Source organism: uncultured Winogradskyella sp. (genome assembly GCF_947498345.1).
Lineage (GTDB): Bacteria > Bacteroidota > Bacteroidia > Flavobacteriales > Flavobacteriaceae > Winogradskyella.
Map to the genome: position 1 here is coordinate 173,015 of NZ_CANMJY010000008.1, position 49,267 is coordinate 222,281.

Annotated in this window: 37 protein-coding genes and 2 tRNA genes (1 of these 39 only partly in view); 13 read left to right on the forward strand and 26 right to left on the reverse strand. The window is 33.1% G+C overall.

The annotated features are described in order from the left end of the window. The 5 genes from Q0912_RS12200 to Q0912_RS12220 form a co-directional block, all read left to right on the forward strand. Positions 1–1,053: the 3' portion of a T9SS type A sorting domain-containing protein gene (locus tag Q0912_RS12200; protein ID WP_299115443.1), read on the forward strand. Its footprint begins 1,074 nt before the window's first position; the window shows 1,053 of its 2,127 coding nt (coding positions 1,075–2,127); its start codon lies beyond the left edge, outside the window; its stop codon occupies positions 1,051–1,053. 127 nt (positions 1,054–1,180) lie between these two features. After that, on the forward strand, positions 1,181–2,791 hold the full coding sequence (locus tag Q0912_RS12205) for a vitamin K epoxide reductase family protein (RefSeq protein WP_299115445.1): 1,611 nt from the start codon (positions 1,181–1,183) through the stop codon (positions 2,789–2,791). 122 nt (positions 2,792–2,913) lie between these two features. Further along, positions 2,914–5,103 carry a peptidase domain-containing ABC transporter gene (locus Q0912_RS12210; RefSeq protein WP_299115447.1) on the forward strand — a complete coding sequence of 730 codons (2,190 nt, stop codon included), beginning with the start codon at positions 2,914–2,916 and terminating at the stop codon, positions 5,101–5,103. Positions 5,104–5,438: 335 nt separating this feature from the next. Then, positions 5,439–6,734, forward strand: coding sequence for an HlyD family efflux transporter periplasmic adaptor subunit (locus Q0912_RS12215; RefSeq protein ID WP_299115449.1), 1,296 nt, complete (start codon positions 5,439–5,441; stop codon positions 6,732–6,734). Positions 6,735–6,817: 83 nt separating this feature from the next. Continuing rightward, positions 6,818–7,036, forward strand: a complete 219-nt coding sequence (locus tag Q0912_RS12220; protein WP_299115451.1) for a hypothetical protein — start codon at positions 6,818–6,820, stop codon at positions 7,034–7,036. Between the two features lie 209 nt (positions 7,037–7,245). Here the strand turns inward: Q0912_RS12220 and pafA are convergent, their stop codons facing one another. Then, positions 7,246–8,910 (reverse strand): alkaline phosphatase PafA, encoded by a 1,665-nt coding sequence (gene pafA, locus Q0912_RS12225; protein ID WP_299115453.1) that lies wholly within the window; start codon positions 8,908–8,910, stop codon positions 7,246–7,248. 113 nt (positions 8,911–9,023) lie between these two features. Between pafA and Q0912_RS12230 the strand changes: the two genes are divergently transcribed. Both Q0912_RS12230 and Q0912_RS12235 read left to right on the forward strand, forming a co-directional pair. Beyond that, positions 9,024–9,761 carry an ABC transporter permease gene (locus Q0912_RS12230; protein WP_299115456.1) on the forward strand — a complete coding sequence of 246 codons (738 nt, stop codon included), beginning with the start codon at positions 9,024–9,026 and terminating at the stop codon, positions 9,759–9,761. Beyond that, complete coding sequence (locus Q0912_RS12235; RefSeq protein WP_299115458.1) at positions 9,761–10,528, forward strand: ATP-binding cassette domain-containing protein; 768 nt, start codon at positions 9,761–9,763, stop codon at positions 10,526–10,528. The genes Q0912_RS12230 and Q0912_RS12235 overlap by 1 nt, the downstream gene beginning before the upstream one ends. Here the strand turns inward: Q0912_RS12235 and Q0912_RS12240 are convergent, their stop codons facing one another. From Q0912_RS12240 to Q0912_RS12255, 4 genes are all read right to left on the reverse strand, one after another. Then, complete coding sequence (locus Q0912_RS12240) at positions 10,529–12,019, reverse strand: DUF389 domain-containing protein (RefSeq protein WP_299115461.1); 1,491 nt, start codon at positions 12,017–12,019, stop codon at positions 10,529–10,531. Between the two features lie 2 nt (positions 12,020–12,021). After that, a complete protein-coding gene (locus Q0912_RS12245) occupies positions 12,022–13,104 on the reverse strand; it encodes a mannose-1-phosphate guanylyltransferase (protein ID WP_299115463.1) in 1,083 nt (360 codons plus the stop codon). Next, entirely contained in the window at positions 13,104–13,700 is a 597-nt protein-coding gene (locus tag Q0912_RS12250; protein WP_299115465.1) for a SprT-like domain-containing protein, read from the reverse strand. The genes Q0912_RS12245 and Q0912_RS12250 overlap by 1 nt, the downstream gene beginning before the upstream one ends. Before the next feature lie 166 nt (positions 13,701–13,866). Continuing rightward, the gene (locus tag Q0912_RS12255) at positions 13,867–15,456 is read right to left on the reverse strand and encodes a von Willebrand factor type A domain-containing protein (RefSeq protein ID WP_299115467.1); all 1,590 of its coding nucleotides are present in this window, start codon (positions 15,454–15,456) and stop codon (positions 13,867–13,869) included. 133 nt (positions 15,457–15,589) lie between these two features. Between Q0912_RS12255 and Q0912_RS12260 the strand changes: the two genes are divergently transcribed. Together Q0912_RS12260 and Q0912_RS12265 are read left to right on the forward strand one after the other, a co-directional pair. After that, positions 15,590–16,489 (forward strand): hypothetical protein, encoded by a 900-nt coding sequence (locus Q0912_RS12260; protein ID WP_299115469.1) that lies wholly within the window; start codon positions 15,590–15,592, stop codon positions 16,487–16,489. 65 nt (positions 16,490–16,554) lie between these two features. Next, positions 16,555–17,004 carry a hypothetical protein gene (locus tag Q0912_RS12265; RefSeq protein WP_299115471.1) on the forward strand — a complete coding sequence of 150 codons (450 nt, stop codon included), beginning with the start codon at positions 16,555–16,557 and terminating at the stop codon, positions 17,002–17,004. Positions 17,005–17,022: 18 nt separating this feature from the next. On the opposite strand, the gene Q0912_RS12270 is transcribed toward Q0912_RS12265, so the two are convergent. From Q0912_RS12270 to porU, 11 genes are all read right to left on the reverse strand, one after another. Continuing rightward, positions 17,023–19,068 carry an OmpA family protein gene (locus Q0912_RS12270; protein ID WP_299115473.1) on the reverse strand — a complete coding sequence of 682 codons (2,046 nt, stop codon included), beginning with the start codon at positions 19,066–19,068 and terminating at the stop codon, positions 17,023–17,025. A gap of 1 nt (position 19,069) precedes the next feature. Continuing rightward, positions 19,070–19,975 carry a type IX secretion system membrane protein PorP/SprF gene (locus tag Q0912_RS12275; protein ID WP_299115475.1) on the reverse strand — a complete coding sequence of 302 codons (906 nt, stop codon included), beginning with the start codon at positions 19,973–19,975 and terminating at the stop codon, positions 19,070–19,072. 4 nt (positions 19,976–19,979) lie between these two features. Then, positions 19,980–22,748, reverse strand: a complete 2,769-nt coding sequence (locus Q0912_RS12280) for a gliding motility-associated C-terminal domain-containing protein (protein ID WP_299115477.1) — start codon at positions 22,746–22,748, stop codon at positions 19,980–19,982. 89 nt (positions 22,749–22,837) lie between these two features. Continuing rightward, positions 22,838–23,521, reverse strand: coding sequence for an SDR family oxidoreductase (locus Q0912_RS12285; RefSeq protein ID WP_299115479.1), 684 nt, complete (start codon positions 23,519–23,521; stop codon positions 22,838–22,840). Continuing rightward, a complete protein-coding gene (locus tag Q0912_RS12290; RefSeq protein WP_299115481.1) occupies positions 23,514–24,530 on the reverse strand; it encodes a M28 family peptidase in 1,017 nt (338 codons plus the stop codon). The genes Q0912_RS12285 and Q0912_RS12290 overlap by 8 nt, the downstream gene beginning before the upstream one ends. A 70-nt stretch (positions 24,531–24,600) precedes the next feature. Continuing rightward, entirely contained in the window at positions 24,601–25,341 is a 741-nt protein-coding gene (locus Q0912_RS12295) for a hypothetical protein (protein ID WP_299115483.1), read from the reverse strand. Between the two features lie 42 nt (positions 25,342–25,383). Then, positions 25,384–27,012 (reverse strand): pyruvate dehydrogenase complex dihydrolipoamide acetyltransferase, encoded by a 1,629-nt coding sequence (locus Q0912_RS12300; RefSeq protein WP_299115485.1) that lies wholly within the window; start codon positions 27,010–27,012, stop codon positions 25,384–25,386. Positions 27,013–27,015: 3 nt separating this feature from the next. Then, complete coding sequence (gene pdhA / locus Q0912_RS12305) at positions 27,016–28,014, reverse strand: pyruvate dehydrogenase (acetyl-transferring) E1 component subunit alpha (RefSeq protein ID WP_299115487.1); 999 nt, start codon at positions 28,012–28,014, stop codon at positions 27,016–27,018. 91 nt (positions 28,015–28,105) lie between these two features. Then, complete coding sequence (cdd, locus tag Q0912_RS12310; RefSeq protein ID WP_299115489.1) at positions 28,106–28,588, reverse strand: cytidine deaminase; 483 nt, start codon at positions 28,586–28,588, stop codon at positions 28,106–28,108. Between the two features lie 80 nt (positions 28,589–28,668). Then, entirely contained in the window at positions 28,669–29,898 is a 1,230-nt protein-coding gene (gene porV, locus Q0912_RS12315; RefSeq protein ID WP_299115492.1) for a type IX secretion system outer membrane channel protein PorV, read from the reverse strand. A 63-nt stretch (positions 29,899–29,961) separates the two neighbouring features. Continuing rightward, a complete protein-coding gene (gene porU, locus Q0912_RS12320; protein ID WP_299115494.1) occupies positions 29,962–33,813 on the reverse strand; it encodes a type IX secretion system sortase PorU in 3,852 nt (1,283 codons plus the stop codon). Between the two features lie 327 nt (positions 33,814–34,140). On the opposite strand from porU, the gene gldJ reads away from it, so the two are divergent. Beyond that, positions 34,141–35,820, forward strand: a complete 1,680-nt coding sequence (gene gldJ / locus Q0912_RS12325; protein WP_299115516.1) for a gliding motility lipoprotein GldJ — start codon at positions 34,141–34,143, stop codon at positions 35,818–35,820. 67 nt (positions 35,821–35,887) lie between these two features. After that, complete coding sequence (gene murF, locus Q0912_RS12330; protein ID WP_299115496.1) at positions 35,888–37,168, forward strand: UDP-N-acetylmuramoyl-tripeptide--D-alanyl-D-alanine ligase; 1,281 nt, start codon at positions 35,888–35,890, stop codon at positions 37,166–37,168. 112 nt (positions 37,169–37,280) lie between these two features. On the opposite strand, the gene Q0912_RS12335 is transcribed toward murF, so the two are convergent. From Q0912_RS12335 to Q0912_RS12375, 9 genes are all read right to left on the reverse strand, one after another. Further along, positions 37,281–37,355: transfer RNA gene (locus tag Q0912_RS12335), tRNA-Val, on the reverse strand. 36 nt (positions 37,356–37,391) lie between these two features. Continuing rightward, a tRNA-Val gene (locus Q0912_RS12340) sits at positions 37,392–37,466 on the reverse strand. 63 nt (positions 37,467–37,529) lie between these two features. After that, positions 37,530–38,747: a folylpolyglutamate synthase/dihydrofolate synthase family protein gene (locus Q0912_RS12345; protein WP_299115498.1), complete on the reverse strand. Its 1,218-nt coding sequence runs from the start codon at positions 38,745–38,747 to the stop codon at positions 37,530–37,532. Positions 38,748–38,750: 3 nt separating this feature from the next. Then, positions 38,751–39,542, reverse strand: a complete 792-nt coding sequence (locus tag Q0912_RS12350; protein ID WP_299115500.1) for an energy transducer TonB — start codon at positions 39,540–39,542, stop codon at positions 38,751–38,753. A 173-nt stretch (positions 39,543–39,715) separates the two neighbouring features. Continuing rightward, positions 39,716–40,108, reverse strand: a complete 393-nt coding sequence (locus Q0912_RS12355; protein WP_299115502.1) for a biopolymer transporter ExbD — start codon at positions 40,106–40,108, stop codon at positions 39,716–39,718. Position 40,109: 1 nt separating this feature from the next. Then, a complete protein-coding gene (locus tag Q0912_RS12360; RefSeq protein WP_299115504.1) occupies positions 40,110–40,805 on the reverse strand; it encodes a MotA/TolQ/ExbB proton channel family protein in 696 nt (231 codons plus the stop codon). A 63-nt stretch (positions 40,806–40,868) separates the two neighbouring features. After that, on the reverse strand, positions 40,869–42,260 hold the full coding sequence (gene nhaD, locus Q0912_RS12365; RefSeq protein ID WP_299115506.1) for a sodium:proton antiporter NhaD: 1,392 nt from the start codon (positions 42,258–42,260) through the stop codon (positions 40,869–40,871). 12 nt (positions 42,261–42,272) lie between these two features. Further along, on the reverse strand, positions 42,273–43,499 hold the full coding sequence (locus Q0912_RS12370) for a Glu/Leu/Phe/Val dehydrogenase dimerization domain-containing protein (protein WP_299115519.1): 1,227 nt from the start codon (positions 43,497–43,499) through the stop codon (positions 42,273–42,275). Between the two features lie 69 nt (positions 43,500–43,568). After that, on the reverse strand, positions 43,569–44,642 hold the full coding sequence (locus tag Q0912_RS12375) for an anhydro-N-acetylmuramic acid kinase (protein WP_299115508.1): 1,074 nt from the start codon (positions 44,640–44,642) through the stop codon (positions 43,569–43,571). Positions 44,643–44,733: 91 nt separating this feature from the next. On the opposite strand from Q0912_RS12375, the gene Q0912_RS12380 reads away from it, so the two are divergent. After that, positions 44,734–45,876 (forward strand): acyl-CoA dehydrogenase, encoded by a 1,143-nt coding sequence (locus Q0912_RS12380; protein WP_299115510.1) that lies wholly within the window; start codon positions 44,734–44,736, stop codon positions 45,874–45,876. 177 nt (positions 45,877–46,053) lie between these two features. Next, complete coding sequence (locus tag Q0912_RS12385) at positions 46,054–46,692, forward strand: hypothetical protein (protein ID WP_299115512.1); 639 nt, start codon at positions 46,054–46,056, stop codon at positions 46,690–46,692. A gap of 25 nt (positions 46,693–46,717) precedes the next feature. Here Q0912_RS12385 and Q0912_RS12390 read toward each other — a convergent pair whose 3' ends face one another. Next, on the reverse strand, positions 46,718–49,159 hold the full coding sequence (locus tag Q0912_RS12390; protein ID WP_299115514.1) for a helix-turn-helix domain-containing protein: 2,442 nt from the start codon (positions 49,157–49,159) through the stop codon (positions 46,718–46,720). Positions 49,160–49,267: the final 108 nt, after the last annotated feature.

A 49,267-nucleotide genomic window follows, 5' to 3' on the forward strand; every position in this document is an offset into this window, starting at 1 on the left:
ACGTTCTCTGATGGAAGCACAGCAGTTGGTCATCGTAAATACTGGGAGCTCACTTTTGATGATTGTGATACAACTTCAAATCCGTGTGAAGATTCACCAATAACGATCAACAGCGAAATACCAAAATGCAATGATTTAAACCTAGAAGGTGACTTTAGTTTTGAAATATGCGGAGATTACTGCGCTGATAACACTAATGGTCCTTATTTAATATATATGTATCTTGAAATCCTCGACGTAGATAACGATAGCCAGATTATTAACACAATCACTACGCCTTCATCTTTTACTGAAACCAACTATTGCTTTGAAATTACAAATTCAGATTTCGATAATGGATCAACTGGAAATTATGATTTTAAAGTAACTGCTCTTTTTCAAAATAGTGATGGCTCTTACTATGAAGAAGATGTAACTGTAGGAAGGTTATCATTTGATGATTGTCAAGAAAATGGTTGCGAATTGATTAGTGAAGCACAATTATCTTTTTCTAATACCACTGGATATGTACTATCATGGGAAAACATTCCAAATGCAACTTATGAACTTGAATTTGTAGTGGACTATTCGTGCTTTTCTAGTCCTTTTCCACCTTTAGATGATAACGCTGCTACTTTCATTACAACAAATAATTCTATTAGTCTTTCAAACGACATAACTCCAGTAACGGGTGGAAGATCATGGCAATATCGCATTAGAACAGGGCCTAATTGCCCATGGACTGAATGGTGCTGCGTGGCATATGCCCGAATAGATACAAGTTGCTCCTCTAGCCTCGGCAGAAAAAAAAGTAATAAAAAACAACATAAAGATCTGAATTTGGTTTCTATCTATCCAAATCCTGCAACGAGCGCGCTTACTATCGCAACAGACGACTCAAAAATAGATTATATAGGGCTTTATAATATTTATGGAAAGCCGCTATTACAAGTTAAAAATGTAGATGCTTTTCAAAAAAGTATTCAAACCGATAGATTCGCAAGAGGATATTATGTTGTCAAAGTGACTCTTAAAGACGGAAGCACAGAACATAAAAATGTAATCTTAAAGTAAGTCTTATCTAATAATTTTAATAAAAAGCTGTTTAGTTTAATCTAGGCAGCTTTTTTAAAAATTTAAAAAAATAGGGTAACAATTTTTTGTTTTTAGAACAGTAATATAAACTATAAAATCTATTACTGTGAAAGACGCACTTAGCTACCAAACACAACAATTATTAAAAGCCAACAAAATAATAATTGATTTTAATGAGCTAGAGTTTCAAATCCAAAGCCATCCTACCTACCCAAGTTTACATGCAATTACTGGAGTACTCGATCATTTTAATATTGAAAACTTAGCATTAGATGTTCCGATTACAGCTAATGTTTTAAGGCATCTTCCAAATACTTTTTTAGCACAAATTAATATTGAGGAGCAAAAACAATTTGCCGTAGTTTCAAAAATTAAGAATAACTATCATTTAATTTTTGATTCTAAATCTAAGAAGACAGTATCAGAATCCGATTTCCTTAATCAGTTTACTGGTATTGTTTTGGCTGTAGATAAAACCGAGTCAGATCTAAGTAATAATTATTCAAATATAAGATCAAATATCATTAGAGGTCTTGCTATTGGTTCTGCAATAGTATTTGTTTTGCTTTTTGCGAACACCAATCCAAGCATTATTAACATTTTATTTCTAACTACTTCTATTTTAGGCGCTTACATTTCTTTTACAATTTTAAAGCAAGAACAAGGTGAAAGTACATTACTTGGTAATGCTTTTTGTTCTAACCCAACAGAAAAGAAAAGTTGTAATGCCGTATTATCATCAAAAGGCGCAACGGTTTTTGAAGGCTTTAAATTAAGTGACATGAGCTTTATTTACTTCACGAGCTTAGGATTAGCTACATTTCTATTGGTTATAGTTAATGAAAGCGTTTTCATTCCAAAACTTATCAGTGCTTTGGCATTGTCAATAACTGTATATTCTATTTACTATCAAATAAGAGTTGTAAAAAAATGGTGTTTCCTTTGCTTATGTATAGTAGGGCTCATATGGTTACAAGCGGGTCTTTTTGCTATAGATAACGTTCCTAACTTTACGTTATCTAGTATTCTTTTCACTACACTTTCATTTATATCCATAGGAGCTATATGGCTTTTTATGTCTAAAATTTATAAAGACAATACAGTACTTAACAGAAGTAAAGTTGATTATTTTAAGTTTAAAAGAAACTTTGAATTATTTAATAGTCAATTAGATAAATCTAAAGTAATAGATACAAAAATTGACAACATAGATGAAATAGAGTATGGTAACCCAAATAGTAATTTTAATATTACCATTATTACCAATCCGTTGTGTGGGCACTGTAAACCAGTCCATAAACTCATTGAGCAGATTTTACAACAATATTCACAATCTGTTAAACTCACCATCAGATTTAACATTAATCCCAAGGATCCAGAGAGTGGTGCCGTAAAAATTGCGACTCGACTATTAGATTTATATAATAATAGTACAGAAACATGTATGAAAGCCATGCACGAAATTTATGGTACTTCTACAATAAATGACTGGTTAAATAAGTGGAAATTATGCTCAGATCCAATACAATATCTAAGCATATTAAAAAATGAATATGATTGGTGCACTACCAATGGCACAAACTTTACCCCAGAAATTTTAATTAACGGCAAGTCATATCCATCAATATTTGACAGAAGTGACCTCATTTATTTTATCGAAGACTTACAAAGTGAAGCGAAACATCAAGTTAGACTTCCGGAAACAGAGAATATCTAAAAAAAGCAAAGCCCAAAAGCGAGCTTTGTAATGAACAGTATTCTCTCGCGAAGAACAGACATAAAATGTCTTTAATGCTCACGTAAATATAAATTTAAAATAAGAATCAGGTATAATCTGAATTGAAAAAGAAATTCCCAACATATAACCAAACAGAAGCTAAAGACTGTGGTCCTACATGCATTAAAATCATTGCCAAGCATTATGGCAAATCTATAAACACACAAGAATTAAGGCAACTTAGCGAGACAACAAGACTTGGCAGTAATTTGATGTACTTAAGTGAAGCTGCAGAGTCTATAGGCTTTAGATCACTGGGTCTTAAGTTGACATATAAAAAATTAAAAGAAGCGCCTTTACCTTGCATTTTACATTGGAACAACGACCACTATGTTGTACTCTATAAAATAAAAAAAGATACTATATATATTTCTGACCCAGCTCATGGCCTTATAACATATACCAAACAAGAATTTATAAAATTTTGGATTGGTAAAAATGCTAATGAGAATACAGAAGATGGTATTGCCCTTATTTTAGAGCCTACACCCAACTTTTATCAAAATGAATTTGATGATGATAAAAAATTTGGTTTTAGCTTCATTTTTAAATATCTAATTAAGTACAAGAAATTTATAGTTCAGCTAATTATTGGCTTAATTGCTGGCAGTTTGCTACAACTTGTACTACCCTTTCTAACACAGAGTATTGTAGATATAGGTATACAGAACCAAGACCTCAACTTCATATATCTCATTCTTTTTGCACAGCTAGCATTATTTACAGGTAGAGCTTCATTAGAGGTTATTAGAAGTTGGATACTCTTACATCTTAGTACGCGTATAAACATCTCTCTTATTTCAGATTTTTTCATTAAGCTTATGAAGCTCCCCATTTCTTACTTTGATGTAAGAATGACTGGAGATTTACTGCAACGCATTAATGATCATAAACGTATTGAACGTATTCTCACAACATCATCGTTAACCATCATATTTTCATTCTTCAATTTTATTGTTTTCAGTTGCGTTCTTGCCTATTACAGCTTACAAATATTTGGAGTTTTCTTAATAGGCAGTGCCCTATACATCGTCTGGGTACTATTCTTTTTTAAAAAACGCAAAGCATTAGATTATAAGCGGTTTTCTCAAATAAGTGATGAGCAAAGCAAAGTCATAGAGCTCATCAATGGTATGCAAGAAATTAAACTTCATAATGCTGAGCGACGCATGCGTTGGAATTGGGAATATGTACAAGCCAAACTGTTTAAAATTGCAACCAAAAGTCTTGCCTTAGAACAGACACAAAGTGTAGGGTCTAATCTAATTAACGAGCTAAAAAACATGTTCATCACAGTACTTTCAGCTACATTGGTTGTTGAAGGTAATATTACCTTAGGTATGATGATGGCCATAAGCTATATGGTTGGTCAACTTAATGGACCAATTATTCAACTAATAAGCTTTTTGAGAGAAATGCAAGACGCCAAAATTTCAATTGAACGTTTGGGTGAAATCCATAACATGGAAAATGAGGAAAATCCCGAAGACAATAAAATTGCAAATATTCCTAAAGAAGCAAATATAAGTCTTAACAAAGTTTACTTTAAATATCCGGGAGCCTTAGAACCTGTAATAAGAGACCTAACGCTCATAATACCACCAAAAAAAACAACTGCTATTGTTGGTGTAAGTGGAAGTGGAAAAACCACCCTAATGAAACTTCTCTTGCGTTTCTATGAAACAGATAAAGGTGAGATCTCAGTTGGAAACTTTAACCTCAACAATATATCACAACGGATTTGGCGAGAAAACTGTGGTGTAGTTATACAAGAAGGTTACATCTTTAATGATACCGTAGCTAGTAATATTGCCGTTGGCGAAGATTACATAGATAAAGAAAGGTTACAGCATGCAGTTCATGTCGCTAACATATCAGATTACATAGCGCAATTACCCTTAGGATATAATACAAAAATAGGAAGCGAAGGCACAGGACTAAGTACAGGACAAAAACAACGCTTACTTATTGCCAGGTCAGTATATAAGAATCCAAGGTTTCTATTCTTTGATGAAGCTACCTCAGCATTAGATGCTAATAATGAAAAAACAATTATGGAAAAGCTAAACACTTTTTTTAAAGACAAAACTGCAGTGGTTATTGCACATCGCTTGAGTACGGTAAAAAATGCACATCAAATTGTTGTACTTGACCAAGGTAAAATCGTCGAAATAGGAAATCATGATGAGTTGATAAAGAACAAGGCCAATTACTATAACCTAGTAAAAAATCAATTAGAGCTAGGCAACTAAAATATTCTCTCGCGAAGAATAGACGCAAATCTTGGGTGTCTATAATTGTCCAGGAAAAGTTTAAAGTATAAATATTTAATTATGAAAAATTTATTAAAACTCGGAAAGGTTTTAAGCAAAAACCAGCTTAGAACGATCAATGGAGGAAAGAAGAGTTGTACAACAGCAAGCGAATGCGGCCCTACACAATGTTGCAGTGCAATCCTTAGGGTTTGTTTGCCTAATACAAGTGTGTACTGTTAATGATGATAATGAAGATTGATTATTAATATTCAAAATCATATTAGTAAAGAAGAGGAATTAAAACCTCCTCTTCTTATGTATAAATCATAAAAATGGACAAAAACAATATAGAAGATATAGAATTAAGATCCGAACAAATCCAGGATCTTTTAGAAGCAGTTCCTAACTGGATGATTCGCTATGGAAATATGCTCATTTTAGTATTTATACTCATGTTTTTAACGCTATCATGGTTTATTAAATATCCTGATATCATCACATCAAAAGCACAAATTACCACTAAACTCCCACCACTAAAAAAATATACTCGAGTTTCTGGCAAGATAGATTCTATACTTATTGCTGATAATTCTTCCTTGAAAGATGGCACTATTATAGCCGTTATTGAAAGCACAGCAAATTTTGAGCACATACAACTACTTAAATCTATAGTTGATACAATAAAACTCAACAGTAAAAATTTTACATTCCCATTAAACAAGCTTCCTATTCTATTTTTAGGAGATGTAGATTCTGAATTTGCCTTATTCGAAAACAACTACATACAATATCAGTTAAATAAAGAACATCAACCTTTTAACAATCAACAAAAAGGGAATCAATATTCTAAGACACAACTCTACTCAAGGTTAAAAATACTAGAATCCCAAAAACGGATTAACAAAGCAGAATTGGCATTTCAAAAGAAAGACTTAGAGCGACAACAACAGCTTTTTGAAAAAGGAGTCATTGCCAAACAAACCTTGGAATCTAAGGAATTAATATATCTCCAAGCAGAACGAAATTATGCCAATATGGATGCTTCCATATCGCAAATAAAAGAGGCTATTGCCAATGCTAATACAAACGAAATAAATACTTCTATAAAAAAAACCAAAGAAGAAATTAGCCTACTCAAAAATGTGATTCAATCCTTTAATCAACTCAAAAGAGCTTTAAAGGATTGGGAAATGAAATACATGATTTCATCCGATATTGACGGTAAAGTTGCTTTTTCAAAACTATGGTCTAAAAATCAAGCCGTAAATCAAGGTGAATTACTATTTACTATTATTCCTGAAAAGAATTCGTCCTATATCGCAAAGCTAAAAACACCTGCTCAAAATTCAGGAAAAATTAAAGTTGGTCAAACTGTCAATATTAAATTAGAAAATTATCCAGATAATGAATTCGGAACCGTAAAAGGGAATATTGAGACTATTTCGCTACTGACAGATGAAGATGGCTTCTACAACATTACGGTAGCATTACCAGGTAAACTGATCACCTCTTATAACAAGGAAATTATATTTAAGCACGAAATGCGAGGATCAGCCGAGATAATTACCGAAGATTTACGATTGATTGAACGCTTTTTTTATCAACTAAAAACTGTATTCAAAAACTAAAGATATTCTCTCGCGAGGAATGGACATAACCCTTGGATGTCCTTAACTGACCAAGGTTATTTTAATTTTTAAATATTTTAATTATGAAAAATTTATTGAATTTAGGAAAAGCTTTAAATAAAGCTGAGCAAAAACAAGTAATTGGAGGAGCTTCATTTACTCATGAGTGTGGTGATGTCTTTTCTGGACCTTGTTGCTTTGACGTGATGGAGTATTTTCCAAATCAGAATGCAGGTGGCGATGAGTGTGAGGTAGGATCATCAAACTGTGGTGTTTGGGGCAAAGTAAAAGTTTGTTACTAATCACTGTAGGTAATTACTCATTTAACAAGATTGCTTGTTAAACAACTTTAATACTGTGACTTTGACAGCCAATGTGCCTCTGGTGTAAGTGTAGAGGTTCAAGATGTTGGATAAACTCATAGTCGCATTTTTTGTAATTGCCTATAAATTAAGTTCTGAAGAGGAGTTTTAACTCCTCTTCCTTTTAATTAAATTAAAAGTATCTAATTTTATTCCAAAACGAATCCTAAAGGCTCCCCAGTTGCACCATTAGGAAAGCTAATTCCTAAAAGTGCAGAAATCGTTGGTGCTATATCTGGTATTACGGTCTTGCTATAAGTCTCGCCTTGTTTTATACCTTTTCCGAAGAATAATAAAGGCACGTGTGTATCATAATTAAGCCCACTACCATGTGTAGAACCTGTTTTACTATAGGCAATATGAGCAATATCGTCTACCACAATAACGTCACCAGAGCGTTTTTGATTAAAACCATTCTGTAGCAAAGCCTCAATACCAGTTGTGAAATCAGTACTATTCATAGCTGTTGCTGTATACACTTTAGCAATATTAGGATAGCTAATTTGCTCATCAACTAAAGCTTGTTCTACCTTATGAATATTTAAGTTTAACTCTTTCAACTTAGCTTTATTAAAGAATATTTGATTATTGCTTACATTCTCTACAATGTCTATGGTACCATAAGTGTCCTTTAAAAACTTTTGAAATTGTTCTTTTCTAGAGTTGTAGTCAAGGTAACCAGCAGGAATTTTAACTGATTGTAAGTATGCTGGCACATTAACAGCACCATGATCTGCCGTTAAAAATACAGTGTACTCTCCTTTGCCAACGGTCTCGTCTAAATAGTTAAAAAAACGTTCGAGATCTCTATCCAATCTAATGTATGTATCTTCTATCTCTTTAGAGTTTACTCCAAAATTATGACCTACATAATCTGTGCTAGAGAAACTTACGGTTAATACATCTGTATCATTATCTTGTCCCAGAGCTTCACCTTTTAAAGCAGCTATAGCAAAATCTACTGTAAGACTATTTCCATATGCCGTGGCTTTTAAAATATCAAAATCTTCATTTTCAGATTTTAACTCAGCCAAATCATAAGGAAAAGTAGCAGTTTCTTTTCCCATAAAACCACCTTCAAAATCATTTAAATCCTCACCACTTTCTATATACGTTTCTATCGGTAGATATGTATCCCATATTTTAAAATAAGATTCAGCAGCATTAGAAGTATTAAAGTCCATTACCCATTGTGGTAAATCGTTTCTATAAAACGAACTTGTAATCCATACACCTTCATCTTTACCATGAAACCAGTAGGCCGTATTTGCCGTATGACCTGCAGGCAATATTGCTCCTCTATCTTTAATAGCTATTCCGATACTTTTGCCTCTCATTTGCGTAAACAACCTGTTTTCATCTGCAAAACTAGTCGTTAGCATGCGTCGTGGTGACATTTTTCCGGCGGAACTCGTTGTGCCAACTGAGGATACGGTATCATCCTGAGCACAATAAACCATCTCCTTAGTGGCTTTATCATACCAATGGTTAGAGATAATCCCATGATATTTTGGAGTCGTACCTGTATAGACTGAAGCATGCCCTGGCCCTGTATATGTTGGTACATAATTAAAATGATTGTTTTTACAATTAAAGCCTTCCCGTATCATACGTTTAAAACCGCCGTCACTAAATTTAGACTCAAAGCGTGTTAAGTAGTCATAACGCATTTGATCTACTACAATGCCTACTACCAATCTTGGTTTTGGCTCATTTTTTTCGCTATTAATTTCCTGACTTTTGATTATTCTTTCTTGAGAACCACAAGAAAAAAGCAAGGATATGGTGATAATTAATGTGAAGATATTTTTCATGATACGACTGCCATTTTATTGAGTTTCAAAAATACGTTTTTTAGACCATCTTAATTTAAATTAACATTAATAAACTCATCTTTTTTCATACTTTAGCATTAAGAAATTCTTGCATGAAGTACCTTCATAATATTGGCACATACTTTATAATGATTAAAGACATGTTTCGCAAACCTACCAAATGGTCTGTGTTAAAAACTTTAATCCTTAAAGATATTGATGACCTTATCATTGGTTCTTTGGGCATTGTCGCATTTATAGCATTTTTTGTTGGTGGTGTTGTGGCTATTCAAACATCACTCAATATTAGTAACCCTTTAATTCCAAAGTATTTAGTGGGTTTTGCAACACGTCAATCTATCATTTTAGAATTTGCTCCAACTTTTATTTCCATTATTATGGCAGGTAAGGTGGGTTCTTTTATAACTTCTAGCATTGGTACAATGCGTGTTACCGAACAAATAGATGCTCTAGAAGTTATGGGAATCAATGCCATCAATTATTTAGTATTTCCAAAGTTTATTGCTTTAACACTTTATCCTTTTGTGATTTCCATTGCTATGTTTCTTGGGATTTTAGGTGGTTTAGCAGCATGTGTTTATGGCGGTTATGGCACATTAGAAGACTATATCGATGGTGTACAAAATGACTTTATTCCTTTTCATATGACCTATGCTTTTATAAAGACTATGGTCTTTGCTTTTATACTAGCTACTATACCTTCATTCTATGGCTATTTTATGAAAGGCGGTGCATTAGAAGTTGGTAAAGCAAGTACAACATCTTTTGTGTGGACCAGTGTAGTGATTATACTATTAAACTTTTTATTAACCAGTTTACTTTTAGGCTAATGATAGAGGTAAAAGACTTACATAAATCCTTTGGTGATGCACATATATTAAAAGGCATTTCTACCTCTTTTGAAAAAGGTAAAACCAATCTTATTATAGGACAAAGTGGTTCTGGTAAAACGGTATTTTTAAAATGTTTGCTCGGCTTATTTGAATATGAAGAAGGTAGTATTGCTTATGATGGAAAGATCTTCAGTAATCTTAGCCCTGATGAAAAAACCGATTTAAGATCAGATATTGGTATGGTGTTTCAAGGTAGTGCGCTTTTTGATTCTATGACCATTGCAGAAAATGTTATGTTTCCTTTACGTATGTTTACTAAGCAAAGTAAGAGCGAAATGGAAGATCGTGTAGACTTTGTATTAAAACGCGTTAATCTAGATGATGCTCATCATAAAATGCCTAGTGAAGCTTCTGGTGGAATGCAAAAGCGTGTGGCTATAGCCAGAGCTATTGTAAACAACCCTAAATATTTATTCTGCGATGAACCAAACTCTGGCCTCGATCCTAAAACAGCCATTGTAATTGACAATCTTATTCAGGAAATTACAGACGAATACCAAATTACCACTGTAATTAATTCTCACGATATGAATTCTGTAATGGAAATTGGCGAAAAAATTGTCTTTTTAAAAGATGGTTTAAAAGCCTGGGAAGGTTCTAAAGAGACTATTTTTAGAACAGACAATGAAGTCGTAACTGATTTTGTATATTCCTCTGAGTTATTTAAAAAAGTACGACGCATGTACTTAGAAGAAAATCAATAGTTAATTTCTATTAATTCTTACTTTTTCTGTTTTTAATTCATCTTTAAGCCACTTTAACAACTCGCCTTCTTTAACTAAAACCAAGCTATCATTTAAATTTGAATTCCATTTAATATTAGCCACAGAAATAGTGTCTATTTTTATAAAATCTTTAGACTCTAACATTTTGGCATAACCGAAATAATTTAAGTCATTGAACTTTATTTTTACATCCTTAGCAAGACTTGAGAAAGCGACTTCATTATTAGAATTTTGTGTTTCGAGTTGCTGATTTAGACCAGAGATTGTTTCATTTAACTCAGTTATCTGATCTTGAAGCCCAGAAATAACCAACCTACTTTCTTTTAACTGATCCCTCGTATCATTATATGCATTTGTAATCAATTCATAACTCTGTGTGTCACTTCCTTTTATTCTAAGTTTGGCACTCCTTAATTTGTCAAAATTTGGATTTGAAGCTAATTCATTATTCCATAGTTGTTTAGTCTGATCATTTATTTCACCTAAAAAAGTTAGCTCTATTACCTGGTCTTCATAACTATAATCCTCATCAAATAGTTGTGCATTTAAAGGTTCTACCTTTGTCTCAATGAATGTTTTTGCCTGATTATTAAAAATAGATTCTTTATAAACATTTATAAAAGTTAATGTTGGCCAAATCATTACTCCGATGGCTACTAAAGATGCTATTTGAGCTATACGTTTTCGTTTTTTTGAATTCGCATATTTTAACATTGGAAAACGTAAAACCTTTAGTACAATAAACGTTGCTAAAGCGATGAAGATTGTATTAATAGTAAATAAATTCATTGCTCCACCAAAAAATACCCAATTCCCCTTAGCTAAACTATAGCCTGCCGTACAAAGTGGTGGCATTAACGCTGTAGCAATCGCCACGCCGAAAATCACAGATGCTATAGTTCCTTTTTTAGTGCGAGCGATTATAAGTGCTAAACCACCAAAAAAAGCAATGAGTACATCTCTTATATCTGGTTTTGTTCTACCTAATAATTCTGAAGTTTCTGAGGCTGTACCTAAAGGAAAAAATCTAAAAAAGACATATGCTGTTATTAAACTTAGAACTATCATAGTTGCCAAGTTTATAAGTGATTTCTTAAGAGAATCTATATCATTGACAGCAATGGACATACCTATACCTAAAATGGGTCCCATTAGAGGAGATATTAACATGGCACCAATTACTACTGCTGTAGAATTTGCATTGAGTCCTACAGAAGCTACCATGATAGAACAAATTAAAATCCAAGCTGTAGCTCCTTTAAAAGGAATATCTGCCTTTATAGCTTCAATCGTTGCTTCTCTATCTGTATCGTCTCTAAAATCTAAAAGCTCACTTAAAAAAGTAGAAATACTTGAAAAAAGCCCTTTAGCATCTTGCTTAATGGCTTCTTTTTTTTCTTCAACAGCCTTGTCTTTATTTACCTGTTGTTGTTCATCTTCAGAAAAATCGAATTTACTTTCGTCACTCATAGTTAACCATATTCTTCTCCAAAATTGGCTTTCACATTTTGAAGTACTTTTTTAATGTCTTGTTCTTTAGCCTTAGGAAAGATAAGTAAAACTTCGTCTTTATCCACAATAATGTAATCATTTAGGCCATCTACGACGACAATTTTATCTTTTTTTGACCTAATCATATTGCCAGATGCGTCTTCAGAAAGCACTTTAGAATTTACAACAGCATTATTACTTTCATCTTTTTCTAGCTTATCGTAAAGGCTTCCCCATGTTCCGAGATCATTCCAATCAAAAGTAGCAGGAATTACAAAAACATTATCACTCTTTTCCATTAATGCATAATCTACAGAAATGTTTTCAGCCCTAGCGTAATTATCTTTTATAAAGTCATCTTCATACGCTGTATTATATACACTATAGCCACTCTCAAACAATTGAAATAATTCGGGTTGATTGTTTTTAAATGCTGAGATCACAGATTTTACGCTCCACATAAAAATGCCTGCATTCCATAAAAAATTACCCTGTCCTAAAAAAGATTTTGCAGTTTCATAATCTGGTTTTTCACAGAATTGATTTACTGATTTAATGCTTGAAGAATTTGATTTGTCAAATTCGATATAACCATAACCTGTATTTGGAAATGTTGGTGTAATACCCAAAGTCATTAAGGCATCGTTAGACTCACAAAAGTCAAAAGCCATTTTAACGTTTTTGGAAAACGCTTGTTCGTCCTCTATCCAATGATCGCTCGGAGCAACAATCATTACAGCATCTTTATTTTCTTTTTGAATTTTTAAAGATGCATAAAGAATACATGGAGCTGTATTTCGCATTGCTGGTTCTAAAACTACCTGACGCTTGGTAATATTTGGCAATTGCTCAAACACCAAATCATTATAACGTTCGTTTGTAAGAATGAAAATATTTTCTTCTGGAATAAGCGTAGATAAACGATTAAATGTTTTTTGAATTAACGTATTACCGGTTCCAAGCATATCATGGAACTGTTTAGGAAAGTTTTGTGTACTCACTGGCCAAAACCTAGAACCTACACCACCTGCCATTAGTATGGCGTAATAATTTTTATTTTTCATCAACTAATAATTTCTACCTCGGCATTGGGGTTAAACAAATATAACTTACCTGTTTTAACCTCAATGCATTCAAAGCGTTTTCTTCTTTTGTTACCTCTTTTAAAAACTCTACCATTATAGAGCTTAAAAGTTTTACCCAAAGGTACTTCAAAAACAAAAGTTTTTTCCTCCCCTTCGTCGAATCGTTTTAAAGCCAGAGCGAGTTGCGCATCTGTATCGCTAGATGCTTTAGGGTTTTTAAAATGTTTTGCCAATAGCGGCAACAATTCCATCGGAAAAATCTCTGGTCTTAAAAATGGTAACATTAAATGTTGAAACGTGTATTTCCATTCTTTTCCGTGTGGCTTAATTAAACGTCCGTATTGGTTATAAGCCTCAAAGTGAGCAATCTCATGAATAAGTGTTATTAAAAACCTATAAGAATTTAAGTTGGCGTTTATTGTAATCTGATGTTTTCCGTTTGGTAATTGCCTGTAATCACCATGTTTAGTTTTTCGCTCATTTTTAACTTTTACTACCAAATTGTCTTTTGCCATTAAGGCTTCAATTTGAGATTGAGCATTTTTTGGTATAAAATCTAAAAGTTGTGTTTGCATTGATGTAAAAATACACGATTTATAGATTTTTTAAAATCCCAAAATAACCAGATCCGCTAAAGAGTGGAAATGAATGAATTTATCATATTGAGCGCAGTCAAAAAAGCTAAGGCTATTCGACTGCGCTCAAACTGACATTATTAAAAATAGCATCTTTACAAACTTCTTAAAGCTTTTCTGTGAGCAAAGCTGCCGTTTCTATTAAACTTATAAGCTCTTGTCTATAACCATTAACATCATTTCCTTTTGCATTTAAAGCTAATTCCTTAGCCATAGTATACGTTATATCACCTTTATATTTTGAGTCTCTTAGTAGAAGTCCAAAACCTGCTACAGCTGAAGAAAACTTAAAATTATTTGAAGCCTTTTCTAACTCTAAGCTCTTGTCCTCAATAGTTTTTGTAATTAATATGCTCTTATTGTCTTTTGGTTTTTTATATCTAAACTTTATGGTCAACATTTCATTATTATTTGAAGCAACTGTCGTTTCAGTTTTTTGATACTTCAAAGCATCATGTTGCTTTGCTTGGTATTTAGAATTGAAAGGGACGACTTCATATAAAGCTGTGACTGTATGACCTGCTCCTAGCTCCCCAGCATCTTTTTTGTCGTTATTAAAATCTTCATTCTTCATTACTCTATTTTCATATCCAATTAACCGATAAGCTTTGACTTGTGACGGGTTAAATTCTATTTGAATTTTAACATCCTTGGCAATGGTAAACATATTTGCTCTCATATCTGTTGAAAATACTTTTTTTGCTTCCTTTATATTATCAATGTAAAAGTAATTTCCGTTTCCTGCATTACTGATTTGCTCCATACGTCCATCTTTATAATTTCCCATACCAAAGCCACAAATTGTAAGATATATATCTTCTTTTCGTTTCTCTTCAATAAGTCTCACCATTTCTGAACTCGATGACACTCCAACATTAAAATCTCCATCAGTTGCTAATATGACTCTATTGTTGCCATTTGTTATTAGATTCTCTTTGGCTATTTTATATGCTAGTTGTATACCTTCTCCTCCAGCTGTTGATCCGCCAGAATTAATTCTGTCTAAGGCCTCAATGATAGTTTCCTTTTGTGATGCTTTGGTTGAAGGTAAAACTAAACCTGCAGATCCAGCGTATGCTACAATAGCCACTTTATCACTCTCATTGAGTTCGTTAAGCAATAACTTTAAAGCTTTTTTTAACAATGGTAATTTATTATTAGAACTCATGGAGCCAGAGGCATCTATTAAGAACACAAAATTGCTTGGCTTAATGTCTTTATAATCTAATGACTTTCCTTGAATTCCTATATGCACCAATTTATGCTCTATATTCCATGGGCAATCTGCTACTTCATTAGAAAAAGAAAAAGGATGTTTATCATTTGGTTGTGGATAATCATAATTAAAATAATTAATCATTTCTTCTATCCTAACTGCATCTTTTGGCGGTAGCTGATTGTTTGATAAAAACCGTCTTACATTGCTATATGATGCGTTATCTACATCTATAGAAAAGGTCGATAACGGGTTTTGTCTTACATCTCTATAAGTGTTTTCATAAATTCTATCATACTCTTCTGTATTGTGTTCAATTATTGTTACTTCATCTGTTGTCACTTCGTATACTTCTATGTCATCAAGTTCGTACATTGCATTTTTTGATTGACCGTTCGGAGGGTAACATCCATCAAATAATAGTATTAGTACAAAAATGATAGAGAATTTAATTACAGATTTAAATGGTTTTGCCTTCATAATTTTATATTTTTAATCGTTATAATAACAAACCTATAACGTAATAGATTTTATCCTTTAGAAAACGCTTGTAAATCATTTGTAAACGATTTACAAACATTACACAATTGATTTTTAAGCCTTTATATTAATTTTGAATTTAGAAGAACAGCACATATTCTCACAGTTAAAGTTGGCCATAACGTCTACGTTTTTGGAAAACAATAGTGCATCTAAAAACATTGAAGACTGGAAAGGTGACGATATTATAGCATTTCAAGAAGACTTATTTACAAAAGTAAAGGCGCGTGTTAGTGAAAAATGGTTTTACACCTATATAAAAAATGACGCCAATAAGTTGCCAAGAATTGACATGTTAAATCTATTAAGCAACTATGTTGGTTATAAAAACTGGAATGATTTTAAAAACAATCATATAACATCAACAAAGGGCAAAACCCCTAAAAAAGTATTTGTTAAATATTTATGGTTATTGATATTAGTGCCTTGTTTTTTATTAGCATTTTCAATTATAAATAGAAAACATAATTATCAATTCTGTTTTTATGATTCCATTAAAAACGAACCTATTAGTAGTGTTATTCTCAATATTAAAATTTTAAAAAATGGTCAAACGCCCATACACAAAACATCAGATTCTTTAGGTTGCTTTAATTATAAATCTGAAGAAAGTACCATAAAATTTGTAGTCGAATCTCCTTATTACAAAACTGATACTATAGTAAGGCGATTTAATTCTAATAAAAATAAAATTGTAAAGCTAATAGCAGATGATTACGCTTTGATGTTGAGTTATTATACCAACAAGGATATAAAACAATGGAAGAAGCATAGAGAAAAGTTAAATACCATTTTTAATGATAACGCTGAAATATATCAGCTTTTTGAAAATAGTAATGTTGTAGAAATCTATACAAAACAAGAGTTTATTCAGAAGTTGACAATTCCAACACGTAGTTTAAAAGGCATGAGGATTTTAGACAAAACAGAAGTTGATGGCCAAATAATAAAATTAAAATTTATGATTGATTAAACATGAATTTAAAACTAAAACATATCACGATCATTATAATAAGTTTTTTACTTGTAGCCTGCGCTATGGATACTAACAAGGTAAAAAATGCTGAAGTAAATGATATAATGGTTACGGAAGAAACTGATTTAGAAATTATTGTCGATAACTTAGATGATGAGTCTACAATCAATGCACAGTTGATCAGTCAGAAGTTACAAGATTTTTATGATTTGGTGGCTCTACAAAATGAACATCCCGAATTTAATAATGAAGTAATTAAACAACTAAAAAATTACACAAACGATTCTATCAATAATTTTATAGCAAAAGATTTTACCATAATTAAAAATATAAAGCGACTTGGTAATATTATTATTGTAAATGATAGTGTACAGAGGATAAAACTTTCTTATGATAAAGTATCAAATAGCACTAAAAAGACTGATACTATTTATGCTATAATCACTAATAAAAAAGTGAAGCTGGATAATGAAACTCTGATATCCAATAAAATTCAATTTTCAAAATACTAAGTATAAAAGATCAAATCTTTATTCTTCTTCTTTCTTATACTCAATAATTTCAAACTCACTACGCCTATTAAGCTGATGCTCTTCGTCTGTACAATCATTTAAAGGGCACGACACAATAGGTTGCAATTCACCAAAGCCTTCAAACTGCAAACGCCTCGCATTGATATAACCTTCGAGAGCTAAGTAGTTCCTTGTAGATTCTGCACGACGCTCAGATAGTATTTGGTTGTATCTTACTGTACCTCTACTATCAGTATGTGAACTTATTTTTAAATGAATGTCTGGATAACGTTCTAGTTTACTTGCTAGTTCATCTAGAATTATTTTAGAATCCTGACGGATATTCCACATATCAAAATCGAAATAGATAGGCTGGAGCTCAAAAAACAATTTTCCATCTTTCTCCACCACTGGAGGCCCTTCAGGGTCAGTTAGTAGCTTAAATCGTTCAGGATCTTTCTCTTCTAAATCTTTATCTATTCCTTTTTCAGCAATTATAACATCTACAGGGTCAACAGGTGGAGGAGGTGGAGGAGGTGGCAATTTCTTTAAAAGTAAAACATGCTTTTGATCTTGCGCTTCAATCACTCTAACATTTAAGACATTAGAACTATATTCTTCATTGCTAGCCTTTAATATATAATTACCTTCTAATAGATTTTTATTAAAGCTTGCTGTTTCTCCTAAGGTGTTTTTATATAATGTTTCACTGTTTCTATTTAAAAGCTCCACTTCGGTGTTGGGAATGAGTGCTTGGGTTTCAGCATCTCTAATTTCAAAGGTATTAATGTATTCTCTGATAAAAATTTCACCTGTTTGCTTAAATAGAAATATATCATCGTTACTTTTATTTCTATTAGATGCAAAAAAGCCTTCTTGCGAATTGTGATAAATTAAATTAAAATCGTCATAGGGTGAATTTATTGGAACACCTAGATTTACTGGATTTTCAAATTTCCCTTCAATAAACTCAGACACAAAATTATCGAGCATTCCTAATCCTAAATGTCCGTTAGAAGCAAAAAACAAATGGCCTTTGTCTGAAATAAAAGGAAAGTGCTCTCTGTTTTCTGTATTAATTGTAGCACCTAGATTAATAGGCTCTCCATATTCTGATGGTTTTATATCTACATAATACAAATCAAAATTACCAAATCCTCCTTCTCTATTTGAAGAAAAATATAACTTTGAACCATCAGGACTTAATGCTGGATGTTGGTACGAAAACCCATCTGTATTAAAAGGTAGTTTTTCTAATTCTGACCATTTACCATTTGAAAATGTACTTTTATAAAGGTGAATGTTGTTATTTTCATTGCCATCAAATTGCTTTTTACCATCTACGACATTACTCTTAGAAACGTAAATGGTATTACCATCTTTAGTAAAACAAAAATTACCTTCATGCAGCTTACTATTGATTGGTTTGGACATTGGCTTTACCTCACTCATTGGTTTTAAATCCTCATTGATTTTAACAGCATAGATATCTAAAAAGGATTGATGTGTCCATTTATATGTTTTACTAAAAAGCGATTTTGTTTCTCTATCTGAAGTAAAGTAAACACTGTCACCAAATTTAACGGCTCCAAATTCTGAAGCAGTAGAGTTGAATTGTGACTTTTTAATTATATAATCAGGGTTTTTTAACTTAAATGTTTCTATAGTTTTTATAGCTTTATCCGTATCTATTTCAATATTATTATTGGCTTTATAGCGTTTTAAATAATTAATGGCAGTATCATATTCGCCTAATGCAGATAATATTTGGTAGAGTTTAAAATTGTAAATATTATCATAACCTTTATCACTTGAAGGAAATTTGCCGTTAATTAATTGTTTTAAATATCGTGCAGCTCTACGATATTCAAAAGTATTATAATAGGCTATCGAAAGGTTTTCGAGTACTCTTTTAGATTGTTTTTTTTCGAGCTCTTCTTCGTAGTATAAAGCTGCATTAATATAATCCCCTTTCTCGAAAAAGCGATCAGCTCTTGTCTTGTTTTGCGCAATCGCAACCTGCACAAATAGTATGCTTATTATTACAATAATTCTATTTATCATATTAATAAAATCTTGGAGATGAATATTTTTTACTTAATCCTAAGACATCAAATCTATAGGTTAATATAAATTCGTGACTTCCACTATTAAAATCGTTAAGGGCACTTGTATTAAAATCATAGGCATAACCCAATCGTAAATTTGATGTTACCTTAAAACCAGCCAATGCTGTTATTGCATCTTGATAACGATAAGATGCACCTAACTCAAAACGATCTAAGTAAAGTGCATTAGCAGATATATCGAAACTTATCGGTGCGCCTGCAACCATTTTTACAATCGTTGAAGGCTTAAGTTTAAAATCATCATTTAAATTAAAAACATAGCCTCCCATTAAAAAGACATGGATAGCGTTTTGATATAGCACATCGTTATTAACGTCTAAATTACTAGGTATTAAATTTGGCGATGACAAGCCTACATAAAACTCTTCTTTAAACAAAAATGCTCCTGCACCAATATTTAAAACCGTTTTACTTGTTCTCTGAAAAAGGTCATCTGAACTTACATTTGTATCTGAAAAATCGAATCTTAAATTATCTATACCTGTTTTTAAGCCAAAGGATAAATTTAGATCTTCGGTTAGATTTATTCTGTAAGCAAAATCAATATTAAATAAATCTTGATTAACAACTCCTCCTATTCTATCATTAAGGTAGTTAACACTTAATTCTATTTTGTCATTTATAGGAATATTTGCAAAAATATTTCCAGTTTTTGGTGCTCCGTCAATACCAACCCATTGTGTACGATATAAACTTCCAACTTCTACTATGCCAGGTTCATTAATCATATATGCAGGATTAACCACATTCATATTGTACATGTATTGTGTGTAATGTGGATTTTGCTGTGCTTGTAATGCAAATCCAAAAAACAATACGGTTATGATTATTAACAATCTCATATAGTTATCTACTTAAATAAAAGTGTCCTTGAAAAGGTTCAGCCGCTGAATCGTTAGGATTAAAAACATAGAAATATACACCTGATGGAAGACGGTCGCCTAATGTTAGCGATACATTAGACTCTCCATCAAACAGTTCTGTATTTTTATTTCCTTTAAAAACTATTGTTCCATATCTGTTGAAAATTTCCAGTTCAAAACTTGGAAAAACCACTGGTAAATTACAAAGATCCAAGACTTCATTTTCACCATCGTCATTATCTGAGATTCCGTCATTTATTTCGCAATCATCACAAGTTTCATCATTTAGAGGCAAAAGCGTTACAATCATGGATACTCTATCAGACTCACATCCATTAACATCTATTGCTGTTACAAAATAATCCTCTCCGTTAACTAATAATGTTGACGTTGGTAAAACATTAGTTGAGCTAATATCATCATACCAATTAAAGGATTGTGCATCATTACTTGTTACTATTAAATCGGCTATTGTTGCCCCATCAATTAAACAAAACGTTTGATCTTGTATACTTGGCGAAGCTATATCTAAAACTTCAACGGTTATAAGTGCACTATCTGGATTACAAAGTGCATTTCCCTGAACCTGGTATTCAAAATTATAAGAACCTTCATTTAGTAAAGTAACATCTAAAATACTACCATTTAAAGCTGATGTATTGTCCAAATCAACAAATGTACCACCTAAATCTGCTTGCGGATCTAATAAGGTTAACAGGTCTATTTGTAAGTCGGATTGACATAACGTTGCCATCATATCACTTCCTGCATTGGCATTAGAAAGAACAGTAATAGTTACCGAAGTTGAGCTTCCTGTACATAATCCATTATCAGGTACTGTATAAATATACTCACCAGCAGCTGACATAGCAGGGTCAAAAATCGCATTATTATCTGTAGACATAAAATCATTTGGTCCAGACCATGTACCCGTTGTGCTTGGATCATTTGTTAAAACATCGAACAAGTTAAAAGCACTTTCATCATTACAAACCTCTAACGTTGTACCTGAGCCTGAGGTGTATTCTTCAAAGACTGTAAAGGTTAATAAAGCACTGTCTAAACAATTACTTGCTGTCGTTGTATTATATATAAAATTAAAGGTTTGCTGACCTGTAATTTCGGGTAATGTAAAAGGGTTTGTAATTATACCACCAGTATCCAAATCTGTCCATGTTCCAAATGGCCCTTGATAAACAGGGTCGTCTACACCATTGGTTTGTAACAATGAAATTAAATCTATAGGTCCTGTAATAGTTGATTCGCAAAACTCTAGACCTAAAGTATCTTCACCTGCATAATTTATTTCACTAATCACAATGACAACTTCTGCTGTTTCGGCATCGCAAAATCCTGAAGGATCTGCCATACTTGTACATGCATCTATGTAATCTAAAGCTTCAAAATCATCAGGATTACAATTAACCTCAGGATTAACCGTATATCTAAAAATATAGGTTCCAGGTTCAGCTCCTGTTAAATTAACAGTGCCCAAATGAGAATATCCAGGTGTTGGTGTGCAATCCCCTCCATTACTTATTAAGCCTAAATTGGAAGGACCAGATACTAAACTCCATTGCGTACAAGCATTAGAAGGGTAATCGAACAACACCCCATTTTCGGTTGTAAACGTGAGTTGATCGTATAAATTAATAGTAGCTGGTATCGACGGATCTTCTTCACAAAACTCAGGGAAATTAGATTGCGAAAACGGTCTTAAATATTCATAAATTTTAAAACTAACCGTTGTATCTGTATCATCACAGACACCAGATCGTTGTTCTACTGAATACGTAAATTCTAAATCAACACATCCAAACCTTACATTATTAGCTATAATTTGTTGATAAATGTCATTTATATTTATTTCCGAATCGCCTAAGGAGGTAACCTGTCCAAACATATCCATTTCCCAAGTCCCTTCTATGTCTTCAAATAGTAAAAATTGATCATCCGTTAAATCAATATCATTATCATAATCTCCATTTAAGATCGCTGCTTCACAAACTCTTTGATTTTGAGCTAAACCTGAAAACACTTGCCTAACTACAGAAATTTTAACTCTAGTCTCCTGAAAAGGGTCACAGGGTGCTATCCCTTCAACTCTGTAAACCAACTCAAATGTTTCTTCATCTACCAAAGGAGGTCCAGGTGCATAAGGTACAGTAACAAATAATTCGGATCCGTTAATCCCGTTAAAATTCGGACTACTCCCTTCGTACATCCACTGTCCATTTGCATGAGGGCTTGGTAGAGATTCTAAAGCTTCAAAAAGATCCATATCCGGAAGTGCTACACAAATATCAACTGGTGTGGAACCTGCATCGCAAACCTGAACATTAACATCTTCTAAATTTGTAGGAAGTGCTATGCCCGAAAATGGTCCTAATACTAAGTTAATGGTTAAGGCAATATCTGATCCACAATTAGCATTTGTCAATTCAAATTGATAATCTGTAGTTGTAGTGGAGGATTCGTTTAAATCCCAGAGAAATAAATCTCCTGTAGCTTCATTTAAAGCAAAGTTAAAGTTAGGATCAAACCAAGTACCAGCTTGTATGGTATTACCTGTAAGATTAGTATACTCGTCGTATAAATTAATAATACCGTCTGGAGAACCGTCATTGTCATTGTCTATTTGCGTCATATCGCAAATAACAATAGTTTCTACAAGATTACATTGCGCTTGAATACGAGTTATAGCAAAAACACACAATACTAAAAAAAAGAGGGTAGTTTTATTGAGTTGCAAGATTTTATATTTTAGGCAATTTAAATTTTTAAAATAAATCTCACAACTTAGTTAGAATAGTTATTAACAAAATTAAACACAAATTAATATTAAGGTGTTGAATTAGAGATTTGTAGTACTTTACCGTTATAAAATTGATTTCCTGTTAAAGCAAAATTATGGATATACTTCGCCATTTCTGCAGCTGTAGTTGGAGCTTGGTAATCTGGAAATGCTTCTTTTAACATTTCGGTTTGCACAGCACCCAAAGCTAATACATTAAACTGTGGACCCTCTGCTTTATATTCTTCAGCTAATAATTCAGTTAAGGTGATCACTGCGCCTTTGCTGGAGCTGTAAGCTGCAAGTCCAGGAAACTTCATACTACCTTGAATACCTCCCATGCTACTTATGGTAACCACATGTCCATCTTTTTTCATGTAGGGTAAAACAATTCTTGTCATTTCTGAAACTCCAAATACATTGGTTTTGTATACGTATTCAAAATCTTCAAAAGTTGTGTCGTTAAAAGGTTTGTTTAAAAGTGTACCTGCATTGTTTATCAATATGTCTACATGTTTCCATTCTTTAGCAATGAAATCGTTTACTTTTTTATAGTCTTCAGCTTTGCATAAATCAAAAGCGAATGAGGTAATATTCTCAAAATGTAAATTATTTACAGGTTGTGCATTTCTGGATAATGCCAATACATTATGTCCTTGATTGGCAAAAAGATGTACCAGCTCAAAACCTATTCCTCTGCTTGTTCCGGTAATGACTATATTTTTACTCATCACTTAAACGTACTTCTTTTGTTGGTGCATTCATCATACCTTCCAATGCAGGTATCATTTTATTAATAAAGTTTGCCATATGATTGTAATCCATTTTATCTGCCTCATCATCTACATGATGGTAATATTCAAAATTTGTAAAATCGAAGGTCGACATAGCATGTGCTGGCATATTAAATTCTTTAAAGAACGGAAAGTTATCTGATCTAAAGAATAATTGAAATTCTTTAGCTTTTGGAAAAAAACCAGCAACTTCCTCCCCTGCATATTGATTTAATATAGGGGCAAAGTTAGAACGATTAAAACCACTCATATAAGCTATAGATTTGCCCGCTGCTCTAGGCACACCAATCATTTCAAAATTAATCATTGTATAGGCATTTAAACCTGCCTCTTTTAGACGCCTTGCTAAATGAGCAGAGCCTTTCAATCCCAATTCCTCAGCTGAATATAAAGTAATTAAAATACTGCGCTTGTTAGTCTTAGACTTTGAAAAATACCTACCAAACTCCATAGCTGCTATGGTTCCTGAAGCGTCATCATTTGCACCATTGGCTATACTATCGCCTTCAACTTCTTTACCTTTACCTATATGATCGTAATGTCCTCCTAAAATTATAAATTCATTTTTTAGCTCAGGATCATTACCTTCAATCATACCTACAATATTGTAACCTATAAATTTTTCTGATTCTTTTTCATGTAAATGTGCTTTTAACATTTCTATCTGAAAAGTATCTCTGTAAGTTTTAAAATATGGTTTAATATTATTGGCTTTGAAATAATTTTCAATAAAAACGGCTGCCTTTTCGATACCTTCGCTACCTGTTGCTCGTCCCTCTAATTCGTCTGAGGCCAGATATTCCATACTTTTTTTAATATCGGCTGCAGTGATTTCTATTTTTTCACCAGATTTCCCATCCTTACCAGACTTGCCGTCGTCTCCTTTTTGTTTTACTGCACACGACATAAATAATGCCATAAATAAAATATAATATATACTTCTCATCATATCTCTTTAAAATAAAAAAACCTGCTCAAGTATTTTGAAACAGGTTAGGTTATACATTACACTATCTTTAATTAAGCTTTTTATTAGCTTTTTTAGAAAGTCTATCAATTTTCTTGTTCATGTCCTTAATAAGTTCGTCTGTCGCACTATCGCACATGGGTTGTATTTTTTTTGGAGTCATAACGGGCAAGCCTCCAACCATTGCTGCCTTTTTCTTAGAACCTGCTAACTCACTAAACTGAAAGATACTTTTGTTATTTTTTGAATATAAGCTTAGACTTACTACTGCTTGAATACTAAAATATCCTAGTTTGCCGATACCAGTTTTATTAAACCTATAGTTTAATCTTACAAACATAATTGCATCTACACCTAAAGCTTCTGCAATAGGCTTAATATTTTTGACTTCTAATCGTTCTCCATAACTTTGTATGACCTTATAACCATCTATAGTTTCAAAGGCTTCTTGACCTCCAATATTTTTATAGTCTCCATACTCGGCTTTAAATTTTTTATATTCAGGAAGCTCTAACACTTTCTCTTCTGGCACAAGCTCAAAATCAAACTCGTTGACATAATTATTAAAAAAAGCTTCATGAAACTTATTTAGCGGATTACTAAGATTAAAATCTGGGTTATCACTAAGTGCTGTATTTTTTGCAATAAAATCTGCTGAAGCATCAACTTCTGAAAGATCAATAACCTTATCTGCATAAAAAGCAATAACTGCTACTTTCTTTTTTTGAGAATGCGCTATACCTGAAGAGATTATCAATAAAAAGATAGCTGCTATTTTAAGGTTTTTCATAATTAAAATTTTGTTTAATGAATTATTTTTATAAAATTTATTCTACACTAACATAGTTACTGGATTCTCAATATACCCTTTTAATGTTTGAAGGAATTGAGCGCCTGTTGCTCCATCAACTGTTCTATGATCGCAAGCCATTGTGAGTTTCATCGTATTACCTGGAACAACTTGTCCATTTTTTACTACTGGTTTAGATACAATAGTTCCTACAGATAAAATTGCAGAGTTTGGTTGATTAATAATAGATGTAAAACTCTCTATACCAAACATTCCTAGATTAGAAATAGTAAAGGTACTACCCTCCATTTCGTCTAAGGTTAATTTTTTATTTCTAGCCTTGCCAGCAAATTCTTTCACTGCAGCACCTATTTGTGTTAAGCTTTGCTCATTGGCAAACTTTACTACAGGCACTACCAATCCATCAGGTACAGCAACTGCTACACCAATATGTACATGATTGTTCAATTGCATTCTATCATCAAACCATTGGGAATTAACCTGTGGGTGCTGACGTAATGCTAAAGCACAAGCCTTAACAATCATATCATTATAAGAAATCTTTGTGTCTGGTAAAGAATTGTACTGCGCTCTAAAAGCAATAGCATTTTCCATGTCAAATTCCACATTTAAATAATAATGTGGTGCTGAGAATTTAGATTTTGCTAAGTTCTTTGCAATTGCTTTACGCATATTTGAGTTAGGTACTTCATCAAAATCTTCTTGACCAGATGGTACAAACTTGGTTACAACAGCTGATGACTGTGCAGCAGAAGGTGTGAAGTTCTCTATATCACGTTTTACAATTCTACCATTTTCACCAGAACCATTAACTTGAGACAGGTTAATACCTTTTTCTTCTGCCATTTTCTTAGCCAATGGTGAAGCAAATATTCTTCCGTCAGAAGTAGAAACTGATGCTGAAGTATTTAAGGCTTTTGGTGCTTCTTTTTTAGTTTCAATTGGTTTTGGTGCTTCAACTTTCTTTTCTTCTTTTTGAGGTTTTGACTTTGTCTCCGAACCAGCAATTTTAAAGTTTTTAGCTACTCCCGAAACATCAGTACCAGCTGGGCCAATAATCGCCAGTAAAGCATCTACTTTAGCAGATTCGCCTTCTTGTAATCCTATATGTAATAATGTACCTGACTGGAAGGACTCAAACTCCATTGTAGCTTTGTCAGTTTCAATCTCAGCTAAAATATCGCCTTCTTCAACTTCTTCGCCAACTTTCTTTAACCAAGTTGCTACTGTTCCTTCCTCCATTGTATCACTAAGACGAGGCATAGTTACCACGATAACGCCTTCTGGTAGGTTTTGAGATGATGCATCAAAATCTACATCAGAAACGTCTTCAACTATATCTTCTCCTTCGGGAATCGCATTTGACTTTTCAATTTCATTACTCCCATTTAATAATCCTGAAATATCTTCTCCTTCTTCACCAATAATAGCTAAAAGTGTATCAACTTTAGCAGTTTCCCCTTCAGCAATTCCTATATGAAGTAATGTTCCTTCATTGAAAGATTCAAACTCCATGGTAGCTTTATCTGTTTCTATTTCTGCCAAAATATCACCTTCTTCAATTTTGTCGCCAACTTTCTTTAGCCAAGCTGCCACAGTTCCTTCTTCCATGGTGTCGCTCAAACGCGGCATGTTAATTACTTCTGCCATAGCTTATAATTTATGTGGTATAAATGGATAATCTTCTTGTTCATATACTGCATCATACATCACGTTCTTGTCTGGATAAGGAGACTCTTCAGCGAACTTCTCACATTCAGATACACGCGCTTTAACTCGCTTATCTATTTCTTTTATGTCATCTTCTGTAGCATATTTCTTCTCTAAAATAATATCCTTTACCTGTGTGATCGGATCTATTTTTTTGTACTCCTCAACCTCGTCTTTTGTTCTGTAATGTTGTGCATCTGACATAGAATGCCCTCTATAACGGTATGTCTTTACTTCCAGAAAAGATGGACCTCCACCTTTTCTTGCACGTTGTATAGCTTCATCAAATGCTTCAGCTACTTTAATTGGGTTCATTCCATCAACAGGACCAGAAGGCATTTCGTACCCACGACCTAACTTCCATATATCAGTGTGATTCGCCGTTCGTTCTACCGAAGTTCCCATGGCGTAACCATTATTCTCACAAACAAAAATTACTGGTAATTTCCACAACATGGCCATGTTAAATGTTTCGTGTAAAGACCCTTGTCTGGCAGCACCATCGCCGAAACAGCATAAAGTTACCGCGTCGCTATTGTGGTACTTATCGCCAAAAGCAATACCTGCACCTAAAGGAATTTGACCACCAACAATACCATGCCCTCCGTAAAAACGGTGTTCTTTAGAAAAGATATGCATCGATCCTCCTAGGCCTTGCGAGGTTCCAGTGGCTTTACCATACAATTCTGCCATTACGCGTTTTGGATCTACTCCCATACCTATGGGCTGTACATGGTTACGATAAGCCGTAATCATCTTGTCTTTTGTTAAATCCATAGCATGCAACGCTCCAGCAAGGACTGCCTCTTGACCATTATATAAATGAAGGAATCCTCTAACTTTTTGCTGAATATATACTGCTGCAAGTTTGTCTTCAAACTTTCTCCAGAATAGCATGTCTTCGTACCACTTAAGGTAAACCTCTTTAGTTATTTTTTGCATTTTATTGATTCGTTCGTTTAATCAGAATAACAAAAATAACATATTAGATAGTAACGAAGAAACTGAAAATCGTAAAATTTTGGCGAAAACGTTATAGGAAACTCCTATCAAAACCTAATGGTAATAAATTAGCTAATGAATTTGATTTAACAACTTTTCCTTTTGCTCCCATAAAATAAATTTCAATGGGTTGTTCTTGTTTAATCTCATATTCAGCAATAGCTTGTCTACACGCTCCACATGGTGGAATTGGAGTCTCAGTAACTTGGTTTTGAGAAGAAGCTGTTAACACCATTTTTAAAATTTTAGCTTTAGGGTATTTAGCACCTGCATAATAGATAGCTGTACGCTCTGCACAAAGACCAGATGGGTAGGATGCATTTTCTTGATTACTACCAACAACAATCTCACTATTATCTAATAATATTGCCGCACCTACCTTAAATTTAGAGTAAGGCGCATATGCATTACCTCTAACATCTATCGCTGACTCCATTAATTTTTGGATGTCATTTGGAAGCTCATTAATATCATTATAAACCTTTAATTGGGTCTCTATCTTTACTTCCTTCATATTTCAATATTATTTTAGACAAAAAAACTATCGCTTTTAGTAAAAACAATAGTTTTGAATATCTATGTTATTTGTAATTTCTAATATTCGTCATACTCACCATCACCAAAATTAAATGTAAGCGAAAAACGCAAAGTATTCTCTAATGGACTTTGCACTTTAGATGCTGAGAATAAATACGATAGGTCTAAATTAATTGTGGTGTATTTAAACCCTGCGCCTATTGCGAAAAATTTACGAGCACCTTTATCTTCTGCCTCATTAAAATAACCAGCTCTAAAAGCAAAATTTTCCTGGTACGTATATTCTGCACCTAAAGCCCATGTAAATTCTCTTAATTCTTCACTAAATCCACCTGGTGCATCACCAAAGGATTGAAAAACACCATTTATAAAACTTACATCATTATCTTTTCCTTGAGTAATAATAGTAGGTTCACTTTCATCAACATCAGTAGTCGTTGGGTCATCATCAGTTTGTTCACCATCTCCATTAGTATCAACAAAACCAAACTTTGGTGGTGTTGGTACTAAGAGTTTAGCTACTTCAGCTGTTATCCCTAATTTACTATACTCATCAAATATAAAGTCAAAACCCCCTCCTAACCGTAAGGTTGTAGGTTGAAAATTTTCTCTACCTCCATCGTCATAGCTAAACTTTGGACCTAAATTCTGAATCGCAAAACCTGCTCTCCATCGACCATTAAAATCATTATAGGCTTCCTCTTCACTTTGATAATATCCTGTAATATCAGCGCCAAATGTACTAGCTGCATCTGCATTAGGATCTACCTGATCGATTCTTAAATCTGATCTTAAATAACGTACTGCTACAGCCATTGCAAACTGATCTGCCAAACGTAAGGTGTAAGCCACATCTGCTGTAAATTCGTTTGGTTTTACATTAATACCAGGATCGTCTTCACCTTGTGTAAGTGTAATTTCACCTAAACTAAAGTATTTGAAACTTGCTGATACAGCGCTATATTCATTTAATCGGTTAAAATAGGTGGCATAACTGATTGAGATATCATTTACCAATCTACTCAAATAAGGTGTATAACTTAAACTTACACCAGATTTCGCTTCAGAAAAGGCATATTTTGCAGGGTTCCATTGCTGTGAAAATCCATCAACAGAAGTTGCTACACCCATATCTCCCATTCCCGCTGATCTCGCATCAGGTGCAATTAGCATAAACGGAACACCTGTTGTAATAACAGAAGATTGGTCTGGAAAAGTAATAGTCTCCTGACAAAAAGATAGGTTTAAAGTTATTAAAGCGATAAGGGTTATTGCGTATTTCTTCATGTTCATTATTGATTATTAATGCTAAATACTTGGCACTAATTCGTTAGCAAATATAAATTATTATTAGAGTATAACAAGTTTTTGAATTTTTTCAACTTGCTTATTTAAACGGTTAGATTTCACTTTTAGTTTATATACATAGACTCCTTTTCCTATTTTATCCCCAAAATCATCTCGCCCATCCCATACAATATCTTTTGATAGAGAACTTACGGATTTACTACCTCCCGTCGTTTGTCCATTGAGTGTCCTTACCAGTTTACCAGAAATTGTAAATATTTGTACTGAAACGTCTAGAGGCTCTACACTATTGTGGTTAAACCAAAATTCTGTGTAATTAACAAATGGATTAGGGTAATTAAGCACATTTTTTACCACTAATTTTTCATCCTTGTCAAAGACTGTAAACTGAATTTCTGCCGTTGATGAATTATTATAAACATCCCAAGCTTTTAATGTTAAGGTATGCAACCCAGGCTCTAAATCTCTAAATGGATACGAAACAGCACCATTGGTATAATCATCTAAATTAGCTTGATAATAATCATTAAGCACTATGGGATTGGTTTCGTCTCCATCAATAATTGCAGTAATATCGTGACCTATTCCACTTGCTGTATTTATACCATTATCGTCTTGAAGTTTTGCTAACAAGGATGGAGATTCGTTTGTAATACCTCCTGAAACAAAGCTTTCGTCATTCATAAACAAATTTATTACAGGACCAATATTATCTTCGGGTGCACTATCGTTAATCCCCCCTACTTTAATATCAAAATTTGCACCTGCCTGATCGGATAATGGGTTTGAAGTTTGTGCATAAAAGCTAACTTTACCATTACCTACGGGAATACCAATATCTCTTGGCACTACAAAATCGAATTCAAATTGACCATTTGTTATACTTGCTTGTCCTTTGAAGATAATTTCGCCTAATGTAGTGTAATCTAATATAATTTGGCCATTACTATCTGTTACTCCATCATTGGCAAGAGTTTGGCGTTGAATTTTTTTATCAAAAACTGTCGCAGTAAGGGTACCATTATAATTAGAGACAAGATTTCCATTCACATCTGTAACTTCCCCTGCAAGCTTTGTATAACTTAATGCTTTAAGTGTATCTATTGGCTGTGTAATCTCTACATCATTAACTCTTGTAAGTACAATATTTGGTCTTGCAAAAGCTAACTTCATTGCAGGGTCACCAATTAAGAACACCAATCTTTTTTGTGATGAACCTCCTATCGTATTATCTACTTTTGTTAATCGTAAGGCTTCGCCAATAGTTGGATAATCATTAGAGCCAAAAGCAAAAATATAATTATCTAAAGTTTCATTAAAACTAACACCAGTGGTTACAAAAATTTGTCTTGTTGTGGTTATAAGGCTAATGGCCCCTCCATTTTTATTCCAAAACGTAAATTCGCCAGCTGTATCTCTATCTGGATCATCGAACTTTGTATACTCACAAGTCACAGTCACAAACAAGTTAAACTTACAGACATTATTGACTTCTTGCGAGTCAAATTTATCGAAAATACGTTCTTTAGCTAATCCATTTTCTCCACCATGACCAAAATAATTTACAACTAATGCACCGACCTCAATAGCATCTTTAACGGCTTTATTTACTTTTGGATATCTATTACCCGCAACTGAAGATTCCTGCTCAAAGGCATCAGAATGAATTTTTGTAACATTTAGAAAAGGTTTCTCATTTTCTAAAGCAGTTCCCAAACCGTCCGTGGTTTCTTGTAAAATTCTTTCCCATTGTATGTCTACGTCATCAGAAATTAGAATTACATTATTTCGCCAACTACCATAAGCTTCAGGTTGATAATAGGCTTGGATTTTATCGACCATTTCTTTTGCTCGCTGAATATCTTCTGCTAATATTCTCCCTACTGCAACATCCATTCTATCAGAAATTGCCATTGTGCCTTCGTCTTCGTCTAGCATGGCATAGAAATCATCTGATACAAAAGAATTTGTAAGACTGAAGCTGTTATTAGTGTACCATGACGGAACCAAATTGGTGTTATTACGTAGTCTATCTTTATAATCATACGACCCTTCCCCAAACAAGCATAAGTATTTTAACCTCCTACTTGGCGTACTAGCATTGTCGTAAACATATTTAATAAAATTTCGTAGTGCAGCAATATCTTGACTACCTGTACTAAATTCATTATAAATGGTCTGAAGGTTAACCACTTTTACTTTTAGATTATATTGATCTCTATTAATTTGTGCTAACCGTTCTGCTTGAGAAATAAGTTGTGAAGGTGATAGTATAATATAATCGATATCTTCAAAAACTCCTTGAGTATTATTAAAAATTGTACCTTTTAAATTTTGATTTGCAACCCTAGATTGCGAATCTTTCTTAGGTTGTAAAGCGCCAGAATCAGAAAACGCTATATAAGTACGTTCTTCACCAGACTGTGCCTTAAATGACAAACTATTCTGATTATCGCTATTTAAAAAATTAGTAACATTGAATCTGTCGGTAATATCCCAAACTTCATCAACAGAAACAGCATTAGACAAGGTATATTCTACTATTCCTGGTGTTGTAATAACAGCTCTGTTTTTAAATACCATTTGCTCACCAGCATAAGCTAAATTTCTTGTCGCTTCAATATTAATATAATCCAGATAAGCTTTTGCCGAAGGATTTCCATTATTATTATAGTCTAATGTTATCGTAATTTCATCTGAAGAAATATTTAGATTATCGTCATAAGCAGACGCTGATGCCAATACTGAGCCTGGGCTTATTGGTGGAAACAATAGACTACTAACAAAATTACCATTAACGGTAATTGCCATTGTGCTTCCTGCAGTTTCAGAAACCGAACCAGCAGCTATTTCAAAGTTTACAGGCTCATTTGTTATTAAATTAGGAAACTGAAACTGATAAACACGTTGATTTTCAATATCAAATTCATCACCAAACCAACGCCTTCCCAGCTTGGCTAGATTGTGCTCATCAACTTCATAAAACTGATAATCTTGAAACGTATTTATTTGAATATCAGCAGCAGCATTAATATTTGGCATTGACTGAATACGTTTACCATTTCCAGCACTAACATTTACATAATAATATGTTTTATCTGTGTATAGGTTTAGATTGGTATTACTCTCTTCGCTATAGGTTGTTGGCCCTTCCCCATAAAATAGTATATAATCGTTGCTATCAAAACTACCATCTTCTTCACCTACGAATTTTATAGCATTCTCTACAACATCAAAGGGGTAATTTTCTGCATTTAGGTAAGGTAACATTCTACCTCCATTACCATAAATTTTTATTTGTCTTGGGTTAACACTATTTGTATTTACTCCCAGACTATTCAAAAAACTTTTGGTTAATCTAAATACACCTGATTCCTCTATATAAAAACGATACCAATCTCCTGTATTTAAAACTGAATTGGTTATTTGATTCATCATTGTACTATTGTTACGACCAGCAAGTGTATTATAGTTTATGGTAAATGCCACTATTTTCTTATATACTCCTCTATCCTTAATTATTGGGCTAATTTCAAAATAATGTGAGCGTTTACCTCTCGCATTCGTATTATATAATTGATATCTTGGGGCGTTTGGTATAAGTTGAATGCTTAAATTTTTAAGATCGGCTTCGCTAATGGTTTCGTAAGATACATTAGATAATACAACAGAATTATTATCTAATAAACTTCCATTACTATCCCATTGTGAAAAAAAAGTAAGGCCTTTTTCATCGTCATAGCTAAAATGTTTAGCATCAAAAGAAGGGACTTGAATTTTCCCATACTCTGTCTCAAGTGTCTTTACACCATTCCATTGGATACTGAACTGTTTTTGTTGCCCAAAAATGAATAATGAGAAAAAAAGGCAAAGAAAAATATAGCAATTTTTCATTTATAAATATTGGTTTTAATCTTCAATTGAATTTACATACATATATCACTAACCTGACAATGTATTTAAATTCACATTAAAATAACGTCCACAATAGTGGCTTATTATGGAGCTTTAATTTTTATTTCAAAAATACAACAATAATTTATTTTTATGCCCGTTATTAAGAAGCAAAATACACCGATAAATTGACCAAATATCCGTTATTATGTTCAAAAAAAAGGATGAAATGCATATTTTTTTGAATTTTGATGCAAAAAAAAATTGTCAGTTTACCTTTAATTGTTATATTGCGGAACTTAAAATTTAATGAGCTTACTTAAACGTATGGATATGAAAAATGTCTCAAACCTAAAATTTTTAATAGCATTAACGCTTTGTGCAACTATTGTAAGTTGTAAGCGGTCGTCTAATTCCAGTAATGTGGATAGTGCTACAGGCTGGAAAATCAACGATAAAAATGGTGGCTTCCAATACAATACAAAATTTAAAGAACAGGAAACGCCTCCTGGAACTGCATTTGTAGAAGGAGGAACGTTTACAATGGGCAAGGTACAAGATGACCCAATGCACGATTGGAATAACTCTCCTAATCAACAACATGTACAATCATTTTACATGGATGAGAGCGAAGTTACCAATCTTAATTATCTATTTTACTTAGATTATGTGAAAAATGTATATCCACCCGATGACCCAAACTATGCTTTAATATATAACGGTGCACTTCCTGATACTTTAGTATGGAGAAATCGCTTAGGTTATAACGAAATGATGACTGAGAATTATTTACGTCACCCTGGTTATGCCAATTATCCTGTAGTCGGAGTAAGTTGGATACAAGCTGTAGAGTATGCAAATTGGAGATCTAACCGTGTAGCAGAAATGTCTTTACAAGAAGCTGGTTATATTAAAAGGGATGCACAATACACTGATTTAAGTGCTGAAAGCACTTTTGATGTAGATACTTATATTAACGCACCAACACAAACTTATGGTGGAAACTCTGAAGTTTTAGAAGGCGGTAAGCGTAGACAACAAACTGATGCTGAAGGTAATCCTATTAATGTATATGCTAACAGAGAATCTGGATTGATTCCTGTAAAATATAGACTTCCAACTGAAGCAGAATGGGAATATGCTGCTTTAGGTCTTAGTGAACTTAGAGAATATAATGTCTATAGAGGACGTAAAAAATATCCTTGGGATGGACAATACACCAGATCAGGTAAGCGTGTTAATCGTGGTGACCAATTAGCCAACTTTAAACAAGGTAAAGGTGATTTTGGTGGAATTGCCGGATGGTCTGATGACGGAGCTGATATTACAGCCGAAGTAAAATCTTACCAGCCTAATGACTATGGTTTATATGACATGGCAGGTAATGTTGCAGAATGGGTAGCTGATGTTTATCGTCCAATTGTAGATGACGAGTTTAATGACTTCAATTACTATAGAGGTAATGTGTATACTAAGAATGCTTTAAATGAAGATGGTACTGTAAAAATTGTTACCGTAGATGAAATTGTTTACGATACCTTACCTAATGGTAAAATTATTGCGAGAGACTTACCAGGTGAGATTGCAAAAATCCCAGTTGATGACCAAGAAACTTATCTAAGAACGCAGTTCGATAGAAGTGATAACAGAAACTTTAGAGATGGTGATAAACGTTCTTCGCGATACTACAGAGAAAGTTTTGACGAATCTGATGATAGAACAAATACTACTGGTAAGATGTATAACTCACCTAAGCATCGTGTAGAAGTTGATTCTGCTGAAGGTAAACTTGTAAGACAATACGATAAATCTAATAACAGAACCTCTTTAATTAATGACGAAGTTAGAGTCTTTAAAGGCGGCTCGTGGAGAGACAGAGCATACTGGTTAGACCCTGCTCAACGTCGCTATTTCCCACAAGATATGGCTACAGATTACATCGGCTTTAGATGCGCAGTATCTAGAGTAGGTTCTAAATCTCAAAAAGGTGGAAAAAAACGTAATTAATAATAACGTTAAATAATATTTAGAGAAGTCCTGATAATTTTATCAGGACTTTTTTATTTTTAAGCCTATGGAAATTGAGTCAATATATCAAAAGTTTAAAACAAGTAACGGTGTATCTACTGATACCAGAAAATTACCTAAAGGGTGTATCTATTTTGCATTAAAAGGAGATAATTTTGATGGCAATAAGTTTGTAGACAAGGCTTTTAATAATGGCGCTAAATACTGTGTCATTGATAACAAAGAAGCTATAATTAATGATAATTGTATTCTAGTTGATGATGTACTAAAGACACTTCAAAGCTTAGCAACACATCACAGAAATGAAATAAATATTCCTATTATTTCTCTCACAGGAAGCAATGGTAAAACTACTACTAAAGAACTTATTCTTTCTGTTTTATCAACAAAATACAAAGTCGGTGCAACGCAAGGCAACCTCAACAATCATATTGGTGTTCCTTTAACGTTATTAAGTTTTACAAGCGATTTAGATTTTGGTATTGTAGAGATGGGAGCTAACCATCAAAAAGAAATTGAGTTTTTATCAAATATCGCTCAGCCAGATTATGGACTAATCACCAACTTCGGAAAAGCACATTTAGAAGGCTTTGGTGGTGTAGAAGGCGTAATTAAAGGTAAATCCGAATTATACGATTATATAAAGCAGAATGACAAAACAGTATTTATAAATACTAATGATACCACGCAAGTAAAACAGATTAATCATTACACAAATACAGTTACATTTGGTTCTGGTTCTAAAAATGATTGTAAAGTAGAGTTTATTGCTGCTAACCCTTTTGTTTCATTAAAGTACAATGGGATTGAAATTAACAGCAAACTTATAGGTAATTACAATTACGGAAATATTGCAGTAGCTACCGCTATTGGGCAGCATTTTAATGTATCTGTTGAAAACATTAAAACAGCCATTGAAAATTATCAACCAGATAATAATCGCTCTGAGATTATTGAAAGAGGCACTAGCAAAATTATATTAGATGCCTACAATGCTAACCCTACAAGTATGTTAGCGGCTCTTAACAATCTTAAGCAATTAAAAGCAAAAAGTAAATACCTTTTTTTAGGAGATATGTTTGAACTTGGGGATGATGCAAAAAAAGAACATCAGGCTATAACAGATTTTGTTGAAGCTAATTTTGATGAAAATATCTTTTTGGTTGGTGAAAATTTCTTTAAAACCAAAGCCAAAGTAACAACCTCTACCTTTTCCTCTTTTGAAGATTTAATACCTGTTCTTAAGACTTTAAATATATCAAACTCTACACTATTGATCAAAGGATCCAGAGGTATGGCACTGGAACGAATTTTAGAGTTTATTTAAGATTAGATACTTAGGCAACTAGCTAGATTAAACATGCATATACATGCTGATTAAAATTGTATCTGCAAATAAAATCCCGATTTGCCTATATCAAATCGGGATTTTATTAATGTGGGTCATACTGGATTCGAACCAGTGACTTCTACCCTGTCAAGGTAACACTCTAAACCAACTGAGTTAATGACCCTTAAACAAAAAAAGTTCACATCTCTGTGAACTTTTGTGGGCGCGAAGGGATTCGAACCCCTGACCCCTTGGGTGTAAACCAAGTGCTCTGAACCAACTGAGCTACGCGCCCTAATTATTAGGACTGCAAATATAGATTAGTTTTTAAAATCTCAAAAGGATTTTTATAAAAAAATTAAATTATTTCAGCTACTACAAAAGTACTACCTCCAACATATATTAAATCTTCTTTTTTCGCATTAGATATTGCAGATTTATAGGCCATTTTAACACTCTTGTATGTCTTTCCTATCAACCCTGTACTTTCAAAAATTGACTGCAATTCCTTAGCATCTAATCCTCGTTTTATATTTGGCTTACAGAAATAATAAATGGCGTAGTCTGGTAGCAAAGGCATTATAGAATCTAAATCTTTATCATTGACTACACCGAAAACAATATGCAACATGTCATATTTTTCAGACTGAAGTTGTTGCATAACATAAGTTAAACCTTCTTTATTATGCGCTGTATCGCATATAATTTTAGGCTTTTCCGCTAAAATTTGCCATCTACCTTTAAGGCCTGTGTTGCTAACCACATTTAGAAGTCCTCTTTTTAATTCAGCCTCAGATATTTGAAATTCAGTTTGTCTCAGAATTTTTACCGATTGGATAACTGTTTTAATATTATGTACCTGGTAAGAACCTTTTAAATCAGATTCTAAAGCCTTATTTACTAATTGATCTGCAAAGTGAATAGTAGAATTTGTTGCTTTGGCTTTGGCTTTAAATACAATTTTGGTTTCCTCTTGGGTTTCTCCTATAACAACTGGTATATTTTCTTTAATAATTCCTGCTTTTTCCACTGCTATTTTCCCTAAAGTATCACCTAAAAATTGCATGTGATCAAAACCTATATTTGTAATTACAGCTAATTCTGGAGAAATAATATTTGTAGAATCTAATCGCCCACCGAGACCAACTTCAATAATAGCAATATCGACTTTTTGTTTGGCAAAATAATCGAAAGCCATTCCTACAGTCATTTCAAAAAAAGATAATTGATTTGCTTCAAAAAAAGTCTTGTTGCGTTTTATGAAACCAATGACAAATTGTTTACTAATAACTTTACCGTTTATACGAATACGCTCTCTAAAGTCTTTTAAATGAGGTGACGTATATAAACCAACTTTATAACCAGCTTCTTGAAGTACTGAAGCCAACATGTGACTGGTTGAACCTTTGCCATTAGTACCAGCAACATGAATAGACTTAAACTTCTTTTCGGGATAACTAAGATGCTTTGAAAGCTTTAATGTATTAGATAAATCCTCTTTGTAAGCAGATTTACCTTTGTTTTGATACATTGGAAGTTGCTGAAACATCCAATTGATTGTATCTTGATAATTCATCAGTTATTGACCTACATCAAAGTTAATACTAACAAAGCCTATTTGTTTTGCTGGCGCATCTTCGTCAGCTGGCCATTTATGTGAGAGTGCAATCTTTTTTGCAGGTGCCAATAAACATGGGTGTGTATTTGTGGTTCCTCTAATACCAGGCTCGGCTTTAGTTACTTTACCCTGTCTATTAACTTCAATCTTAACTACAACCAAACCATACTCATTACAATCTTGCTTGTAAATACGTTTGGATGGTCTTCCTCTTCCTCCTAAACCATATCCTACACCGCCTTTTCCAGGTCCTGAACCACCAAAGTAACTTGGAGCATATGGATCACCATTGAGTTGCCCTTTATTTCCACCTTGGTCGTCTGGTCCTTCACCACCATCATCATTACCACTAGAATTTTTAACACCTCCTATAAGGTTATCTAATTTTTTCTTTTTTTCTTCCTCTTCACGTTTCTTTTTTTCTTCTGCTTCTCTTTTCAAACGTTCTATACGTTCTGCTTCTGCCTTGGCTTTTGCTTCAGCTTCTTTTTGCTTTTTTATGGCAATAGCTTCGGCATTTTCCTCCGTCATTACTTCCTCTGTCTTAGTTGATGTTTCTGTTGGTTCAGAATTAGAAGTTTCTGGTTGAGGCTGGTCTACTACTTTTTCCTCTACTGCTTTTCTTGGCTGTGCTAATGGTTTGTTTCCACTACCAAAATCTGTATTACCAAAATTTACGGCAACGCCATATTCTTCTGGTGGATCCATATACATTAGACCAAACCGAAATAATAAAAATAAAATAACAGACATCAAAATAGAAGTTAATCCCCTAGATCTGTTTTTAGGAGATAATCCCTTTATGTTCCATACAATTAAAAAAAGTACTAAAACAACCAAAAAAACCCTAATACTTACGCTAAACATACTACCCTGTTTTTTTATTCAAAGATTTGTTTCTAAATAAGTTTCAAAAATGATGCCGTTTAATTTGGTTTAACTGCCAATATCACTTTAAACTTATTACGATTAGCTATATCCATAACCTTAACCACATTTTCTACAGGTACAGATTTTTCTGCTCTCAATACAATCGTTGGGGATTCTTGCTTTGATAAAATAGATACCAATTGACTTTCTAAAACACTCTCGCCAACACGCTTTTGGTCTATATAATAGGTCAAATCTTTTTTAATACTTACAGCTATCGATTTCTTATTCTCAGTCTTTCCACTGGCTTTTGGTAAAATAATATCAATCGCATTTGTGGTTACCAAAGTAGAAGCAATCATAAAAAAGATTAATAACAAGAATACAATATCGGTCATTGATGCCATATTGAATTCTGGTGTTACTTTATTTCGTCCTCTAATATTCATATTAGATAGGTTCGTTTAGGTGATCTAAAAATTCAACAGAATTAGCTTCCATTTGATACACTACTTTATTAGTTTTTACCACAATATGATTATAGGCTACATAAGCAATAATACCAACTATTAAACCTCCTACTGTTGTTGTCATTGCTGTATATAATCCACTTGCTAAAACGTCCATTTGTATGGTTCCGCCAGCATTGGCCAATTCAAAAATAGAAAGTATCATACCGACTACAGTACCCAAAAAACCTATCATTGGAGCAACACCAGATATGGTTGCAAGCACACTAACATTCTTTTCGAGGCTGTAAACTTCTAATCGTCCTGCATTTTCAATTGCTGTATTAATATCTTCAAGAGGTTTACCAATTCTGGTAATACCTTTTGCAATTAATCGAGATACAGGTGAATTCTGTTGTGCACATAGCATTTGTGCTGAGTCAATTTTTCCATTACTGACATGATCCTTGATTTGATTCATGAAATTTGAATCAACTTTAGATGCGGCTTTTATAGCGAAAATACGCTCAAAATAAATGTAAGTCGCTACAATAAGAAGTAAGAACAGAATGAGGATAATGACCATACCCGATGTACCACCACTTGTAATTAGCTCTATAATAGACAAGGTTTTTTCAACGGATTCACCATCAGTTAAAACCTCTGCTTCATCTTGAATATTACTTAGTAATATCATATAATAAGTTTTAAGTTTAAAAGTTTCTGTAAGTTATAACGTTAAGTTTTACACTTAAGTATGTTAAAAAATTGCTCTTGTTACCATAAAGGCTAGTGCTCCTGCAATGAAACCAATTAATGCCAGCCAAGAAATTTTCTTTAAATACCAGAAGAAGTCAATTTTTTCCATCCCCATTGCTACAACACCAGCAGCAGATCCAATAATAAGCATACTACCACCAGTACCAGCAGAATAAGCTATAAAATGCCATAGCTGATTATCTAATGGCTCTGAGAACATACCTAAACTAGCTGCTACTAACGGTACATTATCAATAACAGCTGAGCCTACACCAAGAAGTAACACTACTAAATCTGAAACAACAGTACCTGCAGGTTCAGAACCAATTAAGCCAATATTTTCTTTTAAGCTATCAGCAAATCCAAAGAGTATGCCTAATGATTCTAAAGCAGCGACAGCCATTAAAATTCCTAAGAAAAATAAAATACTTGGTAATTCAATTTTTGATAATGAATAGTGTACCGGACTATGACTAGCATGTTCATTGTGTTCTTCTGATGCTGCCGCTGAAATTGCAAATTTTGAATTACTATAGATTTCGGCAAAAATTGCGACTACACCGAGAGATAACATCATGCCAACATAAGGAGGCAAATGCGTAATAATTTTAAAAACAGGCACAAAAACAATAGCTCCAAGTCCTAAAAACAACATCGTAGAACTAAATTTATTTTTTGGCTTATCATTTTCAGACTGTAATTCTAACTCTCCTTTAAATGGTTTTAATAAAGAAGCTATAAAAGTAGGAACAATCATACATAACAATGAAGGTATAAAAAGGTAAACGAATAATTTTCCGGTAGATACTCTTTCGCCAATCCATAACATGGTTGTAGTGACGTCTCCAATAGGTGAAAATGCACCACCAGCATTGGCGGCAATTATTATTAAACCTGCATACCAAATTCTGATGTCTCTGTCTTTAACAATTTTTTGAAGTATTGAGATTAGTACTATTGTAGCAGTGAGGTTATCTATAATTGCGGATAAACCAAAAGCCAGCCAACAAAACATCCAAAGAAGTTTCTTTCTGCTGTTAAATTTTACTGCTGATTTAATAGTAGAAAACCCATCAAAATAATCTATAATCTCTACTATGGTCATAGCACCTAAAAGAAACACTAATATCTCAGCGGTTTTACCTAAGTGGTGCAATAGGGTTTCTTCCATGAGGTGCATTTTTTCTTCATGCGGAAGTAAACCAAAGTTATCCATTAAGCTATGTTTAGCGGAATCAAACCATTGAGAAAAATCATCAATTCCTAAAGAAATCAAAGCCCAACTTATGGCCATCATAACTAATGCAGGAATTAATTTATCTATCTTAATATTGTGTTCTAAAGTAATGGCTAAGTAGCCAAATACAAAAACAAGAATTATTACGGTTTCCATAGTAATGCGATGTTATATTAGTTGTCTTAGTGCAATCTCAAAAGCGGTTTCGCTAATACCAATTTTGGTTGGATTATTTTTATGTACAGCTTTTAGAGCCTTCTTAATAACCTTTGAAGTATCATTAAAAATAGCCTGATCGGTCATTACAACTTTGCGCTCCATAAAGTATGCAAAAACTCTTGCCATACCACAATTGGATATAAAATCTGGTATTAAGCTTACCTTCTGGTCTGTATGCTCCATTATTGGGCCAAAGAAAATTTCTTTATCAGCAAAAGGCACATTTGCACCACAAGTAATAACCTCTAAACCTGTATTTATCATTTGATCTATTTGATTTTGCGTTATCAATCTAGAGGCAGCACATGGTGCAAAAACCTCTGTTTCTATAGACCATATTTTCTCATTAATCTCTTCAAAAGGAATGAGATTATCGCTAACAAGCGTATTTCCATTTTTTTGAAGGTATAAGTCTGTAATTTCTTTAAACGTTAATCCTTCAGCATTAATTAATCCACCCACACGATCAATAATACCTACGACTTTAGCTCCCATCTGAGCAAAATAGAATGCTGCAGCTGCACCAACATTACCAAACCCCTGAACAACTACACGCTTACCTTTTATAGAATCATCTTTAATAGCATAAAAATGCTTAGCTGCAACTGCGACACCAAAACCAGTAATCATATCTGCAACAGTGTATTTTCGGGTTACGTCAGGTGAGTACTTAGGGTTTTCGAGCACCTTTATAACTCCTTGTCTTAATTGACCAATCCTATTGATTTTATCGGCTTGTGAGGGCTTAAAATGTCCTTCAAAAACACCTTCTTGCGGGTGCCAAACTCCACTCTCTTCTGTAATCGGTATAACTTCATGGATTTCATCAACATTTAGATCTCCACCTGTGCCATAATAGCTTTTCAATAAAGGTGAAACAGCCGCATACCAACGTTCTAAAACGCCTTTTTTTCTTGGGTCGTGAGGGTCGAAGTTAATTCCAGATTTTGCTCCACCGATTTTTGGACCAGATACCGTAAACTTAACCTCCATGGTTTTTGCCAATGATAATACTTCATTTCTATCTAAGCCTTTTCGCATTCGTGTTCCGCCACCTGCTGCTCCGCCTCTTAGCGAATTAATGACTGTCCAGCCTTCGGCATCGGTTTCAGAATCATTCCAATGGAATACAATTTCAGGTGATTTATTTTCGTACGTTTGAAGTAATTTCTTTATCAATTTGTGTTAGTTAAGTTAGTTGTAACAAATATAAAAAACTCTATTGCCTTTGAAATGAAATAAACATTAATTTTGAGTGTTAGGTTTCAAAATCTTCCCAGAGGAATGATTAATACGAGCTCCTGTTACACTTTTAAGGCAATTAACTTCATTTCTTTCTCTTAGTATTCCTAAAAGCCCAAAGATTAAAGCTTCTTTAAACTCTACTATACTTTTATTTGGAATTATAATTTCTGATTTTGAAAGGCTTCTCAATCTAGATATTAAGAACTCGTTATAAACTCCTCCTCCAGTGACCAAAATATTATGACTATTCATTTTTAAACTTTGAGAAATCTGAATTGCAATATGCTCAACAAAAGTTCTTAGAATGTTTTCAACTTCAAGATTTAGTGTATCAATCATAGGAAAAACATAAGTTTCTACCCATTCTAAGCCTAAAGATTTTGGTGGGTTTTCTTGATAAAACTCTAATGTATTTAACTTGCTTAAAAGGTATTCATCAATTTTTCCTTTTGAAGCTAATTTACCTTTGTCATCATACTCCAATTTTAATTTTGACACATAATGATTCAAAACAATATTTACAGGACAAATATCAAATGCTATTCTTTCTGAATTATTTTCGAATGAGATATTCGCAAATCCTCCCAAGTTTAGACAGTAATCGTAATTTGAAAATAATAAACGGTCGCCAATAGGTACTAAAGGAGCACCTTGTCCACCAAGTTTGACATCCTGAACCCTAAAATCGCATATCACTTTTATATTTAAAGCATCGCTTAAAATTTGCCTATTGCCTATCTGCAATGTTAAGCCTTCTTCTGGTTGATGTATAGCCGTATGACCATGAGAAGCAATAAAGTCTATATCTTGAAGCTTATGTTGATTTATAAAATCTAAAATAACCATCGCTAAATACTGTGAGTATTGTTCATCAATATTTCGTAATTCATCTTTAGATTTATGAACCAACTGACTCAAAATCAGCTTCCAATCTTTGGGGTATTTTACCGTTTCACAATGATGTATTTTAAATTCCCAAATACCCTTAAAAACATAAGTAGCGAAAATAATATCCATACCATCAAGAGATGTTCCAGACATCACTGCTACTACATTATATTCAGACTTTATCATATTAGTAAAAATACCATTCCTTATTGAAAATACCGTAATAAAAAACTATCTTTGCATGAAAATTTTATCAAATCATTAATTAATCAATTTTATGGACTTTAATTTAACAGAAGAACATTTAATGATTCGTGATGCAGCTCGCGATTTTGCACAAACCGAATTACTTCCTGGCGTTATAGAGCGCGATAATACGCAAACATTCCCTGATGAATTGGTCCGTAAAATGGGCGAATTAGGTTTTATGGGAGTCATGGTAGACCCAAAGTACGGAGGAAGTGGTATGGATGCTATTTCTTACGTATTAATTATGGAAGAACTCTCTAAAATTGATGCATCAGCCTCTGTTATGGTTTCTGTAAATAATTCTCTGGTTTGTTATGGTCTTGAAGCCTTTGGTACAGAGGAACAAAAACAAAAATATTTAACCAAATTAGCTACAGGAGAAAACATAGGTGCTTTTTGTTTGAGTGAACCAGAAGCGGGTAGTGATGCAACCTCTCAAAAAACTACTGCCATTGACATGGGAGATCATTATATAATTAATGGTACAAAAAATTGGATTACCAATGGTGGCCGTTCTGATGTGTATTTAGTAATTGCACAAACGGATAGAGAAAAAGGTCATAGAGGTATTAATGCTTTTATTGTTGAAAAAGGAATGCCTGGATTTGATATTGGTCCTAAAGAAGATAAATTAGGAATTCGTGGAAGTGATACACATACACTTCAGTTTAATGATGTAAAAGTTCCTAAGGAAAATAGAATTGGTGAAGATGGTTTTGGATTTAAATTCGCAATGAAAACTTTATCTGGTGGTCGTATTGGTATTGCTGCTCAAGCATTAGGTATTGCAGCTGGCGCTTATGAATTGGCTTTGAAATACTCTAAAGAACGTAAAGCTTTTGGAACTGAGATTGCAAATCATCAAGCTATCGCCTTTAAGCTTGCAGATATGCATACAGACATTGAAGCTGCACGATTATTAGTAATGAAAGCTGCTTGGGATAAAGACCAAGGTAATAACTACGATATGCCTAGTGCTATGGCAAAACTTTATGCTAGTAAAGTAGCTATGGAACATACTGTTGAAGCTGTGCAAATCCATGGAGGTAATGGGTTTGTAAAGGAATACCATGTAGAACGCTTAATGCGAGATGCAAAGATTACTCAGATTTATGAGGGTACTTCTGAAATACAGAAAATTGTAATTTCAAGAGGAGTTATTAAAGGGTAATTAGATTAGTCTATTTATTTTTTAAAAATCTGTTTTGCTTATGCTTTTATGTCTAAGCATTGCTGGTATTTTATATATCTGGCTTTAGTAAATAGACCTTTTAAAACACTAGCAAACACCAAATAATAATAATTATTTGGTATAATGTTTGATGCCTACTTAGGAAACCATATTTCAGTGAAATATTTTTCCGCGCTTTTGTTAGTAATACTTACGAGTTATCTACATGCTCAGCAGCAAAAACCTAATAACACATTTGAAGATATTGTAGATTTATCTATTTCCCTTAAGGCTGAAGCGTTAGGTTCTGTAGCCAATTTAATTATTGCTGTTTTAAACTCTTGCGATGATGAGAATAATGATTGCGAAGATAATGAAGATGAAGTTGCATACATAAAAATGATTTTTGGTGGAGAGACTAAAGTTGGATTTAATATAAATCCTTTATTGTTATCAGGAGGATACGATCTTTTAAGTATTCCAAAAGATGTCTATGGTAAAGAAATTATTGGCTCAACTTTTTTTGTAGAATCTCAAATCGATTTAAGTTCTGATGGTGAACAATCTCCATATTTCTTTGGACAGATTGGCAGGACTTCTTTTTCTTTAAAACAATTAATTCCGCACTGGAGGTATACTATGGGAATTGGGTATAAAGGGGAGCATGTTGGATTAGATGTTGGGTATAATTTCTTTAATAATCCCGAAGAACAACAACAAGAGTTTTTAATAAATGACACAGAACTTTTTAAAGTTGAAGACAGTTTTTTAAAGTCTGGTTTTGTAACACTGAGACTTACTTTTGAAATACTCTAAAGTCCATTCTAAGTCTATAATCTTTTTAGTTATTAAAAAGTTCGTTAACCACCAAACGTAATTCACCATAAGAGTATTTCTCATCAAGCTGATGTTTTAAGTCCGAAAGGTTTTCGAAAATCTTAGCAGGAATAATTGCCTTTAATTCTGAATAATGTGACTCGGACATTAAGTCCATTACTTTCACTTCACCAGAAGTAATAAAACTTGCCAAATGACCAAATATTGTATTTGAATTTAATTCTCGATCCTTTGCTATTTCTTCTATAGACTTTCCTGCTTTAAATAATTCTAAAGAAATTTTCTTGGTATCCCCTTTTTTACGTTTTGGCTTTTGGGTCTCAAACATAGAAACATTATGAGAAACGGTAATATCATTGTCTGCGCAATACTCCTTTATAACTTGTAATATTTCTGTTCCATACTTATCTATACGTGTCTTACCCATTCCATGAATTGTCTTTAATTCTTCTTTTGAAGTTGGTAATAGTTCACACATGGCATATAAAGATTTTTGTGTATAAACCTGAAAATGTACTAAGTCTTCTCTGTTAGCTATTTCATTTCTCAAGATTCTTAGCAACTCAAAGAGTTCTAGATTAGCTGTACTATCAATAACAGCTTTATTATGCTGTTTCTTCGGTTTTTCTTTAGCTAAAAAGACAGATTTCGCCCTTAATTCTAAAAAATGTTGCGTGTTAAATCCTTTCTTTAAACTTTCAAAATATAATAGTTTAGCTCCCAATAATTCTTCTAAAGTATCAAGTTGTTTCGCTATGTCTTTTGTAATCGCTTTATTATCTGTGGTAAAGTTTAAAGTTTGTAGTGAATTTTTAATCGTTGATTCTGTTTGGGCTAAAAAGTAGTTAATAGCTTTAGTAAATCTCTCCTGCAGTATTTTATTCGACTCAGGAATATTTACCGAATCACCAATCGATTTTAATTGATTATTAAAAGAATTACTTATTTTAAGTAGATGAGTAACTGATTCTTTAATCGTTGTCAAAGGCAATTCTATATTACCCTCTATATTTCTTCTATTTTTATAGTAAACATCTAAAATTCTGTTTGCAGGATTTATAAACTTATAAAAATTAAAAATTTCTGAAATTAAATCTAGTTGAAATTTACGCTTAGATTTTTGAAGAATATCATTATTTGGTTGATTAGCTTTTGCGTTTTCATTAAAAGAAACGACATTACTATCACTAATAATTTGATGCGTTGTAATTTTACTTTTTAGTATCAAGCCTTCTAAAGATTTACAGCGACTAAGCGCTACATAGGTTTGACCATGCGCAAATGCAGCTTCGGCATCTATTATAGCTTTTTCAAATGTTAAACCTTGACTTTTATGGATGGTTATTGACCATGCCAAGCGAAGTGGCATCTGAGTATAACTACCGACCTTGTCTTCAGAAATTGCCTTCGTATCAGCATCTACAGTATATTTAATATTCTCCCAAACTTCAGGCTTTGTAATAATGTTAAAATCATCATCTGGGCAATTGACTACAACTTCATCATCATCTAATAAAATCACCTTACCTATTTTCCCATTGAAATAGCGTTTATCTTGTGAACTGTCATTTTTAATAAACATAACCTGTGCTCCAACTTTTAATTTTAATTCTTCTTTATTTGGATATGAATGCTCTGGAAATTTTCCTTCAACAATAGCATTGTATATTCTTGTGTTGCCTTTAAGTTTTTCTAACTCTTGCTTATTGATCTGGTTTGCTTTATGGTTATGAGTGGTTAATGAAATATAACCATCGTTTTTGTTTGGAATAAAATCGGGTTGATATCTTTTATTTAGCTCATCTGCTGAAGTTTGACTTAATTTATCATTTCTAATTTCATTAAGGATATTTATAAACATTGGATTTTCTTGTCTATATATATGCTTAAGCTCAATCGTAATCGGGTTAGAATTCTGATATGCTTGACTACTAAAGAAAAATGTATTCTTATAAAATGGTTTTAATAATTGCCATTCTTGTTCTTTTACAACTGGAGACAATTGTTGTAAGTCACCTATCATTAATAATTGTATTCCTCCAAAAGGTAAATCTCTATTTTTAAAGCGTCTTAATGTTGCATCAATTCCATCAAGCAAATCTGCTCTTACCATACTTATTTCATCTATAACTAATAGATCTAAAGATTTGATAATATTAATTTTGGTTTTACTAAATTTTCTATTGAAGTTTGATGAAGAATGTAATTCCCCATGAGATAAAATTGGTCCAAATGGTAGCTGAAAAAAAGAATGTATTGTAACCCCTTTAGCATTAATAGCTGCAACTCCTGTAGGTGCAACAATTACCATTCGCTTTTGAGATTGAAACTTTAGTTTATGTAAAAACGTAGTTTTACCAGTCCCTGCTTTACCAGTTAAGAAAATATTTCTATTCGTATTATTAACAAAATCCCAAGCAAGGTCAAGTTCCTGATTATTTTTCATACCACTATTTCAGATAAAATTTGAAGATAACAAATCTACAATTTACTAAAGTAAGGTTTATAAAAAGCAAAACACCCTTACTAAAAAATAGTAAGGGTGTTCAAAAAA

What these genes read in the sequence shown, in the direction of transcription:
- Q0912_RS12360 (WP_299115504.1), bottom strand. Translation starts at nt 40,805, where the DNA reads ATGATATTACTAAGTAATATTCAAGATGAAGCAGAGGTTTTAACTGAT.
- Q0912_RS12390 (WP_299115514.1), bottom strand. Translation starts at nt 49,159, where the DNA reads ATGAAAAATAATCAGGAACTTGACCTTGCTTGGGATTTTGTTAATAAT.
- Q0912_RS12215 (WP_299115449.1), top strand. Translation starts at nt 5,439, where the DNA reads ATGGACAAAAACAATATAGAAGATATAGAATTAAGATCCGAACAAATC.
- porV (WP_299115492.1), bottom strand. Translation starts at nt 29,898, where the DNA reads ATGAAGAAATACGCAATAACCCTTATCGCTTTAATAACTTTAAACCTA.
- Q0912_RS12235 (WP_299115458.1), top strand. Translation starts at nt 9,761, where the DNA reads ATGATAGAGGTAAAAGACTTACATAAATCCTTTGGTGATGCACATATA.
- Q0912_RS12245 (WP_299115463.1), bottom strand. Translation starts at nt 13,104, where the DNA reads ATGAAAAATAAAAATTATTACGCCATACTAATGGCAGGTGGTGTAGGT.
- Q0912_RS12380 (WP_299115510.1), top strand. Translation starts at nt 44,734, where the DNA reads ATGGACTTTAATTTAACAGAAGAACATTTAATGATTCGTGATGCAGCT.
- gldJ (WP_299115516.1), top strand. Translation starts at nt 34,141, where the DNA reads ATGGATATGAAAAATGTCTCAAACCTAAAATTTTTAATAGCATTAACG.
- Q0912_RS12255 (WP_299115467.1), bottom strand. Translation starts at nt 15,456, where the DNA reads ATGAAGGCAAAACCATTTAAATCTGTAATTAAATTCTCTATCATTTTT.
- Q0912_RS12270 (WP_299115473.1), bottom strand. Translation starts at nt 19,068, where the DNA reads ATGATAAATAGAATTATTGTAATAATAAGCATACTATTTGTGCAGGTT.
- Q0912_RS12375 (WP_299115508.1), bottom strand. Translation starts at nt 44,642, where the DNA reads ATGATAAAGTCTGAATATAATGTAGTAGCAGTGATGTCTGGAACATCT.
- Q0912_RS12275 (WP_299115475.1), bottom strand. Translation starts at nt 19,975, where the DNA reads ATGAGATTGTTAATAATCATAACCGTATTGTTTTTTGGATTTGCATTA.
- cdd (WP_299115489.1), bottom strand. Translation starts at nt 28,588, where the DNA reads ATGAAGGAAGTAAAGATAGAGACCCAATTAAAGGTTTATAATGATATT.
- Q0912_RS12350 (WP_299115500.1), bottom strand. Translation starts at nt 39,542, where the DNA reads ATGTCTGTTATTTTATTTTTATTATTTCGGTTTGGTCTAATGTATATG.
- Q0912_RS12230 (WP_299115456.1), top strand. Translation starts at nt 9,024, where the DNA reads ATGAAGTACCTTCATAATATTGGCACATACTTTATAATGATTAAAGAC.
- porU (WP_299115494.1), bottom strand. Translation starts at nt 33,813, where the DNA reads ATGAAAAATTGCTATATTTTTCTTTGCCTTTTTTTCTCATTATTCATT.
- Q0912_RS12290 (WP_299115481.1), bottom strand. Translation starts at nt 24,530, where the DNA reads ATGAGAAGTATATATTATATTTTATTTATGGCATTATTTATGTCGTGT.
- Q0912_RS12355 (WP_299115502.1), bottom strand. Translation starts at nt 40,108, where the DNA reads ATGAATATTAGAGGACGAAATAAAGTAACACCAGAATTCAATATGGCA.
- pdhA (WP_299115487.1), bottom strand. Translation starts at nt 28,014, where the DNA reads ATGCAAAAAATAACTAAAGAGGTTTACCTTAAGTGGTACGAAGACATG.
- Q0912_RS12265 (WP_299115471.1), top strand. Translation starts at nt 16,555, where the DNA reads ATGGATACTAACAAGGTAAAAAATGCTGAAGTAAATGATATAATGGTT.
- Q0912_RS12285 (WP_299115479.1), bottom strand. Translation starts at nt 23,521, where the DNA reads ATGAGTAAAAATATAGTCATTACCGGAACAAGCAGAGGAATAGGTTTT.
- Q0912_RS12250 (WP_299115465.1), bottom strand. Translation starts at nt 13,700, where the DNA reads ATGCAAACACAACTTTTAGATTTTATACCAAAAAATGCTCAATCTCAA.
- Q0912_RS12300 (WP_299115485.1), bottom strand. Translation starts at nt 27,012, where the DNA reads ATGGCAGAAGTAATTAACATGCCGCGTTTGAGCGACACCATGGAAGAA.
- Q0912_RS12295 (WP_299115483.1), bottom strand. Translation starts at nt 25,341, where the DNA reads ATGAAAAACCTTAAAATAGCAGCTATCTTTTTATTGATAATCTCTTCA.
- Q0912_RS12240 (WP_299115461.1), bottom strand. Translation starts at nt 12,019, where the DNA reads ATGAGTGACGAAAGTAAATTCGATTTTTCTGAAGATGAACAACAACAG.
- Q0912_RS12345 (WP_299115498.1), bottom strand. Translation starts at nt 38,747, where the DNA reads ATGAATTATCAAGATACAATCAATTGGATGTTTCAGCAACTTCCAATG.
- Q0912_RS12220 (WP_299115451.1), top strand. Translation starts at nt 6,818, where the DNA reads ATGAAAAATTTATTGAATTTAGGAAAAGCTTTAAATAAAGCTGAGCAA.
- pafA (WP_299115453.1), bottom strand. Translation starts at nt 8,910, where the DNA reads ATGAAAAATATCTTCACATTAATTATCACCATATCCTTGCTTTTTTCT.
- nhaD (WP_299115506.1), bottom strand. Translation starts at nt 42,260, where the DNA reads ATGGAAACCGTAATAATTCTTGTTTTTGTATTTGGCTACTTAGCCATT.
- murF (WP_299115496.1), top strand. Translation starts at nt 35,888, where the DNA reads ATGGAAATTGAGTCAATATATCAAAAGTTTAAAACAAGTAACGGTGTA.